51 protein-coding genes and 1 pseudogene (1 of these 52 only partly in view) are annotated in these 57,479 nt (G+C 71.0%); 29 read left to right on the top strand and 23 right to left on the bottom strand.

Annotated features, from left to right (window positions below):
- The 3 genes from tpiA to QRX50_RS42975 all read left to right on the top strand — a co-directional run.
- On the top strand, positions 1-685 hold the 3' portion of the coding sequence (gene tpiA / locus QRX50_RS42985; RefSeq protein ID WP_285968819.1) for a triose-phosphate isomerase. The gene continues 101 nt to the left of window position 1, outside the view; only the last 685 of its 786 coding nucleotides appear in the window; its start codon lies off the left edge, out of view; the stop codon is at positions 683-685.
- A gap of 118 nt (positions 686-803) precedes the next feature.
- Entirely contained in the window at positions 804-1,034 is a 231-nt protein-coding gene (gene secG / locus QRX50_RS42980) for a preprotein translocase subunit SecG (RefSeq protein ID WP_220238698.1), read from the top strand.
- A gap of 95 nt (positions 1,035-1,129) precedes the next feature.
- Positions 1,130-1,474: an RNA polymerase-binding protein RbpA gene (locus QRX50_RS42975; RefSeq protein ID WP_220238699.1), complete on the top strand. Its 345-nt coding sequence runs from the start codon at positions 1,130-1,132 to the stop codon at positions 1,472-1,474.
- Between the two features lie 237 nt (positions 1,475-1,711).
- Here QRX50_RS42975 and QRX50_RS42970 read toward each other — a convergent pair whose 3' ends face one another.
- The 7 genes from QRX50_RS42970 to tkt all read right to left on the bottom strand — a co-directional run bounded on the left by QRX50_RS42970 (position 1,712) and on the right by tkt (position 11,553).
- Positions 1,712-2,914 (bottom strand): sensor histidine kinase, encoded by a 1,203-nt coding sequence (locus tag QRX50_RS42970; RefSeq protein ID WP_434533194.1) that lies wholly within the window; start codon positions 2,912-2,914, stop codon positions 1,712-1,714.
- Positions 2,915-3,352: 438 nt separating this feature from the next.
- Complete coding sequence (gene pgl / locus QRX50_RS42965; protein WP_285968818.1) at positions 3,353-4,129, bottom strand: 6-phosphogluconolactonase; 777 nt, start codon at positions 4,127-4,129, stop codon at positions 3,353-3,355.
- The gene (opcA, locus tag QRX50_RS42960) at positions 4,126-5,160 is read right to left on the bottom strand and encodes a glucose-6-phosphate dehydrogenase assembly protein OpcA (protein WP_285968817.1); all 1,035 of its coding nucleotides are present in this window, start codon (positions 5,158-5,160) and stop codon (positions 4,126-4,128) included. The genes pgl and opcA overlap by 4 nt, the downstream gene beginning before the upstream one ends.
- Positions 5,157-6,683, bottom strand: a complete 1,527-nt coding sequence (gene zwf / locus QRX50_RS42955; protein ID WP_285968816.1) for a glucose-6-phosphate dehydrogenase — start codon at positions 6,681-6,683, stop codon at positions 5,157-5,159. Before zwf ends, opcA begins: the two co-directional genes overlap by 4 nt.
- Positions 6,680-8,299, bottom strand: coding sequence for a phosphoglucose isomerase-related protein (locus QRX50_RS42950; protein ID WP_285968815.1), 1,620 nt, complete (start codon positions 8,297-8,299; stop codon positions 6,680-6,682). The genes zwf and QRX50_RS42950 overlap by 4 nt, the downstream gene beginning before the upstream one ends.
- 9 nt (positions 8,300-8,308) lie before the next feature.
- The gene (gene tal / locus QRX50_RS42945) at positions 8,309-9,424 is read right to left on the bottom strand and encodes a transaldolase (protein WP_285968814.1); all 1,116 of its coding nucleotides are present in this window, start codon (positions 9,422-9,424) and stop codon (positions 8,309-8,311) included.
- 26 nt (positions 9,425-9,450) lie between these two features.
- Positions 9,451-11,553, bottom strand: coding sequence for a transketolase (gene tkt, locus QRX50_RS42940; protein WP_285968813.1), 2,103 nt, complete (start codon positions 11,551-11,553; stop codon positions 9,451-9,453).
- Between the two features lie 522 nt (positions 11,554-12,075).
- Between tkt and QRX50_RS42935 the strand changes: the two genes are divergently transcribed.
- The 3 genes from QRX50_RS42935 to QRX50_RS42925 all read left to right on the top strand — a co-directional run bounded on the left by QRX50_RS42935 (position 12,076) and on the right by QRX50_RS42925 (position 16,134).
- Positions 12,076-13,071 (top strand): heme o synthase, encoded by a 996-nt coding sequence (locus QRX50_RS42935; RefSeq protein ID WP_285968812.1) that lies wholly within the window; start codon positions 12,076-12,078, stop codon positions 13,069-13,071.
- Between the two features lie 191 nt (positions 13,072-13,262).
- Complete coding sequence (locus tag QRX50_RS42930; protein ID WP_434533385.1) at positions 13,263-15,533, top strand: HelD family protein; 2,271 nt, start codon at positions 13,263-13,265, stop codon at positions 15,531-15,533.
- A gap of 10 nt (positions 15,534-15,543) precedes the next feature.
- A complete protein-coding gene (locus QRX50_RS42925; protein ID WP_285968810.1) occupies positions 15,544-16,134 on the top strand; it encodes an FKBP-type peptidyl-prolyl cis-trans isomerase in 591 nt (196 codons plus the stop codon).
- Between the two features lie 178 nt (positions 16,135-16,312).
- Here QRX50_RS42925 and QRX50_RS42920 read toward each other — a convergent pair whose 3' ends face one another.
- Complete coding sequence (locus tag QRX50_RS42920) at positions 16,313-17,284, bottom strand: quinone oxidoreductase family protein (RefSeq protein ID WP_285968809.1); 972 nt, start codon at positions 17,282-17,284, stop codon at positions 16,313-16,315.
- Between the two features lie 99 nt (positions 17,285-17,383).
- On the opposite strand from QRX50_RS42920, the gene QRX50_RS42915 reads away from it, so the two are divergent.
- Complete coding sequence (locus tag QRX50_RS42915; RefSeq protein ID WP_285968808.1) at positions 17,384-17,701, top strand: hypothetical protein; 318 nt, start codon at positions 17,384-17,386, stop codon at positions 17,699-17,701.
- A pseudogene (locus QRX50_RS42910) lies at positions 17,698-18,559 on the top strand (ATP-grasp domain-containing protein). Before QRX50_RS42915 ends, QRX50_RS42910 begins: the two are co-directional and overlap by 4 nt.
- Before the next feature lie 15 nt (positions 18,560-18,574).
- On the opposite strand, the gene QRX50_RS42905 reads toward QRX50_RS42910, so the two are convergent.
- The 5 genes from QRX50_RS42905 to QRX50_RS42885 form a co-directional block, all read right to left on the bottom strand.
- Positions 18,575-19,402, bottom strand: a complete 828-nt coding sequence (locus QRX50_RS42905; RefSeq protein WP_285968807.1) for a carbohydrate ABC transporter permease — start codon at positions 19,400-19,402, stop codon at positions 18,575-18,577.
- Complete coding sequence (locus tag QRX50_RS42900; protein WP_285968806.1) at positions 19,395-20,339, bottom strand: carbohydrate ABC transporter permease; 945 nt, start codon at positions 20,337-20,339, stop codon at positions 19,395-19,397. Before QRX50_RS42900 ends, QRX50_RS42905 begins: the two co-directional genes overlap by 8 nt.
- Positions 20,340-20,344: 5 nt before the next feature.
- The gene (locus QRX50_RS42895; RefSeq protein ID WP_285968805.1) at positions 20,345-21,655 is read right to left on the bottom strand and encodes an ABC transporter substrate-binding protein; all 1,311 of its coding nucleotides are present in this window, start codon (positions 21,653-21,655) and stop codon (positions 20,345-20,347) included.
- Positions 21,656-21,692: 37 nt separating this feature from the next.
- Positions 21,693-22,871 carry a Gfo/Idh/MocA family protein gene (locus QRX50_RS42890; RefSeq protein ID WP_285968804.1) on the bottom strand — a complete coding sequence of 393 codons (1,179 nt, stop codon included), beginning with the start codon at positions 22,869-22,871 and terminating at the stop codon, positions 21,693-21,695.
- 149 nt (positions 22,872-23,020) lie between these two features.
- Complete coding sequence (locus tag QRX50_RS42885; RefSeq protein WP_285968803.1) at positions 23,021-23,809, bottom strand: DeoR/GlpR family DNA-binding transcription regulator; 789 nt, start codon at positions 23,807-23,809, stop codon at positions 23,021-23,023.
- Positions 23,810-23,975: 166 nt separating this feature from the next.
- Between QRX50_RS42885 and QRX50_RS42880 the strand changes: the two genes are divergently transcribed.
- Genes QRX50_RS42880 through QRX50_RS42865 form a run of 4 tightly spaced genes read left to right on the top strand, consistent with a single transcriptional unit; the run spans position 23,976 to position 27,425 of the window.
- Complete coding sequence (locus QRX50_RS42880) at positions 23,976-24,854, top strand: SIS domain-containing protein (RefSeq protein WP_285968802.1); 879 nt, start codon at positions 23,976-23,978, stop codon at positions 24,852-24,854.
- Entirely contained in the window at positions 24,854-25,699 is an 846-nt protein-coding gene (locus QRX50_RS42875) for an ROK family protein (RefSeq protein WP_285968801.1), read from the top strand. The genes QRX50_RS42880 and QRX50_RS42875 overlap by 1 nt, the downstream gene beginning before the upstream one ends.
- Positions 25,696-26,592: a 1-phosphofructokinase family hexose kinase gene (locus tag QRX50_RS42870; RefSeq protein WP_285968800.1), complete on the top strand. Its 897-nt coding sequence runs from the start codon at positions 25,696-25,698 to the stop codon at positions 26,590-26,592. Before QRX50_RS42875 ends, QRX50_RS42870 begins: the two co-directional genes overlap by 4 nt.
- Positions 26,589-27,425 carry a class II fructose-bisphosphate aldolase gene (locus QRX50_RS42865; RefSeq protein WP_285968799.1) on the top strand — a complete coding sequence of 279 codons (837 nt, stop codon included), beginning with the start codon at positions 26,589-26,591 and terminating at the stop codon, positions 27,423-27,425. Before QRX50_RS42870 ends, QRX50_RS42865 begins: the two co-directional genes overlap by 4 nt.
- On the opposite strand, the gene QRX50_RS42860 is transcribed toward QRX50_RS42865, so the two are convergent.
- From QRX50_RS42860 to mptB, 5 genes are all read right to left on the bottom strand, one after another.
- A complete protein-coding gene (locus QRX50_RS42860; protein ID WP_285968798.1) occupies positions 27,422-28,348 on the bottom strand; it encodes an acyl-CoA desaturase in 927 nt (308 codons plus the stop codon). The genes QRX50_RS42865 and QRX50_RS42860 overlap by 4 nt on opposite strands.
- Positions 28,349-28,466: 118 nt before the next feature.
- The gene (locus QRX50_RS42855) at positions 28,467-29,444 is read right to left on the bottom strand and encodes a COX15/CtaA family protein (protein ID WP_285968797.1); all 978 of its coding nucleotides are present in this window, start codon (positions 29,442-29,444) and stop codon (positions 28,467-28,469) included.
- Positions 29,445-29,526: 82 nt separating this feature from the next.
- Positions 29,527-30,252: an ABC transporter permease gene (locus QRX50_RS42850; protein WP_285974703.1), complete on the bottom strand. Its 726-nt coding sequence runs from the start codon at positions 30,250-30,252 to the stop codon at positions 29,527-29,529.
- Positions 30,253-30,311: 59 nt separating this feature from the next.
- On the bottom strand, positions 30,312-31,238 hold the full coding sequence (locus QRX50_RS42845; RefSeq protein ID WP_285968796.1) for an ABC transporter ATP-binding protein: 927 nt from the start codon (positions 31,236-31,238) through the stop codon (positions 30,312-30,314).
- A 6-nt stretch (positions 31,239-31,244) separates the two neighbouring features.
- The gene (gene mptB / locus QRX50_RS42840; RefSeq protein WP_434533384.1) at positions 31,245-32,873 is read right to left on the bottom strand and encodes a polyprenol phosphomannose-dependent alpha 1,6 mannosyltransferase MptB; all 1,629 of its coding nucleotides are present in this window, start codon (positions 32,871-32,873) and stop codon (positions 31,245-31,247) included.
- A 134-nt stretch (positions 32,874-33,007) separates the two neighbouring features.
- Between mptB and QRX50_RS42835 the strand changes: the two genes are divergently transcribed.
- The 7 genes from QRX50_RS42835 to QRX50_RS42805 all read left to right on the top strand — a co-directional run bounded on the left by QRX50_RS42835 (position 33,008) and on the right by QRX50_RS42805 (position 39,564).
- On the top strand, positions 33,008-33,901 hold the full coding sequence (locus tag QRX50_RS42835) for a helix-turn-helix transcriptional regulator (RefSeq protein ID WP_434533193.1): 894 nt from the start codon (positions 33,008-33,010) through the stop codon (positions 33,899-33,901).
- Entirely contained in the window at positions 33,898-35,346 is a 1,449-nt protein-coding gene (gene sufB, locus QRX50_RS42830; RefSeq protein WP_285968795.1) for a Fe-S cluster assembly protein SufB, read from the top strand. Before QRX50_RS42835 ends, sufB begins: the two co-directional genes overlap by 4 nt.
- 2 nt (positions 35,347-35,348) lie before the next feature.
- Positions 35,349-36,521 carry a Fe-S cluster assembly protein SufD gene (sufD, locus tag QRX50_RS42825; protein WP_285968794.1) on the top strand — a complete coding sequence of 391 codons (1,173 nt, stop codon included), beginning with the start codon at positions 35,349-35,351 and terminating at the stop codon, positions 36,519-36,521.
- 32 nt (positions 36,522-36,553) lie between these two features.
- Complete coding sequence (gene sufC / locus QRX50_RS42820) at positions 36,554-37,324, top strand: Fe-S cluster assembly ATPase SufC (RefSeq protein ID WP_285968793.1); 771 nt, start codon at positions 36,554-36,556, stop codon at positions 37,322-37,324.
- 61 nt (positions 37,325-37,385) lie between these two features.
- Complete coding sequence (locus tag QRX50_RS42815) at positions 37,386-38,702, top strand: cysteine desulfurase (RefSeq protein WP_285968792.1); 1,317 nt, start codon at positions 37,386-37,388, stop codon at positions 38,700-38,702.
- Positions 38,699-39,148, top strand: a complete 450-nt coding sequence (sufU, locus tag QRX50_RS42810; RefSeq protein ID WP_285968791.1) for a Fe-S cluster assembly sulfur transfer protein SufU — start codon at positions 38,699-38,701, stop codon at positions 39,146-39,148. The genes QRX50_RS42815 and sufU overlap by 4 nt, the downstream gene beginning before the upstream one ends.
- Complete coding sequence (locus QRX50_RS42805) at positions 39,145-39,564, top strand: metal-sulfur cluster assembly factor (protein WP_285968790.1); 420 nt, start codon at positions 39,145-39,147, stop codon at positions 39,562-39,564. Before sufU ends, QRX50_RS42805 begins: the two co-directional genes overlap by 4 nt.
- A 73-nt stretch (positions 39,565-39,637) precedes the next feature.
- Here QRX50_RS42805 and QRX50_RS42800 read toward each other — a convergent pair whose 3' ends face one another.
- Positions 39,638-40,540 (bottom strand): hypothetical protein, encoded by a 903-nt coding sequence (locus tag QRX50_RS42800; protein ID WP_285968789.1) that lies wholly within the window; start codon positions 40,538-40,540, stop codon positions 39,638-39,640.
- Positions 40,541-40,549: 9 nt separating this feature from the next.
- Positions 40,550-41,191, bottom strand: coding sequence for an SMI1/KNR4 family protein (locus QRX50_RS42795; RefSeq protein WP_285968788.1), 642 nt, complete (start codon positions 41,189-41,191; stop codon positions 40,550-40,552).
- A 59-nt stretch (positions 41,192-41,250) separates the two neighbouring features.
- Between QRX50_RS42795 and QRX50_RS42790 the strand changes: the two genes are divergently transcribed.
- The 4 genes from QRX50_RS42790 to lepB (QRX50_RS42775) all read left to right on the top strand — a co-directional run bounded on the left by QRX50_RS42790 (position 41,251) and on the right by lepB (QRX50_RS42775) (position 43,671).
- Complete coding sequence (locus tag QRX50_RS42790) at positions 41,251-41,661, top strand: hypothetical protein (RefSeq protein ID WP_285968787.1); 411 nt, start codon at positions 41,251-41,253, stop codon at positions 41,659-41,661.
- On the top strand, positions 41,658-41,993 hold the full coding sequence (locus QRX50_RS42785) for a YnfA family protein (protein ID WP_285968786.1): 336 nt from the start codon (positions 41,658-41,660) through the stop codon (positions 41,991-41,993). Before QRX50_RS42790 ends, QRX50_RS42785 begins: the two co-directional genes overlap by 4 nt.
- Positions 41,994-42,022: 29 nt before the next feature.
- On the top strand, positions 42,023-42,805 hold the full coding sequence (gene lepB, locus QRX50_RS42780; RefSeq protein ID WP_285968785.1) for a signal peptidase I: 783 nt from the start codon (positions 42,023-42,025) through the stop codon (positions 42,803-42,805).
- 80 nt (positions 42,806-42,885) lie between these two features.
- Positions 42,886-43,671, top strand: a complete 786-nt coding sequence (gene lepB / locus QRX50_RS42775; RefSeq protein WP_285968784.1) for a signal peptidase I — start codon at positions 42,886-42,888, stop codon at positions 43,669-43,671.
- On the opposite strand, the gene QRX50_RS42770 is transcribed toward lepB (QRX50_RS42775), so the two are convergent.
- The gene (locus tag QRX50_RS42770; protein ID WP_285968783.1) at positions 43,595-45,526 is read right to left on the bottom strand and encodes an ABC1 kinase family protein; all 1,932 of its coding nucleotides are present in this window, start codon (positions 45,524-45,526) and stop codon (positions 43,595-43,597) included. The genes lepB (QRX50_RS42775) and QRX50_RS42770 overlap by 77 nt on opposite strands.
- Before the next feature lie 210 nt (positions 45,527-45,736).
- Here QRX50_RS42770 and QRX50_RS42765 point away from each other — a divergent pair, with 210 nt between their 5' ends.
- The 3 genes from QRX50_RS42765 (at position 45,737) to QRX50_RS42755 (ending at position 48,411) form a co-directional block, all read left to right on the top strand.
- The gene (locus QRX50_RS42765) at positions 45,737-46,288 is read left to right on the top strand and encodes a snapalysin family zinc-dependent metalloprotease (protein WP_285968782.1); all 552 of its coding nucleotides are present in this window, start codon (positions 45,737-45,739) and stop codon (positions 46,286-46,288) included.
- Positions 46,289-46,546: 258 nt separating this feature from the next.
- On the top strand, positions 46,547-47,761 hold the full coding sequence (locus QRX50_RS42760) for a sensor histidine kinase (RefSeq protein ID WP_285968781.1): 1,215 nt from the start codon (positions 46,547-46,549) through the stop codon (positions 47,759-47,761).
- The gene (locus QRX50_RS42755; RefSeq protein WP_285974700.1) at positions 47,758-48,411 is read left to right on the top strand and encodes a response regulator; all 654 of its coding nucleotides are present in this window, start codon (positions 47,758-47,760) and stop codon (positions 48,409-48,411) included. Before QRX50_RS42760 ends, QRX50_RS42755 begins: the two co-directional genes overlap by 4 nt.
- Positions 48,412-48,763: 352 nt before the next feature.
- On the opposite strand, the gene QRX50_RS42750 is transcribed toward QRX50_RS42755, so the two are convergent.
- Both QRX50_RS42750 and QRX50_RS42745 read right to left on the bottom strand, forming a co-directional pair.
- On the bottom strand, positions 48,764-50,443 hold the full coding sequence (locus QRX50_RS42750) for a GGDEF domain-containing protein (RefSeq protein WP_285968780.1): 1,680 nt from the start codon (positions 50,441-50,443) through the stop codon (positions 48,764-48,766).
- 374 nt (positions 50,444-50,817) lie between these two features.
- A complete protein-coding gene (locus QRX50_RS42745; RefSeq protein ID WP_285968779.1) occupies positions 50,818-51,969 on the bottom strand; it encodes a lycopene cyclase family protein in 1,152 nt (383 codons plus the stop codon).
- Between the two features lie 60 nt (positions 51,970-52,029).
- Between QRX50_RS42745 and QRX50_RS42740 the strand changes: the two genes are divergently transcribed.
- The 3 genes from QRX50_RS42740 (at position 52,030) to QRX50_RS42730 (ending at position 57,465) form a co-directional block, all read left to right on the top strand.
- Entirely contained in the window at positions 52,030-53,592 is a 1,563-nt protein-coding gene (locus QRX50_RS42740; protein ID WP_285968778.1) for a deoxyguanosinetriphosphate triphosphohydrolase family protein, read from the top strand.
- 201 nt (positions 53,593-53,793) lie between these two features.
- Complete coding sequence (locus QRX50_RS42735) at positions 53,794-56,733, top strand: S8 family serine peptidase (protein WP_285968777.1); 2,940 nt, start codon at positions 53,794-53,796, stop codon at positions 56,731-56,733.
- A gap of 63 nt (positions 56,734-56,796) precedes the next feature.
- Positions 56,797-57,465 carry an acVLRF1 family peptidyl-tRNA hydrolase gene (locus QRX50_RS42730; RefSeq protein ID WP_285968776.1) on the top strand — a complete coding sequence of 223 codons (669 nt, stop codon included), beginning with the start codon at positions 56,797-56,799 and terminating at the stop codon, positions 57,463-57,465.
- Positions 57,466-57,479 lie beyond the last annotated feature (14 nt).

Below are 57,479 nucleotides of genomic sequence, written 5' to 3'. Positions count from 1 at the left end.
GTACTACGCGAAGGTGGACGTGGCGGTGCTGCCGCCGTTCACGGACATCCGCAGCGTGCAGACTCTCACCGACGGCGACAAGCTGTCGCTCACCTACGGCGCGCAGGACGTGTCCCCGCACGACTCCGGTGCCTACACCGGTGACGTGTCGGGCCTGATGCTCGCGAAGCTGGGCTGCACCTTCGTCACCATCGGCCACTCGGAGCGGCGCGAGTACCACGCCGAGACCGACGAGCTGGTCAACAAGAAGGTGCGCGCGGCCGTGAAGCACGGGATCACGCCGATCCTGTGCGTCGGCGAGAAGCTCGAGGTCCGCGAGGCCGGCGAGCACCACTCGCACGCGACGAACCAGCTGATCGAGGGCCTCAAGGGGCTCAAGGCCGAGCAGGTCAAGGACGTCGTCGTAGCCTACGAACCGGTGTGGGCCATCGGTACCGGCAAGGTGGCGACACCGGCCGACGCCGAGGAGGTCTGCAAGACCATCCGCATGGCGCTGGCGGAGAAGTACGGTGACGAGGTCGCTTCGGCCGTTCGGGTGCTTTACGGCGGTTCGGTGAAGTCGGGCAACGTGGGCGAGCTGGTGGCCTGCGAGAACATCGACGGTGCTCTCGTGGGTGGCGCGAGCCTCGACGGTGACGAGTTCACCAAACTCTGCGCACTCGCGGCGGGTGGCCCCCTGCCCTGATCGAGGCCACTACCGGGTAACCTGTGTATCCGGTCCGTCACACAGCAGTGGACGAGTCCAGGGGTACGGTGATATTCGAGCCGTACCCCTGCATTCTCCGATGAGCACAGAGGATGACATGAAGCTGTTCCTGCAAATTCTGTTGATCGTCTCCAGCGTGCTGCTGGTGGTGGCCGTGCTGCTCCACCGCGGCCGCGGTGGCGGTCTGTCGTCGCTGTTCGGCGGCGGTATGCAGTCCAGCCTCTCGGGGTCGAGCGTGGCCGAGAAGAACCTCGACCGGATCACCCTGCTGCTGGGTGCCATCTGGCTGATCAGCATCGTGGGCCTCGGCCTGCTGCTCAAGGTCTGACCGGACTCCCCGCTCGGGGCCGGCGAGTCAGGGGCTCCGTGTGCATCGGCGTGCCTATTGGGGGGCGCGCCGCCGATTCCTAGGTGTGAGGATTCATGGTTGGCGGTAACGCGATTCGCGGCACCCGGGTGGGTGCCGGTCCTTCGGGCGAATCGGAGCGGGGTGAGTCGGCGCCGCGGCGCCGGATCTCCTACTGGTGCGCAAACGGCCACGAGGCCCGTCCGTCGTTCGCGATGGAGGCCGAAATCCCCGACGAGTGGGACTGCCCGCGCTGCGGTCTGCCCGGCGGACAGGACGAGCAGAACCCGCCCGCCGCGCCCCGCACCGAGCCCTACAAAACGCACCTCGCCTACGTCAAGGAGCGCCGCAGTGACGCCGACGGCGAGGCGATCCTCGCCGAGGCCCTCGAGCGGCTGCGCCAGCGCCGGGAACTGATCTAGGTTTTCCTGTCGGAGACCACCGACCAGACCGATTCGGTTCGGCTCTGGCCGGTGGTTTTCGCGTTTCCGGGGCCTTGTGTCTGGTACGGGTGTCTGATTACGGCCCGAGCCGGGGAACGGTCGAAGGTTCCAGCACCCCCGAACGCGGCGAAGGGGCGGCACCCGGACGCAGCCGGATCGCGGCTCGCGGCAGGGGCCACCCCTTCGACCTACGGGGGACCGGGGAAGGTCAGTGGGTCAGCGGTCCAGTGGATACCGGGCCCGCACGCGGAAACCGCCGTCTTCGGTGTCCGAGGTTTCGAAGCTGCCGCCCAGCAACCGCGCGCGCTCGGCGAGGCCAGTGAGGCCGTGGCCGCCCGACGGGAGGTGTTCGCCGGCGCGTTCGGCGCGCTCGTTGCGGACCTCGATGTTCAACGCGCCGCTGCCGCCCTGGATGCGGATGGTGGCGGTGGCGCCGGGGGCGTGCTTGTGGACGTTGGTCAGGCACTCCTGCACGGTGCGGTAAGCGGCGGCCGACACCTGGCTCGGCACCGTGTCCGGCAGGCGCTCGACAGTCAGGTGGACCGGGACGTCGGCGGTGCGGATCAGGTGGTCCAGCTCACCGATGCCGGGGCACGGGCCGTCGTCCTCGGCGCCGGAGCGCAGCACGCTCACCAGCGAACGCAGCTCCTCCAGCGTCCGCGTCGAGAGCTGACGGATGACCTGCGCGGTCTGCAGCGCCTGGCCGTCGGTGGCCTGGGCCTGCAGCGCGCCGGCCTGCATGGCGATGAGAGTGATCTGGTGGGAGACGACGTCGTGCATCTCGCGGGCCAGGCGGGCGCGCTCCTCGGCACGCACGGCGTCGGCGTGGAAGCGGCGTTCGCGGTCACGGCTCTTGGCCAGCTCGGCGAGCTTCGCGGAGATCTCCGCGCGAGCGCCGATCAGCAGGCCGATCGCGATGGGCATGCCGGCCACGAGCACGCCGTAGATGCCGTCGAGCACGTGCTCGCGCCAGCTGAGCTGCGCGAAGTCGTCCAGCGGCCACTGCACGAACCGGCAAGTGAACACCAGCCCGGCGCCCACCCACGTCTGCCAGTGGATCTGGCGCTTGGTCGCGAGCGTCCCGAGCGTGATCATCGACGCCAGCTGCGCCCACCCGGCGAGGAAGCCGGGCACCGCGAGGATCACGGCCAGGAACGGCAGCTTCCGCCGCAGCACCACCGCGAGACACGCGGCCGCCGACAGGTAGATCGAGTACGGCGGGGCCTTCGGCGGGATCACCAGCCACACGTCGAGCACGGCCAGCAGCACGGCGACGGCCTCAACTCCGACCGTCGGCACGATCGGCCGGCGCAGCGAAGCGAATACACCGCTCAGGCTGAACCGCCGGACCCGATCGGCCGCCCCCGCGCCGGGGCTGCCCATCGAGATTCCTGGAATCGAGAGTCCCTCAGTGCTCATGCGGCGACCCCATTCGTCTTGTGGACTTGATGATGAGATGCGCCGGGAACCCGATCGGGACGCGCGGCGGGCAACAAATGTGCGGATGCTAACGAAGAGACGTGTGACGACGGTAAGTTTCACCCGCACCCACAAATTTGGTCGTCTGATCTCCATCACTACGGCTTTCGGGTGACGTGAAGAAGTCTGACGTCACCTCGTGTCGATCACAACACCCTACGTTCACCTTACGGGGGATCCCACATACTGGTGAGCCGCTTGATGGAGTAGTGGTCACTGCTCCGTTCGGCATATGAATGATCTTCACGCTTACGGGTGGTGCGCGTCATCCGGTCGAGCGGGCCGGAAAACGCACGGTCAGGGCCGCGAAACGGCTGCCGAGAGACAGAAAAGGCCGCCCCGGGCGAACCCGGGGCGGCCTTGAAGAACCAGCGAGCGTTACGTGGTCGGCGGCTCGTACACCTTCGTCAGCTTCCCGGCCGCGGTGCGGTCCAGGAGCCACAGCGTCCGCCGGTAGCCGCGGGCACCCGCCACGGGCACCTGCACCTCCGGCGCACCCGCGAGAGCCAGCGACACGGCCTCGGCCTTCGCCTCGCCGGCGGTCATCAGCCACACCTCACGCGCGCGGCGGATGGCCGTGAGCGTGAGCGAGACGCGGGTCGACGGCGGCTTGGGGCAGTCGCGCACCGCGACCACCGAAAGCTGCGTCTCGTGCACGGCGGGGGAGTCCGGGAACACCGAAGCGGTGTGCCCCTCCCCGCCGAGGCCGAGCAGGCAGATGTCGAACGCGGGCACGCCGCCCTCGTCCGGACCCGCCTGCGCGGCCAGCACCTCCGCGTACGCCGCGGCCGCGGCGTCCACGTCGTCACCGAACTCGCCGTCCGACGGCGCCATCACGTGCACGCGCTTCGGGTCGAGCGGCACGTGGTCCAGCAGGGCCTCGCGCGCGCCCTTCTCGTTGCGCTCGTCGGAGTCGGCCGGCACGAACCGCTCGTCGCCCCAGTAGACGTCGAGGCGCGACCAGTCGATCGCGTCGCGCGCGCTCGAGCGGTTGAGCTCCTCGAGCACCGCGATGCCCGTGCCGCCACCGGTGAGCACGACCGAGGCCGAGCCCTTGGCCGCCTGCACGTCGACGATCCGGGTGACCAGCCGCGCCGCCGCGGCCGCCGCCAGGAGGTCGGCGTTCTCGTAGACGACGACCTCCGTGCGGCTCACGAACCGCTCTTTTCCGCCTTGGCCTTGCCGGCCTTCTTCGCCGGAGCCTTGGCCGCCGCGGCCCTCGGCTTCGCAGCCGCAGAAGCAGGCGAAGCAGCCTTCGCCGCCGTCGTCGGCGAGGCGATCTTCGGCAGCCCGTGCAGCGCCGCCTCGAAGACCTCGTCCGGGTCGAGCCGGCGCAGCTCCTCCACCAGGCACTCGGGGTTGCTCCGGCGCTGCAGCGCGATGCGCCGCGTGGGCTGGCCCGGCTGCGTCAGCGTGCCGACGCGGCCGTCGGGCCGGGTCAGCTCCACCGCACCCGAACGCCGTTCGAGCTCGACGGAGATGATGCCCTGCGCGCTGGAGCTCTTGATCCGCTTCACCGGCACCTTGAGGTACTCGGCGAGCCAGCCCGCCAGCAGCTCCGTGGACGGCGAGTCGGCCTCACCGGTCACGGTCGCGGCCGTGATCTTCTCGTACGGGGGCAGGTCCAGCGCCGACACGAGCTGCGCACGCCAGTGCGTCAGCCGCGTCCACGCCAGGTCGGTGTCGCCCTCCACGTAGGTCTTGGCCCGCGTGGTCAGAGCCCTTATGGGGCTCTTCTCCGCGGCCGAGTCGGTGATGCGCCGCTGCGCGATCTGGCCCAGCGGGTCCTCCGCCGGAGCCTTCGGGCCCGTGCCCGGCCACCAGGTGACGATCGGCGCGTCGGGCAGCAGCAGCGGCACGACCGCGCTCTGGCCCTGCGCGGCCAGCGGCCCGTAGAGGCGCAGCACGATGACCTCGCTCGCGCCGGCGTCGCCGCCCACGCGGATCTGGCCGTCGATGCGCGGAGCCGCCGTGCGGACGCCCTTCGCGACCACGATCACGCGTGACGGGTGCTCCCGGCTGGCGTGGTTCGCGGCCTCGATGGCCTCCTCGAGCTTGGCGTCGTCGTCCGCCACGATGACCAGGGTCAGCACCCGGCCCAGCGCGACCTGACCGCCCTGGTCGCGGATCTCCACCAGCTTCTTGTTCAGCTGCGAAGTCGTGGTGGATGGCAGGTCGATGATCACGGACGCCTCCAGTTCCGGCCCGTACGCTCGAGCATTTCATCGGCGCTCTGCGGACCCCAAGTACCCGGCGCGTACTGCTCGGGCGCGCCTTCCTTGGCCCAGTGCTCCAGGATCGGGTCGAGGATCTCCCAGGAGAGCTCGACCTCATCGTTCACCGGGAACAGCGACGGCTCGCCCAGCAGCACGTCGAGGATCAGCCGCTCGTACGCCTCGGGCGAGGACTCGGTGAAGGCGTGGCCGTAACCGAAGTCCATGGTGACGTCGCGGACCTCCATCGTGGTCCCCGGCACCTTCGAGCCGAACCGCAGCGTGATGCCCTCGTCGGGCTGCACGCGGATGACCAGCGCGTTCTGGCCCAGCTCCTCGGTGGAGGTGGAGTCGAACGGCAGGTGCGGCGCGCGCTTGAACACCACGGCGATCTCCGTGACGCGCCGGCCCAGCCGCTTGCCGGTGCGCAGGTAGAACGGCACACCCGCCCAGCGGCGGTTCTGCACCTCCAGCGTCACCGCGGCATAGGTCTCGGTCTTGGAGTCCTTCGCGAAGCCCGCTTCCTGCAGCAGGCCCGGCACCTTCATGCCGCCCTGCCAGCCGCCGGCGTACTGCCCACGCGCGGTGGTCTCGTCGAACGGCCGGATCGGCATGGTCGCCGCCAGCACCTTCGCCTTCTCCGAGCGCAACGCCTTCGGCTCGAACGACAGCGGCTCGTCCATCGCGGTCAGCGCGAGCAGCTGCAGCAGGTGGTTCTGGATGACGTCGCGCGCGGCGCCGATCCCGTCGTAGTACCCCGCGCGGCCGCCGAGGCCGATGTCCTCGGCCATGGTGATCTGCACGTGGTCGATGTAGTTGGCGTTCCAGATCGGCTCGAACATCTGGTTGGCGAAGCGCAGCGCCAGCAGGTTCTGCACCGTCTCCTTGCCGAGGTAGTGGTCGATGCGGAACACCGACTCCTCAGGGAAGACGTCGTTCACGATCCCGTTGAGCTCCTTGGCGCTCTTGAGATCGTGGCCGAACGGCTTCTCGATGACCACGCGGCGCCAGGTCGTGGCGTCGGTGTCGGCCAGGCCCGAGCGGGCCAGCTGCTTGGTCACCACCGGGAACGCGCCCGGCGGGATCGAGAGGTAGAACGCCGTGTTGCCACCGGTGCCGCGTTCGGCGTCGAGGTCCTTCACCGTCTGGGCAAGACGGTCGAAAGCGTCGTCGTCGTCGAACGTGCCCTGCACGAAGCGGATGCCTTCGGCGAGCCGGTTCCAGACCGACTCCTTGAACGGCGTCCGCGCGTGCTCGCGCACCGAGTCGTGCACCAGCTCGCCGAAGTCCTGGTGCTCCCAGTCGCGGCGCGCGAACCCGACCAGCGAGAAGCCGGCGGGCAGCAGGCCGCGGTGGGCCAGGTCGTAGATGGCGGGCATGAGCTTCTTGCGGGCCAGGTCGCCGGTGACCCCGAAGATCACCAGGCTCGACGGTCCCGCGATCCGCGGGAGGCGCTTGTCGCGCGGGTCCCGCAGCGGGTTCTGCCAGGTCGTCACTCGCCGGCCTCCTGTACGGCCCGCACGAGCTCGGCCAGCCCGGCGGCCCGGTCGGTCAGGTGCAGCCGCAGCACGGGGCGGCCGTGCTCGGCGAGGACCTGACCGTCGCCGAGAGCCTGCGCGTGCTGCAGCTGTCCCAGGGTGTAGGGGCGGTCCGGCACAGCCAGGTCCTCGGCGACCGCGCCCGTGATCTGGAGGAAGCTGCCGTTCTGGTGGCCGCCCTTGTGGTACTGCCCGGTGGAGTGCAGGAACCGCGGGCCCCAGCCGAACGTCGTCTGCACGCCGGTGCGCTTGGCGATCTCGCCGCGCAGCAGGGAGGTCGACGCGTCGTCGAGCCGGTCGAGGTAGGCCTGCACCGCGAAGTAGCCGCCGTCGGCGACCGAGCCGAAGAACGCGCGCAGCACGTCCACCAGCTTTCCGTCCGTGGCAACGCCTTCCGAGCCGAACACCTCGACGGCACCGTCCACAGTGGCCGGAGTCTCCTTGCCGGACAGCTTCTCCGGCTCGTCCAGCAACGCGCGCGCGGCCTTCTTCGCGGCCTCGACGTCGGGCTGGTCGAACGGGTTGATCCCGATCAGCCGGCCGGCGAGCGCGGTCGCGAACTCCCACAACAGGAACTGCGCGCCGAGCGGGCCGGTCACCGAGATCTTCGCGGCACCCTCCGGGTGCCCGACGGCGACCGGGGTCGCGTCGGACTTCGCGTCGGCGAAGCCGGGGGCCTCGGGGCCCTCGACGGCCACCGGCAGCAGGCCGGTGCCCAGCTTGCCGGTCGACTCCGCGATCAGCTGCTCGGCCCAGTCCGGGAAACCCTTGATGCCCGAACCGGTGTCCGCCAGCACGACCTTCTCGGCGCCACCCTCGTGGGCGGCGGCCCAGGCGGCCGCGAGCTTGATCGCCGGGTTGTCGGCCGAGTCGGTGCCGAGCACCGCGGCCACCGCGGCGGCCTGGTCCAGCAGGCGCGCGATGTCCGCGCCCGCGAGGCCGGCCGGCACGAGGCCGAACGCGGTCAGCGCCGAGTAGCGGCCGCCGACGTGCGGGTCGGCCAGGAAGGTCTTGCGGTAACCCTCCTTTTCGGACAGCTCCGAGAACGGCGAGCCCGGGTCGGTCACGACCACGATCCGCCGCGCCGCGTCGATCCCCGCGTCGGTGAAGGCCTTCGCGAAGATGCGCCGGTGGCTGTCGGTCTCCACGGTGCCGCCCGACTTCGACGACACCACGATCACCGTGCGCTCGAGGTCGCCCGCGAGCGCGTCGGCGACCTGGCCCGCGTCGGTCGTGTCGAGCACGGTCAGCGCGACACCCTCGGTGGCGGCGATGACCTCCGGCGCGAGCGACGAGCCGCCCATGCCGGCGAGCACCACGCGGTCCACGCCCTCGGATTGCAGTTCCGTGCGCAGCGCCTCGATCTCACCGATCAACGGCCGCGACGACTTGTGCAGCGACGTCCACGAGAGCCGGATCGACGCCTCGGACTCGGCGTCCGGGCCCCACAGCGTCGCGTCCTGCGCGGCGAGCTTCGACGCGGCCTGGTCGGCGACGAGGCGCTCGACCAACGGCGCCGCCTTGCCTGCCAGTTCGGCGTCGACGAGCTCGACGCCGGTTTCGTCCCCTGTCATGGTCTGGCTTCAGCCCTTCGCCTTGTTCAGCTGGCCGGTCACGGTCTCGAGCAGCTCCTGCCACGACTTCTCGAACTTCTCGACGCCCTCGGTCTCGAGGACCACGAACACGTCCGGCACGTCGATGCCGGCCGCGCTCAGCTTGTCGAACACGCCCCGCGCCTCGTCGCCGCGGCCGGTCACCGTGTCACCGGTGAGCTCGGCGTGGTCGGCCACCGCGTCCATGGTCTTCTCCGGCATCGTGTTCACGACGTTGCGGACCACGAGCTGGTCGACGTAGCGGGTGTCGGAGTACGCCGGGTCCTTGACGCCGGTCGAGGCCCACAGCGGACGCTGCGCGTTGGCGCCGGCGGCGGCCAGCGCCTTCCAGCGGTCGCTCGCGAAGAGCTCCTCGAACTTGGCGTAGGCGAGGCGGGTGTTGGCGATGCCCGCCTCGCCGAGCAGCGCCTTGGCCTCGTCGGTGCCGATCTTGTTCAGGCGCTTGTCGACCTCGGTGTCCACACGGGACACGAAGAACGACGCGACCGAGTGGATGCCCTTGAGGTCGTGGCCGTTGGCCTTCGCCTGCTCCAGGCCGGCGAAGTAGGCGTCGATGACCTGCGCGTAGCGCTCGACGGAGAAGATCAGCGTCACGTTGATGCTGATGCCCTCGGCCAGCGCCGCGGTGATGGCGGGCAGGCCCTCGTCGGTGGCCGGGATCTTGACCATCAGGTTCGGCCGGTCCACGGCCTTCCACAGGTCCTTGGCCTCGGCGATCGTCTTGTCGGTGTCGCGCGCCAGGCGCGGGTCGACCTCGATGGAGACGCGGCCGTCGGTGCCGTTCGTGGCGTTGTAGACGTCGCGGAACAGGTCGGCGGCGTTGCGCACGTCGCTGGTCGTCAGCTCGCGGACGGTGGCGTCGAGGTCCGCGCCGCGCTCGGCCAGTTCCTTGACCTGCGCGTCGTACGCCGCGCCGTTGGACAGCGCGTTGGCGAAGATCGTCGGGTTGGTCGTGACACCCACGACGTGCTTGTCACGGATGAGGTCGGCGAGGTTGCCGGTGCTGAGGCGCTCGCGGGAGAGGTCGTCCAGCCAGATGGAGACGCCCGCCTCCGAAAGCTGCGCGAGCCGATCAGTGTTGCTCATGACTCTTTTCCGTCCCTTCGGGAGATTCAGTTCTTGGTGTTGGCGATCGAGCGACGGGCGGCCTCGACGACGTGCTCCGGGGTGAACCCGAACTCACGGAACAGTGTGGCGGCGTCGGCCGAAGCACCGAAGTGCTCGATCGAAACGTTCACCCCCGCGTCACCGGTGAAGCGGTGCCACGACTGCGCGATCCCGGCCTCGACGGACACGCGCGCCTTCACGGCCGGCGGCAGCACCGCGTCGCGGTAGGACTGCTCCTGCGCGTCGAACCACTCGACGCACGGCATCGACACGACGCGGGTCGGCACGCCGTCGGCCTCGAGGGTCTTGCGGGCCGCGACGGCCAGCTGGACCTCGGAACCGGTGGCCATCAGCACGACCTCGGGGGTGCCGTTGGACGCTTCTTCGAGCACGTAGCCGCCGCGCTTCACGCCTTCGGCGCTGGTGCCCTCGAGCACCGGCACGTTCTGGCGGGTGAGCGCGACACCCGACGGGTGGTGGACGTCCTCCAGCACGGCCTTCCACGCGTACGCGGTCTCGTTGGCGTCCGCGGGGCGGACGACGTTGAGGCCCGGGATCGCGCGCAGCGCGGAGAGCTGCTCGATCGGCTGGTGCGTCGGGCCGTCTTCGCCGAGGCCGATGGAGTCGTGCGTCCACACGTACAGCGTGGGCAGGCCCATCAGCGCCGCGAGCCGGACCGGCGGGCGCATGTAGTCGGAGAAGATGAGGAACGTCGCGCCGTACGGGCGGGTGCCGCCGTGCAGGGCGATGCCGTTGAGGATCGAGCCCATGGCGTGCTCGCGGATGCCGAAGTGCAGCGTCCGGCCGTACGGGTTCGTCTTCCACGCGGACGTGGTGGCCTTCTCCGGGCCGAACGAGTCGGCGCCCTTCATCGTGGTGTTGTTGCTCTCCGCCAGGTCGGCGGAGCCGCCCCACAGCTCGGGCAGCGGGTCGCGCAGCGCGTTGAGGACCTCGCCGGAGGCCTTGCGGGTCGCGATGCCCTTGGGGTCCGGGTCCCAGTGCGGCAGGTTGTCGGCGAAGCCCTCGGGCAGCGTGCGGGTGGCGAGCCGGTCGGCCAGCGCCTTGCGCTCCGGGTTCGCCGCGGCCCACGCGTCGTAGCGCTCCTGCCAGGCGGCGTGCTCCTGCTTGCCGCGCTCGAGCGCCTTGCGGGTGTGGGAGATGACCTCGTCGTCGACCTGGAAGGTGCGCTCGACGTCGAAGTCGAGGATCTCCTTGACGGCCTTGATCTCGTCGGCGCCGAGCGCGGCGCCGTGGGCCTTGCCGGTGTTCATCTTCGTGGGCGCCGGGTAGCCGATGATCGTCCGCAGCGCGATGAACGACGGGCGCCCGGTCTCCGCCTTGGCGGCCTTGATGGCCTCCTCGATCGCGGTGACGTTCTCGCCGCCGTCGACGACCTGCACGTGCCAGCCGTAGGCCTCGTAGCGCTTGACCGTGTCCTCGGACAGCGCGATGTTCGTGTCGTCCTCGATGGAGATCTTGTTGTCGTCCCAGAAGAGGATGAGGTTGCCCAGCTCCTGACGGCCCGCGATCGACGAGGCCTCGGAGGTCACCCCCTCTTCGATGTCGCCGTCGGAGGCGATCGCGAAAATGTGGTGGTCGTAGATGCTCTCGCCGGGCGCGGCGTCGGGGTCGAGCAGACCGCGCTCGCGACGGGCGGCCATCGCCATGCCGACCGCGTTGGCCAGGCCCTGCCCCAGCGGGCCGGTGGTGGTCTCGACGCCCTTGGTGTGGCCGTACTCCGGGTGGCCCGGGGTCAGCGAGCCCCACGTGCGCAGCTGCTTGAGGTCCTCGAGCTCGAGGCCGTAGCCGGCGAGGTACAGCTGGATGTAGAGGGTGAGGCTGGAGTGCCCCGCCGAGAGCACGAAGCGGTCGCGACCGCGCCAGTGCGGGTCGGCCGGGTCGTGGCGCATGGTCCGCTGGAACAGCGTGTAGGCGAGCGGGGCGAGGCTCATCGCGGTGCCCGGGTGACCGCTGCCGACCTTCTCGACGGCGTCCGCGGCGAGGACCCGGACGGTGTCGACGGCGCGGGAGTCGGTCCCGGTCCAGTCGGCGGGCACGTCACGCCGGAGCAAAGGGTTGTTCTCGCTGGTAGAGGCGGTTTCGGACACTGAACTCGAACTCCCCGTCCTGAGGTTGTCGCTTGCTTTCCGTCGTGGTGTAGCCGGTGCGCACTGCCAGTAATCTCAATCGATCCCGAAGGGACGATATTCCTGCTGGGAGCACTGCGCCGGGGTACCACGCGGCCCGTCCGCGACAGCCTAGTGCGTGGGGTGTGCTCCGGGCAGCCGCGACAGCCGCGCCCGTCCCAACCGGGCAGGTGATCCCGCCCATGCGGGTCGCTTGCGGTCCGCCGCTGGTCACGGACCGTGCAAAAGGGACGATCGAGGGGACCGACCGGACTCGTCGGACACCGCGAACGGTCCTTCCGGACACACCGTGCGCCGCCGTCGTCGTCGCGAGTGAACCCGGTGGCGTGACGCAGAAGACAGGCGTGGCGTGTCGAGGACCCTCGATCACGCAGGCGGATTCGCCACGTCTAACATCGAAGGTGGGCCTGGTCCGGGAGCTTCACCAGTTCCATCGCGGTCTTCCGGATCGTCGCCCGGCCCCGAACTGACCTTGGGAGTGAAATGTCGTTGGTGAACGCTGCGCACGGACGCAGTGAGAACACCAGCGCCGAACACCCGACCGGTGAACGACCGCGTGGTGCCCGGCGAATCAGTGCCCGGCGAACCGTCCGCCAGGTTGTGGGTGCCTACGCCGCGCTCGCGAAGCCGAGGGTGATCGAGCTCCTCCTCGTCACCACGATCCCGGCGATGTTCCTGGCCGGGCGCGAGATCCCGTCGCCGTGGCTCGTGCTCGCCACGCTCGTGGGCGGCACGATGGCCGCCGGCAGCGCCAACGCGCTCAACTGCGTGATCGACGCGGACATCGACAAGGTGATGAACCGCACCAAGAAGCGCCCGCTGGTGAAGGACTCGGTGCCGCGGCGCAACGCGCTGATCTTCGGCCTCGTCCTCGGCGTCGCTTCGTTCGCGGTCCTGTATTTCACCGTGAACCTGCTCTCGGCGATCCTCGCGATCGCGACGATTCTCTTCTACATCTTCGTCTACACCCTGGGCCTCAAGCGGCGCACGTCGCAGAACGTGGTGTGGGGCGGCGCCGCCGGCTGCATGCCGGTGGTCATCGGCTGGGCCGCCGTGTCCGGCACCGTGCAGTGGCCCGCGTTCGTCATGTTCGGCGTCATCTTCTTCTGGACGCCCCCGCACACGTGGGCCCTGGGCATGAAATACCGCGACGACTACGAGCGCGCGGGCGTCCCGATGCTCCCCGTCGTGGCGACCCCGCAGCACGTCGCCAAGCAGATCGTCATCTACTCGTGGGTGATGGTCGCCTGGACCCTCCTGCTGCTGCCGGTCACGAGCTGGCTGTACGCCACCTTCGCCGTCCTCGCCGGCGCCTGGTTCCTCTTCTACGCCCACCGCCTCCAGGCCGCGGTCCGCCGCGGCGAAGAGACGAAGCCGATGTCGCTGTTCCACCGCTCGAACACGTACCTGATGATCGTGTTCGTCGCGCTGGCCGTGGACTCGGCGATCGGGTTGCCGACGCTCGGCTTGCCGTTCTGATTTGCTGACCAGCAGCGCCGCCGTGGCTTTCCGCCCGGCGGCGTTTTGGTGTGCGGATCAGGCCGCGCGGCTCTTCCACCGGCTCTGCGACAGCTGAGCCGCGCTCGGGAATGGCGTAGTCTGGTTGGCCGTTGTGCTTTTCCGGCTGTCCGCCGCCTTTCCCCGATGCGAAAGCAGGATCACTCTTGTCCGTGTTCCCGGACCGGGAAGCAGACCGCGCCCTCGAGGACGGTACGCCCGAGTACGCCGCCGAGCTGGCGCGTGAGCAGGCGTATGTCACGACGCTCTACGCGAAGCTCGACGCCGAGCGGGCCGAGGCCCAGCGGCGCCTCGACACCACGCTGCGGCAGGCCGGCGGTACCCCGCAGGCGCGCACCGAGCGGGATGTCGCCACCACGCTGTACTCCGACCGGCTGGCGCAGCTCGGATCGGTGGAGCAGGGGCTGTGCTTCGGCCGGCTCGACTTCGTGCCCGAGAGCGCCGAAGAAACGACCTACATCGGCCGCCTCGGGTTGTTCGAGGAGGACGACGACTACAAGCCGCTGCTGGTGGACTGGCGGGCGCCGGTCGCGCGGCCGTTCTACCTCGCCACGGCCGCCTCGCCGGACGGCGTGCGCCGGCGGCGGCACCTGCGGTCGCTGAGCCGGAAGGTGACGGGGTTCGACGACGAGATCCTCGACCTGTCCGCCGCCGACCAGGGACAGGACCTCGGGCTCGCGGGCGAGGCGGCGCTGCTGGCCGCGCTGGAACGCCGGCGCACGGGCGAGATGAGCGACATCGTCGCCACGATCCAGGCCGAGCAGGACCGGATCATCCGCGCGCCGCTCGGCGGGGTGATGGTGGTGCAGGGCGCGCCGGGCACGGGCAAGACGGCCGTCGCGCTGCATCGCGCCGCGTACCTGCTTTACACGCACCGCCAGCAGCTCACCACGCGTGGCGTGCTCGTGGTCGGGCCCAACAGCACGTTCCTGCGCTACATCGGCCAGGTTCTCCCGTCGCTGGGCGAGACCGGCGTGCTCCTCGCCACGATCGGGCAGCTCTACCCAGGCCTCGACGCCGAGGGCGTCGAGGCGCCGGAAGCCGCGGAGGTCAAGGGGCGCCTGGTGATGGCCGACGTGCTCGCCAACGCCGTGCGCGACCGCCAGCGCGTGCCCGAGCCCGTGGTGGAGATCGAGCACGAGCGGGAGATCCTCAAGCTCGACCGCAAGACCTGCGTCGAGGCCCGTACCCGCGCCCGCCGCTCGCGCCGGCCCCACAACCTCGCGCGCCGCCTGTTCGTGTCCGACGTGCTCGACGCGCTCACCCGCCAGGCCGCCCGCAAGCTGGGGGAGGACCTGCTCGACGCGAAGGACGTGCAGGACATCCGCGCCGAGCTCGCCGCCAGCCCCGCCGTGGCCGCCGCCGTGAACGAGCTGTGGCCGAAACTGACGCCGGAAGGCCTGCTCGACGACCTGTTCGCCGAGCGCGAACGCCTCGATCGCGCGGCCGGTAAGCTGCTGTCCGAGGCCGATCGCGCGCACCTGGAGAGCGGCCGCGACGCAAAGTGGACCCCCGCCGACGTGCCGCTGCTCGACGAGCTGGCCGAGCTGCTCGGCGAGGACGACAGTGAGGAGCGCGCCGAGCGCCGCCGCCGCGACCGCGTGCAGCGCGCGTACGCCGAGGGCGTGCTCCACATCCTGGAGCAGGACGAGGAGATCCAGGACGAGGAGATCCTGCGGGTGTCCGACGTCCTCGACGCCGAGCTGTTCGCCGAACGCCAGCAGGAGCGCAGCGAGCTGACCGCGGCCCAGCGCGCCGCGCAGGACCGCACGTGGACGTTCGGCCACGTGATCGTGGATGAGGCCCAGGAACTGTCCGCCATGGACTGGCGGCTGCTCATGCGCCGCTCGCCCAACCGCTCGATGACGCTCGTCGGCGACGTCGCGCAGACCGGCGCGGCCGGGGGAGCGCGCACGTGGGACGAGGTCCTCTCGCCCTACGTCGCCGACCGCTGGCGCCTGGAGCAGCTCACCGTGAACTACCGCACCCCGGCCGAGATCATGGCCGTGGCCGCGCGCGTGCTGGCCGAGCTCGACGTGAACCTGGCGGCTCCGGCGTCGGTCCGCGAGACGGGCGTGGCGCCGTGGTCGAAGGCGACGCGCGACCTCGACGCCGATCTGCCGGGCCTCGTCGAGCAGGAGCTGTCCGCAGTGGACGGTGGCACCGTGGCCGTGCTCACACCGGTGGCCCGGCTCGCGGCCGTGGAAGCGGTGCTGACACCCGACGAACGCATGAGCGTGCTCACGGTCGAACGCGCCAAGGGCCTCGAGTTCGACGCCGTTCTGCTGGTCGCGCCGGACGAGGTCGTCGCGGCATCACCGCGCGGGCTCAACGACCTGTACGTGGCCCTCACGCGCGCGACCCAGCGGCTCGGCGTGGTCCAGACCGGTGACGCCGTGCCGGCGCTCGCCGGGCTTGGTTAGGGTTTCCGGCATGCAGAGAATCGGCAAGATCGCCTCCGTGGGCGCCGTGGCCGTGGCCGCGGCGTTCAGCCTGTCCGCCTGTGGCGGCGACGACACGGCGACCGGCGCGGTGGCCCAGCAGCCGTCCGCTCCCGCCGCGCCCTCCAGCTTGGTCGCCCCGGCGGGTGCCGCGAGCAAGGGCCGCGAGTGCACCGCGGACGACATCAAGACCACCGGGACCTTCGGTCAGGCGCCGACGATCACCATCCCGGACGACTGCGATCCGCCGAAGAAGCTGATCACGAAGGACCTGGTCCCGGGCACCGGCAACGGCGCCAAGGCCGGCCAGGAACTGTCGATGAACTACACGCTGATCACCTGGTCGGACAAGAAGAAGCTCGACAGCTCCTTCGACCGCGGTGAGCCGTTCGACGTGCACCTCGGCGCAGGCGAGGTCATCCCCGGCTGGGACCAGGGCCTCGTCGGCATCAAGCAGGGCGGCCGCCGGCTGCTGATCATCCCGCCCGACCTCGGCTACGGCCAGGGCGGCAACGGCATCGCGCCAAACGAGACCCTCGTTTTCGTCACTGACGCCGTCGCGGTCCCGAACGACAAAAGCTGACCTTTCGCGAGCCACCCGCGCCCGTCATGCCGTCGAAGCGCCCCAATGTGGCGTTCGGTGCGCTCAACGCACCGAACGCCACATTGGGTGCGCCCAACGCAACCAACGCCACATTGGGGTGGGCGGGGCCACTGGCTGTGCGGCACGGCCGGGGTGCGGCAGCGTCAGTGGCTGAGCGTCACGGGATGAGGATCAGCTTCCCGGTCGTCCGGCGGCCCTGCAGGTCTTCGTGGGCCTTGCGGGCGTCGGCCAGCGGGTAGCGGCCGCCGATGCGGACGTCGAGCGAACCGTCGCTCACGGCGGCGAACAGCTCGTCCGCGCGCCAGTCGAGCTCCTCGCGCGTGCGGACGTAGTGGCCGGACGTCGGGCGCGTCAGGAACAGCGAGCCGCCCGAGTTGAGGCGCTGCGGGTCGATCGGCGGCACCGGGCCGCTGGCCGCGCCGAACAGCGCGAGCATGCCGCGGATCCGCAGGCTGGCGAGACTGCCGTCGACGGTGTCCTTGCCGACGCCGTCGTAGACCACGTGCACGCCCTCGCCGTCGGTCAGCTCGCGCGTGACCTTGGCGAAGTCCTCCCGGTCATAGCGGATCACGTGGTCGGCGCCGGCCCCGCGGGCCAGCTCGGCCTTCGCCTCGGTGGACACCGTGCCGAACACGCGGGCGCCCCGCGCCTTCGCCAGCTGCACCAGCAGCAGGCCGACGCCGCCGGCCGCGGCGTGCACCAGCACGTCGTCGCCCGGCTTGACCTCGTACGTCGAGCGGACGAGGTAGTGGGCGGTGACGCCCTGCAGCATCAGGGCGGCGGCGACCTCGTCGGACACGCCGGCGGGCACCTTCACGGCAGCGGCCGCGGGCAGGACCTTGCGCGCCGCGTAGCTGCCCAGCGAGCCCATCCAGGCCACGCGGTCACCCGGGGCGAACGCCGTCACGCCCTCCCCGACCTCGGCCACGGTGCCCGCGCCCTCCAGACCGAGCACGAACGGCAGGTCGATCGGGTAGATGCCCTGGCGCTGGTAGGTGTCGATGTAGTTGACGCCGGCCGCGGCCACGTCCACCAGCAGCTCACCGGCACCGGGCGAGCCGACCTCGACCTCGGTGACCTCCAGTACCTCGGGACCACCGGTCGTCCTGACCTGCACAGCGGACGGCATGTTTCCTCCTCGCGTCGGGTTCGGCTCTCACCAGTGCCAACTATGGCCGACGCCACGCTTGTTCCGCGTCACCGGGTGAGACCGGTTAAGCTCGCCGACGTGGCTGAGGAGACCGAGCAGACGCCCCCCGCACCGACCGGCCGGCAGCTGGCCGCCGCCCGTGACTTCGTGGCGCGGCACGGGAAACCATCGCGCGCGGTGGTCGAGAACATCGGCCGGATCGGCGCCCGCGTGGTGCTCGTGGGAGCCGACGGCGCCCTCGGCGACGTGATCGTGCCGGCGCCGGAGACGGGCACGGCGCTCGTCGAGGCGGTCGAGGACCTCGAACCGGCCGAATGGGACAGCGAGACCGTGAAGGCGACCAAGATCGGCGCGGCCCACCGCCGCAAGATGGCCGGCCCGCGAGCCGGCCGGTGAACCGCGAAGCGATTTTCGTCGCCTGCGCGCAGATGCCGGAAGGCGACGGCGACGACACCGCCGCCGCGGCCGCCCTCGATGACCTGGGCTTCAGCGTCCGCTGGGCCGTCTGGGACGACCCGGCCGCCGACTTTTCGGCCGCCGACCTCGTGGTGCTGCGCGCGACCTGGGACTACCCCGAGCGCCGCGCCGAGTTCCTCGACTGGTGCGAGACCGTGCCGACGCTGGCCAACGCCGCCGCCGTGCGCTGGAACACCGACAAGGCCTACCTCGTCGAGCTGCTCGACGCGGGCGTGCCCACGGTGCCGACCACGCTCGTCGAACCGGGCGAACAGGCCAAGTGGCCGAAGGTGCCGTTCGTGGTGAAGCCCTCGGTCGGCGCGGGTTCGCGTGGTGCCGCTCGCTTCGAGGCCGACGCCGCCGGTGCGGCCGAGCACCTGCGCACGCTGCACGCCGACGGCCGCACCGCCGTGATCCAGCCGTACCAGTCCAGTGTGGACACCCAGGGCGAGATCGCGCTGGTGTACTTCGGCGGCGTTTATTCGCACGCCTTCACGAAAGCGGCGATGCTCGGTCGGCACCGACCCGTCGGGCCTGTTCCTCACGGAGAAGCTCGCCCCGGCCGTCCCGGCGTCCGGCGTGCGCGCCGTCGCGGAGGACGCCCTGGACGCCGCGTGCTCGCTCATGGGCATCCTGCGCGCCGAATTGCTCTACGCCCGCGTGGACATCGTGCGCGGCGAGGACGGGCACCCGCTGGTGCTGGAGCTGGAGCTGGCCGAACCGTCGCTGGGCTTCCGCAACGCCGACGCGGGGGCCCCGTTGAGGTTCGCGTCGGCGGTGCGGCAGCAGCTCGCCTAGTTCTTCAAGTGGCAGTTACTTCAAGCCCGAGGACGCCAGTCCGTCGATCACCCGGCGCTGCAGCAGGATGAACAGGATCAGGATCGGCGCCATCGCCAGCAGGCTGGCGGCCATCAGCACGGGGTAGTTCACCGTCACGTCGCCGGCCAGGGTGGCCAGCGCGGCCGACAGTGGCATCTGCGTGGCGCGCGTGGACACCACGAGCGGCCAGAGCAGTTCGTTCCACGACCACAGCACCGCCGAGATCGCGAGCACGCTGATGCTCGGGCGCACCACCGGCAGCAGCACGCTCCAGAACGTCCGCAACGGCCCGCTGCCGTCGATGCGCGCTGCCTCCTCCAGCTCCGCCGGGAGGTTGAGGAAGGCCGTGCGCATCAGGAAGGTGCCGTACGCGCTGAACAGCCCAGGCGCGACGATGCCGGCCAGGGTGTTGAGCCAGCCTAGGTTCTGCACGATCTGGTACTGCGAGATCAGGTACGCCTGCGAGGGCACCAGCAGGATCGACAGCACGAGCCCCAGCAGCACCGCCCGGCCACGGAAGCGCATGCGCGCGAACGCGTAGCCGGCCAGCGTGCACAGCACGATCTGGGCGAGCGTGCGGATCACCGTGATGAGCACCGAGGTCCACAGCTGCGACAGGAACGGCAGCCGCTGGAACACCGCCGCGTAGTTCTGCCACTGCAGGTGTTCGGGCCAGAAGGTGGGGGTGACGCTCTGCACCTCTGCGTTGGTGGACAACGACATCACGATCTGCCACAGGAACGGGAAGGCCATGATCAGCCCGCCCACCCCGAGGACGAGGTGGATCAGGGCGTGGGACTGCCGGCGTCGGGCTCTAGGCATTTCCGGCCCACCTCCGTTGCAAGCGGAACTGCAGGAGCGTGACGAGACCGATGAGCACGAAGATGACCATCGCGATCGCCGCGGCGAAACCCTTGTCGTTCTCGACGAAACCCGCGCTGTAGAAGTAGTAGACGAGCGACATCGTCTTCGGCAGCACCGCGTTGTGGTTGCCCAGCAACGCGTACAGCAGGTCGAAGAGCTGGAAGCTCGCGATGGTGGTCACCACGACCACGAAGAACACGCTGGGCGCCAGCAGCGGCAGCGTGATCGAGCGGAACTGGCGGAAGCGGCTCGCGCCGTCGAGCTCGGCGGCCTCGTACAGCTCCGGCGGGATGTTCTTCAGGCCCGCGGCGAGCACGATCATCGAAAAGCCCAGCGAGGACCACAGGCCCACCACGGACACCGCGGCGAGCGCGAAGCCCGGCGTGTTGACCCACGACGGGCCGGGGATCCCGAACAGCGACAGCGCCCAGTTGAGGATGCCGTAGTCGCCGTTGAAGATCATGCGCCACACCAGCGCCACGGCGGCGGGCATCGCCACGTAGGGCAGGAAGAACAGCACGCGGTAGAACTGCGCGAACCGCAGGCCCGGGGTGTTGAGCAGGCTCGCGAGCCAGGCCGCGATCGGCACGCCGAGCAACACCACCGCCGTGTAGATCAGGGTGTTCAGCAGCGACCGGTACAGCTGCGGGTCGGTGAACAGCCGGCCGTAGTTGTCCAGCCCGGACCACTTGAAGCCGCCGAACACGCCCCAGGTGGTGAACGAGTAGAACGCCGTCTGCAAGATCGGCCAGATGTAGAAGACTCCCACCCCGGCCAGCAGCGGCAGCACGAACGCCCAAGGCCACAGGCCATCCCCGCGCCGGACGCCGCGCCGCGCCCGCCGGGTGGCGGGAGCGGCGGGCGCCGGAGCGGACTCGGAGACGTCGGCGGGCACGGCACTCATTCCTTGGCCAGGTCCGCGTTCATCTGCGACGCCAGGTCTTTCAGTGCGCCGTCGACGGATTTGGTGCCGTCGAAGGCGTCGGGCAGCAGGTTGGTCTCCAGCGTGTTCCACACGGCGGTGTTCTTCGAGACCGGCAGCGGCTTCGCGTAGGAGACCTCGTCGAGGAACAGCTGCAGGTCGACACCCGGCATGGACTTCGCGAACGCGTCCTGCGTGCCGTTGTAGGCGGGGATCACCGCGCCGAGGTCACCCTGCTGCTGCTGGGCTTCCTTGCTCGCGAGGAACACCTGGAGTGCTTGCGCGGCCTGCTTGTTCGGGCTGCTCGCGGCGACCACATTGGACAGCCCGTGGATCACGGTCGCCTGCTGGTCGCCCTTGGGCACGGGCAGCACGGCGATGTCCTTGGCGACGGGCGCGGCGGCCACCTCGCTGCGGGCCCAGCTACCGCCCTGGTACATCGCCGACTTGCCGGAGACGAACCACTGGTCGCCGGTGGTGTCGGTGAGCTGCTTGATCGTGGGCATGGCTTTGGACTTCACGAGGTCGGTCCAGAACTGGATGCCCTTCGCGGTGGCGGGGCTGTCGTACCCCGACTTCTTGCCGTCGGGTGAGATCACCGAGCCGCCGGCCTGGAAGATCGTGTTGTAGTAGGTGCTTTGGCCGCTGTCCATGCCGGCGGTGATGCCGTAGACGCCCTGGCTCGCGAGCTTCTGGGAGATCTGCGTGGCGGTGGAATGCAGGTCGGCCCACGTCCAGTCCTTGTTGGGGATCGGCACGCCGGCCTGGGCGAACAGCGCCTTGTTGATCCAGACGCCGATGGTGTCGAAGTCCTTGGGCACGCCGTACTGCACACCGTCCAATGTGTACAGTTGGTCCAGCGACTGCGGGTAGTTCTTCGGGTCGATCGCGCCGGCCTTGACCTCGCCGGTGATGGGCTCGATCTTGCCGTTGCTCGCGTAGAGCTGGAAGTTGGGGCCGTTCATCCAGAACACGTCGGGCAGGCTGTCGCTGGAGGCCTCGGTCTGCAGCTTGGTGAAGTAGTTCGTGTACGGGGTGACGTCCACGTTCACCTTGACGTTCGGATACTTCTTGTTGAACTCGGCGAGGTTGGCGTTGATCGCCTTGACCTGGGTCTGGTCCCAGACCGCGTAGGTCAGGTTCGCCGAGATGTTCGCGTCGGGCGGGCTGTACGGGGTGTCCGAATCGGACGCCGTGGACGCACCCGTGGACGAGCACGCGGCGAGCGTGGCGGCGGCGGCCACCGTCCCGGCCACGGCGGCCAGGGCTCGGCGGGGGAATGAGGCCATCGGGGTTCCTTTCAGCGGGCGAGGGAAGATCAGCAGGTCAGCGGGTAACGGCAGGAAAGTGGGCGCGCACGGCGGCGGCCAGCTCGGGCACGTCGAGGGGGACCGAGCCGGTGCGCAGCGACTGGGTGGCGAGCGCGCCGGCGGCCACGGCCTCGCGGGCGGCGACCGGCGAGAGCGTCGGCGTCTCGCCGTCGATCACGTAACGCAGGAACTCGGTCATCGTGAGCAGGTCGGCGTCGGCGTGGCCTTCCTCGACGCCCGAGATCGGGTACTCGCGGTCGCCGTCGGCCGACCAGCCGCGGCGGTGGTTCCACACCTTCACCACGCCGCCGCCGGTGTCGCCGAAGTTCTCGGCGCGGCCCTCGGTGCCGATCACGGTGTAGTTGCGCCAGTAGTCCGGGGTGAAGTGGCACTGCTCGTAGCTGGCGAGCACGCCGTTGTCGAGGGTCATGAGCACCATGGAGACGTCCTCGACGTCGACCACCTCGTTGAGGCCGGTCTGGGTGGCCGGGGGCCAGTTGTCGAAGGAGAACCAGTCCTGCATCAGCTCGTTCTCGTGGCCGCCACGGTCGGTGATGTCGCCGTAGACCGCGAGCCGGCCCATGCCGACCACGCGGCGGGTGTAGCCACCGGCGAGCATGTGGATCACGTCGAGGTCGTGGCTGGCCTTCTGCAGCAGCAGGGAGTTGACCTTGCTGCGGTCGGCGTGCCAGTCCTTGAAGTAGTAGTCGCCGCCCTTGCCGACGAAGTGGCGGCACCACACGGTTTTGACCTCGCCGATCTCGCCGCGGGCGACGACTTCGCGCAGCGCGCGGGCCACGCCCGAGTGCCGGAAGTTGTGTCCGATGTAGAGCGGTGTGTTCGACTCCTGCGCGGCGGCCAGCACGGCGTCGGCGTCTTCGAGCGTGATCGCGAGCGGCTTCTCGAGGTAGACGGCGATGCCCGCGCGCAGCAGGTCGACGGCGATCTCGGCGTGGGTCCAGTCAGGCGCGGTCACGATCGCGGCGTCGACGAGTTTGCGGTCGATCAGGTCCGTGTGCTGCTCCACGACGTCGATCTCGCCGAACAGCTCACGAGCCCGGGCGCGGCCGGCCTCGGTCGGGTCCGCCGCGGCCACCACGGTCGCGGCCAGCCCGGACTCGGCGATATGCCGGGCGATGACGGCCCGCTGGCCGACCCCCACCACACCCACGCGGACAGCTTCGCCGTTTCCCACCAGGTCACCTCACCTCTGCGTGATATTGATCTGTATGATGGCAAACCAATCACTAATGCACAACACGCGATGACAAGTCTGCTCAGACGCGTGCGCGAACCGTTACGCGGGCCGTGTCCGGTCCGGGGTCGGCTCGGGATCGACTCGGGTCAGCTCGCGACCACGAGCTCGACCGACGCGGCGGCCAGCTCGGCGGCGAACGAAGCGGGCACTTCGGCGTCCGTGACCAGCACGTCGATCTCCGCGAGACGGCAGATGCGGGCGAAGGTGGACTTCATCAGCTTCGTGGCGTCGGCGACCACGATCACGCGCCGCGCGACCTGGCTGAAATGCCGGCTGACCTCGGCTTCTCCCTCGTGCAGCGTGGTGGCGCCGTACTGCCCGCTCAGCCCGTCGACGCCGAGGATCACGGTGTCGAGGGCGAACGCCGCGAGCGCGTTGGACACGAGCGAGCCGACCAGCTCGTAGGACTGGCGCCGGGCGACGCCGCCGGTGACCACGATCTTCACGTGAGCGCGCACCGACAGCTCGTAACCGATGTTCAAGGCGTTGGTGACGATGGTCAGGCCGGTCTCGCCGTCGGCGCGGATGAACCGCTCGCTCTTGCCGAGCGCCCGGGCGACCTCCGTGGTCGTGGTGCCGCCGTTGACCCCCACCGTCTCGCCGGGCCGGACCAGCTCGGCGGCGGTGCGGGCGATCGCGGTCTTGGCCTCGGCCTGGCGCGCGATCTTGTACTGGAGCGGCAGTTCGTAGCCCGCGCCGAGGGCCGCCGCGCCGCCGTGCGTGCGGGTGATCAGGCGCTGGTCGGCGAGGATCGAGAGGTCGCGGCGCGCGGTGGCGGGGGAGATGCCGAGCGTTTCGCCGATCTCCGTGATCGTCACGTTCCCTCGTTCGCTCACCAGCTCGAGCAGGGCGTTGAGGCGTTGCTGGGGTGTCATCGGGCGGCTCGCGTTCGAGGTCGAGGGGCAGGATCGATTCATCCTAGAGGTCATCTCCACTGAGCCGGATGATTGAAGATGACGTATATCGCTCACTCCAATCAAGAATGATCGTCTATGCTCACGTCTGCGATCACGTCGATCGCCCTCGGATCGAAAGGTCTCCATGTCCGACTCCTTCGTGTCCCGTGAGCTGGCGTCCCAACCGCAGATGTGGCGTACGGCGGCCGAGCTGTTCCCCTCCGTCGCGAGCGCGCTGCCGCAGCCGGGGGAACGCGTCGCCGTCGTCGGGTGCGGCACCAGCTGGTTCATCGCCATGAGCTACGCCGTCGCGCGCGAGCAGCGCGGGCACGGCCTGACCGACGCGTTCGCCGGGTCCGAGTACCCGCGCGAGCGCCAGTACGACCGCGTGGTCGCGATCTCGCGCTCCGGCACCACAACCGAAATCGTGGACCTGCTCGGCGCGCTCGGCTCGCAGCGCACGGTGCTGATCACGGCCGTCGGCGACGCGCCGGCCGCCGCGGTGGCCGGCGAGGTCGTCGAACTTCCCTTCGCCGACGAGGAATCCGTGGTGCAGACGCGGTTCGCGACGACCACGCTCGCCCTGCTGCGCGCGGGACTCGGCGACGATGTCGAAGCGCTGGCGGCGCAGGCCGAGCAGGCGCTGCAGGTGCCGATCGCCGACCTGCTCGACGCCGAGCAGGTGAGCTTCATCGGCCGCGACGCCGCCGTGGGCCTCACCTTCGAAGCCGCGTTGAAGACCCGCGAGGCCGCGCAGTTCTGGGCGGAGTCGTACCCCGCCATGGACTACCGCCACGGCCCGATCGCGATCGCGCAGCCCGGCCGGCTCGTGTGGTCGCTCGGCGCGCCGCCCGAGGGCCTGGCCGACGACATCGCCCGCACCGGCGCGACGTTCGTCCACCACGACCTCGATCCGATGGCGGCTTTGGTTGTGGTGCAACGGTTCGCCGTCGCGCTGGCCGGGCGCCGCGGGCTCGACCCCGACCACCCGCGCTCGCTCACGCGCTCGGTCATCCTCACCTGATGGCGGTGCTGGGTGTCGACGTCGGCGGCACCACGGTCAAGGCGCGCGTCACCGGCGACGACGGCGCGGTGCTCGCGCAGTGGCGCGAACCCACGCCGACGGGCGACCCGCAGGCGCTGGCGGGGCTCGTGCGCCGCGCGACCGAGTGGTATCCGGTCGACGCGGTGGGCCTCGTCGTGCCCGGCATCGTCGACGAACGCGCGGGAGTGTGCCTGCAGGCCGTGAACCTCGGCTGGCGCGACGTTCCGGTGCGGGAGCTCGTTTCCGCTTCGGTGGACGTGCCGTTGGCGTTCGGGCAGGACGTCCGCGCCGGTGCGCTCGCCGAAGTCCGCACGGGCGCCGCGGCCGGATCCTCGGAGCCGGTGCTGTTCGCCGCCGTCGGGACGGGCCTGGCCGGCGCTCTGGTGGTGGACGGCCGGGTGCTCGACAGCCCGTGGGCCGGCGAGATCGGTCAGGTGCTCCTGTCCGGCGGCGGCCGGGTGGAGGAGATCGCCTCGGCCTCCGCCCTCGCCCGCCACGCCGGCGCGCCCGACGCCTTCACCGTCGCCGAACGCGTCCGCGGCGGCGACGGTGCCGCGCTGTCTGCTTGGCGCGAGTGCGTCCGCGTGCTCGCCGAGTCCATCGCCTGGACCACCGCCGCCGTCGGCTGCGCCACCGTCGTGGTCGGCGGCGGCCTGGCCGAGGCGGGCGCTCTGCTGCTCGACCCGCTCACCCACGAGGTCTCCGCGCGCCTCGGCATCCTCCGCGCCCCCTCCCTCGTCCGCGCCCACCACGGCGACGCGGCGGCCGTGATCGGCGCGACGTTGCTGGCGCAGGACTTGCTCGCCACGGGAGTGGCGCGATGATCGTCGTGGTCACGCCGAATCCGGCGGTGGACGTCACCTACCGCGTCGCTCGGCACGAGCGCGGCGAGACGAACCGCGTTCTCGAGGTCCAGCGGAGGCCCGGGGGTAAGGGGCTGAACGTCGCGCGGGTGCTGGCCGGGCTGGGGGTCGAGGTGCTGGCCTTGCTGCCGCTCGGTGGTGAGGCCGGGCGGTGGGTCGCGGGGGAACTGGCTGTGCCGCATGAAGTCTCGCCGTTGGCGGGGGAGACGCGGACGACGGTGACCGTCGTGGGGGAGGGGCATCCGACCGTCTACACCGAGCCCGGGCCGGAGACGAGCGAAGCCGAGTGGGCCGCGTTCGGGGAAGTGCTCGGGCGGCGGCTGGCGGATGCGGAGCTGCTGGTCGTCTCGGGGTCGTTGCCGCGTGGGGCGCGGGCGGGGCTGCTCGGAGACTGGGTGCGGGCGGCGCACGAGGCCGGTGCCCGGGTGCTCGCCGACGTTTCCGGGCCCGCGCTGCTGGAAGCGGCGGAGGCCGGGGCCGATGTGGTGAAGCCGAATCTCGCGGAGCTGCTCGAAGCGACGTCCACTGTGGCCGAAGAAGAAGGCGCCACCCGACTGAGGCGGCGAGGTGCCGGGCTGGTGGTCGTATCCCGTGGCGCCCGAGGAATCGCGGCGCACACACCCGAACAGGTCATCGAAATCCCCGCCATCCCCAACGTTGCCGGCAACCCCACCGGAGCGGGTGATGCCGCGACCGCCGGCCTCGCCCAGGCGCTCGTCGACGGCGTCCCCCTCGTCCAGGCGCTTCGCCGCGCCGCCGCGCTCGGGGCGGCGGCCGTGCTGCGCCCGGTGGCGGGCGAGGTCGACCTCGAGGCCTACCGACGTTTTCTCGAACCGAACGGAGAACCCGCATGATCACCCGCCCGGCTCTCGCCCGGATCCTCGCGTCGGCGCGTGAGCGCAACGCCGGGGTCGGCGCGTTCAACGTGATCCTGCTCGAACACGCCGAAGCCATCGCGAGCGGCGCCGAACAGGCCGGCGTGCCGGTAGTCCTGCAGATCAGTGAGAACTGCGTGCGCTACCACGGCGGGCTGGCGCCGATCGCGCTCGCGTCGCTGGAGATCGCCAAGCGGGCCAAGGTCGAAGTGCTCGTGCACCTGGACCACATCGAAGACCAGGACCTGGTGTGCGAAGGCGTCGAGCTCGGCGTGGACAGCGTGATGTACGACGGGTCCCGACTGCCCTACGACGAGAACGTGCGCACCACCCGCGAGATCGCCGACCTCTGCCACTCGGCGGGCATCGCCGTGGAGGCGGAGCTGGGTGAGGTCGGCGGCAAGGACGGCGTTCACGCTCCCGGCGCCCGCACCGACCCGGCCGAGGCCGCCACGTTCGTGAAGGCAACGGGGGTCGACGCGCTGGCGGTCGCCGTCGGCACGTCGCACGCCATGGTGTCGCGCACGGCCAGCGTCGACCGCGCGCTCGTCTCGCGGCTGCGCGACGCGGTGGGGGTGCCGCTGGTGCTGCACGGCTCGTCGGGTCTGTCCGACGAGGAGCTGCGCGGCGCCGTCGAGAGCGGGATGACGAAGATCAACATCTCGACGCACCTCAACGGCCTGTTCACCCGCTCGCTCAAGCAGTTCCTCGACGAGCAGCCGGAGGTCGTCGACCCGCGCAAGTACGTGCGGCTCGGGCGCACGGCCGTCGAAGCGGAGACCGCGCGCCTGCTGCGCCTGCTGGCGGCCTAAGCCTTTCGCTTGGCGGCCAGGCGATCGGCCCGGGGCCACCGCACGTCGGTGGCCCAGCCGAAGCGCTCGAACAGCCAGATCACGCGCGCCGACACGTCGACCTGGCCGCGCAGCACGCCGTGGCGGGCGCAGGTCGGGTCGGCGTGGTGGGAGTTGTGCCAGGACTCGCCCATGGACAGGATCGCGAGCGGCCAGAAGTTGGCGGCCTTGTCGCGGCTGGCGAAGGGGCGTTCGCCGATCAGGTGGCACACGGAGTTGACCGACCAGGTCACGTGGTGCAGCAACGCGATGCGCACCAGCCCCGCCCAGAAGAACGCCGTGACGGCACCCCACCACGACCACGTGATCAGCCCGCCCAGCGCGGCCGGCAGGGCGACGCTGAGCGCGATCCACAGCGCGAAGAAGCGGTTGACCAGCCGCAGGTCGCGGTCGCCGACGAGGTCAGGGGCGAAGCGGTCGGCGTTGGTCACCTCGCGCTTGAACATCCAGCCCATGTGCGCGTGCCAGAACCCGCGCAGCAGCGCCGCCGGCGACGTGCCGAACAGCCACGGCGAGTGCGGATCGCCCTCGCGGTCGGCGAACGCGTGGTGGCGGCGGTGGCTCGCGACCCAGAAGATCACCGAGCCCTGCACCGCCATGCTCCCCGACACGGCCAGCGCGATCCGCAGCGCACGCGGCGCTTTGAACGCGCCGTGCGTGAAGTAGCGGTGGTACCCGACGGTCACGCCGAGCGTGCCGAACGTGTAGAAGACCACGAACAGCGCCGCGTCGACCCAGCTGAGCCCCCAGCCCCACAGCAGCGGAACGGCGGCGACCAGCGCCACGAACGGCACCAGCAGGAAAGTCTTGAGCACGACCATCTCCGCCGGCCCCCGGCGTCCGGAGATCAACGGCTTCACAGTGCTGGACGGGACGGACGTCATGAGCGTCACCTCGCGGCGCTTCGGATGGCGGTTCCGAGCCGAAGGGTAGGTGCCCGTTCTGTCCGCTGCGCCGACGGCGAGCCGACGGAGAGTTACGAAGGCGTGGCCGTCCGGGGCGTCAGCCGGCCGGGGTGAGTTCGCGGTCCGCCGGGGGTGCCGGGTCCAGCGACACCACCGGGCCGCGGTCGCGGGTGCCGGTCCACAACGTCGCCGTGACGACGATGACCAGGGCCGAGCCGAGCACGTGGAACGACACCATCGCCTCGGGCACGCCGAGCGCGTACTGCACCGTCCCCAGCACGCCCTGGGCGAGCGCCACCGCCCAGACCCACGCGTAGCGCTGCCACACGCTCTTCGGCGCGCCCACGCGCAGGAGCTGCAGGCCGAACACCGCGAGCACCACGAGGTAGACGATCAGGAGTCCGCTGTGGATCTGGGCGAGCTTCTCGATGGCGACGTCGAGGCGGTGGGTGTGGATGTCGCCGCCGTGGGGGCCGGCGCCGGTGACGGTCGTGCCGGCGATGAGGACGGCCCACATGAGCACCGTCAGCAGCACCAGCAGCTTGCGGCCCAGCGGCGGCACGATCGGGCGCGCCGGTTCGTCGCCTTCGCGGAACGCGCGCAGCAGCAGCACGGCCAGCCAGATGAGCGGCGTGGACGCCAGGAAGTGGATCGCGACCGTCCACCACTCCAGCTTCGCCAGCACCGTGATGCCGCCGAGCACGGCCTGCAGCACGACACCGCCGGGCATCGTCCACGCCAGCGCGAGCAGGCGCTTGCGGCTCGGGTGGTCGATGAGGATGCGCCACGCCGTGAGCACCGCCAGCGCGGCCACGACGATGACCGCGCCCGTAAGCATGCGGTTCGAGAACTCGATCCACTGGTTGACCGCGTGGATCCCGGGGTGCTGCACCGGCACGAGACTGCCGGGCACGCACTGCGGCCACGTCGGGCAGCCGAGGCCCGAACCCGTCACCCGCACCACGGACCCCGTGACGCCGATGCCGCCCTGCGCCACCACGGCGGCGATCCCGACGGCCCGTTGGACCGCGGTGGAGGGATAGGGCAGGCGGGCGATCAAACTGCGAAGAGGCACGGGGGAATCGTACTCGCGCGCAATTCCGCGCTTTCCCGCCGGATGCGCGGCGACGCTTTTCTCACACCCGTTTCACGCCGAATCAGGTGAGTTTTGTGGTCCGTGTCGCGATAAGTCCGGCCACGATCGCCCACACGGCGAGCACCGCCATCGGCCCGGCGGCGAAGTGACCGTCCACCAGCGCTGCGCGCATGCCTTCGGCGAGCGCGCCCGAGGGCAGCAGCGAGACGACCACACCGAGGCCCGTCGGCAAAGCCGAAGGCGCCAGCAGGATCCCGCCGGCGAGCAGCAGCACGAACCACACGATGTTGGCCAACGCCAGCACGGCCTCGGCTCGCAGGGCGCCGCCGAGCAGCACGCCCAGAGCACCGAACGCGGCCGTGCCCAGCACCAGCAGCACGATCGCCGACGCGATCCCGGCACCCGAGGGCGACCAGCCCAGGAACGCCGCCACCACGCCGATCACGATCGACTGCAGCACGACCACCACCAGCGCCGCGACCACGCGCCCGGCCACGAGGAGCCAACGCGGCAGCGCGGTGGCCGAAAGCCGCTTGAGCACGCCGTAGCGCCGGTCGAAGCCGAGCGCGATGGCCTGTCCGGTGAACGCGGACGACATCACGGCCAGCGCGAGGATCCGCGGCGTGATCCAGTCCACTTTGGACGCGGAGCCGAGCTGGCTCGCGGGCAGGATGTCGAGCAGGCTCAGGCCGATGAGCAGCGCGAGCGGGATGATCAGCGTGAGCAGCAGCTGTTCGCCGTGGCGCAGGGTCAACGCGGCCTCGACGCGCGCGTGCGTGCGCAGCATCCGGCCCAGCGGCCCGCGGCCCGGCGCGGGGGTGAAGGTGCCTTCCGGGAACGTCGTGCTCACGCCCGCAGCTCCCGTCCGGTCAGCTCGAGGAAAACCTCTTCCAGCGTGCGCCGCCCCACCTGCAGCTGTTCGGGCAGCACGCCCTGTTGCGCACACCACGACGTGACGGTGGACACCACCTGCGGATCCACCGCGCCTTCCACGAGGTACGAACCGGGCGAGGACTCGCTCACGCGGTACCCCTCCGGCAAGGCGGCCGTGAGCAGCGACAGGTCCAGCCGGGTGCGTGCGCGGAACCGCAGCTGTGCGGCGTCGCCTTCTTCCAGCGTCAACGCGTGGGGCGAGCCCTGGACCACGACCTTGCCGTGGTCCACGATCACCACCTGGTCGGCGAGCGCTTCGGCTTCTTCCATGAGGTGGGTGGTGAGCAGCACGCTCACGCCGTCGCTGCGCAGCGCGGCCAGCAGCTCCCACACCAGGCGCCGCGCCTGCGGGTCCATGCCCGCGGTCGGCTCGTCGAGGAACACCAGCTCGGGCCGCCCGACGAGCGCGCACGCGAGCGAAAGCCGTTGCTGCTGCCCGCCGGAAAGCCGTTTGAACGGAGTGCGTTTCGCGCCGGCCAGCCCGAGCACGTCGAGCAGCCACACGGGGTCGAGCGGATTCGCCGCGCACGACGCCACCAGGCCGAGCATCTCCGCGGCGTGCACACCCGGGTAGGCGCCGCCGCCCTGCGGCATGATGCCGACGCGCGGGCGCAGCCGGGCACTGTTCTTCACGGGATCGAGGCCGAGGACCCGGACGTTTCCGGCGTCAGGCTTGCGAAACCCTTCGCAGATCTCCACGGTGGTCGTCTTGCCCGCGCCGTTGGGCCCGAGCAAGGCCAGCAGGCAGCCACGCTCCATCCGCAGGTCGAGCCCGTCGACCGCGGTGGTGGAGCCGTAGCTTTTCACCAGGCCGGTGATCTCGACCGCGGGGTTGTCCACAACGAATCACGATACGACGTCCACCACGGCGGGCCGTTTCGGGGACGTCCTGGAGAGCAGGAGCGGCGAAAGCCGGTACACCCACGCGAGCCCGCCGAGCGTCACGAGCACGGCCGCGCCGTAGGCCCACGGCAGGATGTAGGCGTGGCCGTCGAACGTGCTCCCGGTGGGCGGCAGCAGGAACGGCAGCCCGGCGCTGATCACGGTCGCGGCCACGCGGAACCGCGAGGTGCCCGCCGCCGCGGCCAGGGGGATCACGGCCCACAGCACGTACCAGGGCTGCAGGTTGATCTGCAGGATCATCGCGGCGCCGAGGGCCACCCCGAGCCCGATGATGGGCCGGTAGCGCCACTTGAAGCTGGCCCACAGGAACTTGACGGTGACGAACGCCGTCACCAGGTACCCGAGCGCGCCGACGATGGGCACCAGCGCGTCGGTGTGGTTGCCAAGGCCGAGCGCGATGCCGAGCACCCCGGTGAGATTCGCGAGCTCGGCGGTGGGGGAGATCCACGAGCGCACGAGGCCGGGGGTGCCGAGCGCGCCGATCCAGCCGAAGCCCAGGCCGGTGCCGTAGGAGACCGCGACGAGCACCACGCCGAACAGCAGCGCCATCGGCACGCCGGCGCGCACGAGATCCTTGATGCTCCCGTGCCAGCGCCGCGCCACCATCACCGCGAAGAACGGCAACGCCAGCAGCGCCGGCACCTTGACCGCGGCCCCGAGCGTGATGATCGCGACACCGAGCGCGATGCACAGCAGCTCGCCCCGGGCCAGTGGTGGCGGGGAGTCGCCCTTGACGCGCACCGGCAGCCGCCGGATGCCGACCTCCAGCCCGGCGACCATCAGCCCGATGGCCAGCGCGTCGTTGTGGGCGCCGGCGATGAAGTGGAAGATCAGCAATGGGTTGGCCGCGCCCAGCCACAGCGCCGTCACCGGTTGCACGCCGAAGCGGCGCGCCAGCCGCGGCACGGCCCACACGATGAGGACCACGCCGACGAGCGCCAGGCCGCGCTGCAGCAGCACACCCGTCACGATGTCGTTGCCGCCGATCGGCGCGAGCCAGCCGCCCAGGCGCAGCAGCAGCGGCCCGTACGGCGCCGGCGTCTCGCGCCACATGTTGGCCACGCCCGCGGTGAGCGGGTCGGCCACGCCGAGCGCCTGGGCCGGGCCCAGCGTGTACGGGTCCATCCCGCGGTGCACGATCTCGCTCTGCGCGAGGTAGCTGTAGACGTCGCGGGAGAACAGGGGCGGGATGAGCAGCAGGGGCGCCACCCACATCGCGATCGTGCGGGCCATCTGGCCCTGGCTGGCGAGGCGGGCGCTCGCGGGCCGGGCGAAGCGGCCGAGCATGAGCCAGCTCAGCACGAGGATGCCCATGCCGGAGAACGCGATGGCGAGCGAGACGGTCGGGATGCGGGTGAACAGGCGCAGCACCGGCAGGTCCTGCACCGGGTTGATCACGGGGGCGGCGCCGGCGCCGAGCGAGCCGAGCGCGAGGAACAGCGAGCCCACCGTGCCGAACCGGCGGACGATGTCGAGGCCGCGGTGTTCGGCCTGGTCGAGCGGCTGCGGCTCGCGCGGGAGGACGGGCGAGGGTGGCGCCACGGCCGTCGCCGTGTCGCCGGGTGTGCCCACTTCCGGGTCCCGCTGCACGGGTTGCTCGCCGACTGCCACGTCAGGAAGGGTATCGAGTCCCTTCCGTGGTGACTCGGGTCACTGCCGGACACCCCACCTTTGCTCCTGCGCCGGAAATAAGACACACTTGTGTTGTGAAAAAGAACGGGACGCCTGAGGAAGAGGTCTGCGAGGAGCTCGGCGATCAGCCGCGCGCCGCGGACGTCGGCGTTCCCGTGCAGGTCAGCCCGGCCAGCGCGGCCGAAGGGCGCACGCGCCACGAGGTGGCGCGCCTGCTGCTCGAGCAGGGCCCGATGACCGCCGTGGTGGTCGCGGAGCAGCTCGGCATCAGCCCCACGGCCGTCCGCCGGCACCTGGACGCGCTGGTGGCCGACGGTGAGGCCGAGACCCGCGAGGCATCCCGGCGCGGTCCGCGCGGGCGCGGGCGCCCGGCCAAGTTCTTCCTGCTCACCGAGTCGGGCCGCGCCCGGTTCGGGCACGCCTACGACGACCTCGCGGTGTCGGCCATCCGGTTCCTCGCCGAGCACGCCGGCCCCGACGCCGTGCGAGCCTTCGCCGAGAGCCGCGTCGACGCGCTGGTGGGCCCGCACCGCTCCGCCATCACCGGTTCGAGTGATCCCGCGGAGCGCGCCGAGGCCCTGGCCACGGCGCTGACCAGGGAGGGCTACGCTGCGTCGACCCGCCAGGTCGGGGTTCCCGCCGGCCCCGGCCAAAATGTCGGGGCGCAGCTTTGCCAGCACCACTGCCCGGTCGCGCACGTTGCCGCGGAGTTTCCGCAGCTGTGCGAGGCCGAGACCGAGGCGTTCGCCCGGCTGCTCGGTACCCACGTGCAGCGGCTGGCGACGATCGCACGCGGCGACAACGCGTGCACCACACACGTACCCGTCGGCACGTCGGGTATCCCGGCCCTTCCCGAGCCGGACAGCACCAGGCCCTCCGGGACGACCGAGGCGGTTGCGGCGACGCAGCCGGCGCGGGCGGACCGGGGGCGTACAGCACGGATCCCGAATGGAGGGAAACCCGCATGACTGCCGCTGCCGAGCAGCGCACTCCCACCACCGCGCCACTGAGCCAGGAAGAGACCATCGAGTCCCTTGGCAAGTACGCGTTCGGCTGGGCCGACTCCGACGAGGCGGGCTCGACCGCCCGCCGCGGACTGAACGAGGATGTCGTCACCGACATCTCCGGGAAGAAGTCCGAGCCGGAGTGGATGCGCGAAGCCCGCTTGAAGGCGCTCAAGCTCTTCGAGCTGAAGCCGATGCCCAACTGGGGCGCCGACCTCTCCGGGATCGACTTCGACAACATCAAGTACTTCGTGCGGTCCAGCGAGAAGCAGGCCACCAGCTGGGAAGAACTGCCCGAGGACATCAAGAACACCTACGACAAGCTGGGCATCCCCGAGGCGGAGAAGCAGCGCCTCGTCGCCGGCGTCGCCGCGCAGTACGAGTCCGAGGTCGTCTACCACTCCATCCGCGAGGACCTGGAGTCCCAGGGCGTGCTGTTCCTGGACACCGACACCGCGCTCAAGGAGCACCCGGAGATCTTCCAGGAGCACTTCGGCTCCGTGATCCCGGCCGGTGACAACAAGTTCTCCGCGCTGAACACGGCGGTGTGGTCCGGCGGCTCGTTCATCTACGTGCCCAAGGGCGTGAAGGTGGACATCCCGCTGCAGGCCTACTTCCGGATCAACACCGAGAACATGGGCCAGTTCGAGCGCACGCTCATCATCGTCGACGAAGACGCCTACGTGCACTACGTCGAGGGTTGCACCGCGCCGATCTACCAGTCCGACTCGCTGCACTCGGCGGTCGTGGAGATCATCGTGAAAAAGGGCGGCCGCTGCCGCTACACGACGATCCAGAACTGGTCGAACAACGTCTACAACCTGGTCACCAAGCGCGCCAAGTGCGAAGAGGGCGCGACCATGGAGTGGATCGACGGCAACATCGGTTCCAAGGTCACCATGAAGTACCCGTCGGTGTTCCTCATGGGCGAGCACGCCAAGGGCGAGGTCCTCTCGGTCGCGTTCGCGGGCGAGGGACAGCACCAGGACGCGGGCGCCAAGATGGAGCACCTCGCGCCGCACACCTCCTCGACCATCGTGTCGAAGTCGGTGGCGCGCGGCGGCGGCCGGACCTCCTACCGAGGCCTGGTCCGCGTCGCGAAGCGGGCGCACCACTCGCGCTCCAGCGTGGTCTGCGACGCCCTGCTGGTCGACACGATCTCGCGCTCGGACACCTACCCGTACGTGGACATCCGCAACGACGAGGTGTCCATGGGCCACGAGGCCACGGTGTCCAAGGTCAGCGAAGAGCAGCTGTTCTACCTGATGTCGCGCGGTCTCGACGAGGCCGAGGCGATGGCGATGATCGTGCGCGGGTTCGTGGAGCCCATCGCGCGTGAGCTGCCGATGGAGTACGCGCTCGAGCTGAACCGCCTGATCGAGCTCCAGATGGAAGGGTCCGTCGGCTAGTCATGTCGGTTACCGAGAACAACGTTTCGGAGTCGCTTCGCGAGGGGGCCGTCATTCCGGCGGCCTCCCGCGCGGAGCGCTTCACCTCCTACGACGTCGAGGCCTTCGAGGTCCCGGGCGGCCGTGAGGAGAACTGGCGCTTCACGCCGATGAAGCGGCTGCGCGGCCTGCACGACGGCAGCGCGGTCACCTCCGGCGAGATCACCCTCGAAGCCGATGCCGCGCCCGAGCTGACGATCGAGACCGTCGGCCGCGACGACTCGCGGCTGGGCCAGGCCGGCGTGCCGAGCGACCGGATCGCCGCCCAGGCGTACTCCTCGTTCCAGAAGGCGACCGTCGTGACGGTGCCCAAGGAGACGAAGGCGTCGAAGCCGTCGGTGCTGCGCATCCACGGCCCGGGTGAGGGTTTGGTCGCTTACGGGCACCTGCAGGTCCGGGCCGAGGCGTTCGCCGAGGCCGTGGTCGTGCTCGACCACGTCGGCTCCGGCACCTACGCCGACAACGTCGAGTTCGTCATCGGCGCCGGCGCCAAGGTCACCGTGGTCAGCGTCCAGGACTGGGCCGACGACGCGGTGCACGTCTCCGAGCAGCACCTGCAGCTGGGCCGCGACGCGGCCCTGCGGCACACCGTGATCACCCTGGGCGGTGACCTGGTCCGCGTCTCGCCGACGGCGACCTTCACCGACAAGGGCGGCGACGTCGACATGCTCGGCGTCTACTTCGCCGACGGCGGCCAGCACCAGGAGCACCGCCTCTTCGTCGACCACGCGGTGCCCAACTGCAAGTCGCGAGTGGGCTACAAGGGCGCGCTGCAGGGCGAGGGCGCGCACACGGTGTGGATCGGCGACGTGCTGATCCGCGCCGCGGCCGAGGCCACCGACACCTACGAGTTCAACCGCAACCTGGTGCTCACGCCCGGGGCGCGCGCGGACTCCGTGCCGAACCTGGAGATCGAGACCGGCGAGATCGAAGGCGCCGGCCACGCGAGCGCGACGGGAAGGTTCGACGACGAGCAGTTGTTCTACCTCCAGTCGCGCGGAATCGCGGAGGAGGCGGCGCGGCGACTGGTCGTGCGCGGGTTCTTCCACGAGATCCTGGTGAAGATCGACGTGCCCGAGGTGCGCGAGCGCCTCGAAGCCGCGATCGAGGCCGAGCTCGAAGCCGTTGGCGCCTGACCCCGTCCACCGCAGACTTTAGGAAACGAAGAATGGCTACCCTGGAAATCAAGGACCTGCACGCCTCGGTGAACACCGACGAAGGCGCCAAGGAGATCCTCAAGGGCGTGAACCTGACGATCAAGTCGGGCGAAACCCACGCGATCATGGGCCCCAACGGCTCCGGCAAGTCCACCCTGTCCTACGCCATCGCCGGCCACCCGAAGTACCAGGTGATCTCCGGCGAGGTGCTGCTGGACGGTGAGAACGTGCTCGAGATGAGCGTGGACGAGCGCGCCCGCGCCGGCCTGTTCCTGGCCATGCAGTACCCCGTCGAGGTGCCCGGCGTCTCGATGTCCAACTTCCTCCGCACCGCGGCCACCGCGGTCCGTGGCGAGGCCCCCAAGCTGCGCCACTGGGTCAAGGAGGTCAAGGAGGAGATGGGCAAGCTCGAGATCTCGCAGGAGTTCGCCGAGCGCTCCGTGAACGAGGGCTTCTCCGGCGGTGAGAAGAAGCGCCACGAGATCCTGCAGCTGGCGCTGCTCAAGCCGAAGATCGCCATCCTCGACGAGACCGACTCGGGTCTCGACGTCGACGCTCTGCGCGTGGTTTCCGAGGGCGTCAACCAGTACAAGGCCTCGAGCGAGGTCGGCGTCATGCTGATCACGCACTACACCCGCATCCTCCGGCACATCACCCCGGACTTCGTGCACGTGTTCGCCGACGGGCGCATCGTCGAGTCCGGTGGCAAGGAGCTCGCCGACGAGCTGGAGGAGCACGGCTACGTGAAGTACGCGGGCAAGGCCGAGCCCGCCGCACTCTGAGTTTCGCACAGTTCGCGAGCACCACGAGAAGTTCCCGACTACACCGAGAGGAGTTGGCTCGATGACCACCACGGCTTCGAACAGCCCGACCAACTCTGTTCCCCTTGACGTGGCGGCACTGCGTGCCGACTTCCCGATCCTGTCCCGCACCGTGCGCGACGGGAAACCCTTGGTGTACCTGGACTCCGGCGCGACCTCGCAGCGGCCGACGCAGGTCCTCGACGCCGAGCGGCGGTTCCTCGAGACCTCGAACGCCGCCGTGCACCGCGGTGCGCACCAGCTCGCCGAGGAGGCCACCGACGCCTACGAGTCCGCCCGCGCGCGGATCGCGGAGTTCGTCGGTGCCACCCCGGAGGAGCTCGTGTTCACCAAGAACGCCACCGAGGGCATCAACCTCGTGGCGTACGCGATGAGCAACGCGAGCACGGCCGGCCCCGAGTCCGAGCGGTTCAAGGTCGGACCCGGCGACGAGATCGTGATCACCGAGATGGAGCACCACGCGAACCTCGTGCCCTGGCAGCAGCTGTGCCAGCGCACCGGGGCCACGCTGAAGTGGTTCAAGGTGACGCCCGAGGGCCGGCTCGACCTGTCGGAGATCGACGAGCTGATCACGCCGCGCACCAAGCTGGTCGCCTTCGCGCACCAGTCCAACGTGCTCGGCACGATCAATCCGGTCGACGTGCTCGTGGCCAAGGCGAAGTCGGTCGGCGCGCTGACCGTGCTCGACGCCTGCCAGTCGGTGCCCCACGGGGTGTATGGCCAGGGCAACGTCGACTTCGGGGCGCTGGGTGTGGACTTCGCGGCGTTCTCCGGGCACAAGATGCTGGCGCCGTCCGGCATCGGCGTGCTCTACGGGCGCAGTGAGCTGCTCGAAGCGATGCCGCCGTTCCTCACGGGCGGGTCGATGATCGAGTTGGTCCGCATGGAGGGCACCACGTTCGCGCCGCCGCCGCAGCGGTTCGAGGCCGGCGTGCCGATGACGTCGCAGGCCATCGGCCTCGGCGCGGCCGTCGACTACCTCTCGGCGATCGGCATGGAGCGCATCGCGGCCCACGAGCACCTGCTCACCGAGCACGCGCTCGCCGGGATCAGCGCCATCGAGGGAGTCCGGATCGTCGGGCCCACCGACATGGCCGACCGCGGCGGCGCGGTGTCGTTCGTGATCGACGGCGTGCACCCGCACGACGCCGGCCAGGTGCTCGACAGCCTGGGCATCGCCGTGCGCGTGGGCCACCACTGCGCGTGGCCGCTGCACCGGGCGTGCTCCGTGCCGGCCACCGTGCGCGCCACGTTCTACCTCTACAACACACTGTCCGAAGTGGACGCCCTCGTCGACGGGATCCGCGAGGCGCAGAAGTTCTTCGGAGTGGTTGCGTGAACCTCGAGAGCATGTACCAGGAGATCATCCTGGACCACTACAAGAACCCGCACGGGCGCGGCTTGAGCGAGCCCTACGACGCCGAGTCGTTCCAGGTCAACCCGACCTGCGGCGACGAGGTGACGCTGCGCGTGAAGCTCGCGGACGGCAAGGTCGAGCAGGTGTCGTACGAGGGGCAGGGCTGCTCGATCAGCCAGGCTTCCACGTCGGTGCTGACCGACCTCGTCACCGGCCACACCGTGGAGGAGGCGTTCACCACCATGGACGCCTTCGTGGAACTGATGCAGGGCAGGGGCAAGATCGAGCCCGACGAGGACGTGCTGGAGGACGGCATCGCGTTCGCCGGCGTCGCCAAGTACCCGGCGCGCGTGAAGTGCGCCCTCCTCGGTTGGATGGCGTTCAAGGACGCCGTGGCCCGCACCACCACAGGAGCTGAGAAGGCATGAGCGAAGAGACCGTGGCCCCGGAGGCGACGACCCCGGAGCACCGTGAAGGGCGCACCGCCGCGGACCTGCCGGAGCAGGCCGCTTCGTCGGTGCCCGCCGATGTCGCCAAGATCGAGGACATCGAAGAGGCGATGCGCGACGTCGTGGACCCCGAGCTCGGGATCAACGTCGTCGACCTCGGCCTGGTGTACGACATCCGCGTGGAGAAGGACAACTCCGCCACGCTGGATATGACGCTCACGTCGGCGGCCTGCCCGCTCACCGACGTGATCGAGGACCAGACCTCCGCGGCCCTGACTTCCGGCGGCCTCGTGAGCGACTTCCGGATCAACTGGGTCTGGATGCCGCCGTGGGGCCCGGAAAAGATCACCGACGACGGCCGCGAGCAGCTGCGTGCGCTCGGGTTCACCGTCTGAGCTTTTTTCGAGGGAACAGGCCACTCCGCTCGCAGCGGGGTGGCCTGTTCTGTTTCGGCGGTTGTATAACGGCCTATACGGCACCGGTCGATTCGACATGCCAAGGTGCCTTCCGCCCGGGGGCGAAGCGGCTCCAGAGCGCGACGGCCTCGGCCAGGGACGTGCGGCGTTCGACGTGCAGCGCGGCGAGCCGGGGGAGCGGCGCGCCCGAGGTGAGCAGGTGGTCGAGCTGGACGCGGGAGAGGCCGAGCACCCGTAGGTGCCGCAGCTCGCCGACCCGCTCGAGGCCGGTCACCTCGACGCCGCTGACGTCCAGGTGCACCAGGCTCGGCAGTGCGGCGAGCTGGGCCACGCCGACGGGATGGTTGAGCACCTTCAGCTCCAGGCGCCACAGCCGGTGCCCGGCGAAGGCGTCCAGGTCGGCTTCGCCCGCTTCCACGGACAGGGCCTTTAGCGCCGGCAGGTGGGCAAGGCCGCCGGTGACGCGGGCGGCGCGGTTGATGCTCACCTCCTTGAGTGCCGGAAAGCCTTGCAGCACATCGAGGTTCGCTGTGCCGGCGTCGTTGAGGTAGAGCTGTTGCACGAGGGGCTGGTCGGCGACGTCGTGCGCGCCGAGGTGCTCGATGCCCGGGCCGGTGACGACCTCGGTGTGGCTGCGGAAGGGGCTGTCGCGCAGGGAGACGTCGGGTTCGAGGAACACCTCGTCTTCGTCGTGCTCGTACCGGCCTTCGCGCAGGGCCTCGACGACCTCCGTGAGCATCGCCGTGACCGACGGCGCGACGTAGCGCAGCGGGCCGTGGATGTCACGGCCGTACTCCACGATCTGGCCGGCGCGGCCGTCCGATGCGGGGTCGAGGTCGGTGAACAGGAAGTTCATCGCGCGGTCGCTGCCGAAGGTGACCCACCAGTCGTTGCGGGACAAGCGTTTCACGTGCCCGAACGGCAGTGGCTCGAACACCACGCCGGTGTCGGACACGCCGTCCTCTCAGCCATAGGAGCCCGGCAGGCCTTCGGTGTAGTCGGCAACGACCTGGTCGAGGGCGTTGCAGGAGTACGGGCCGAGCAGGCCGATCTGGTCAGGATCGCCGTCGGTCACGCGGTAGAGCGCGCGCAGGTCTTCCGGCAGCCGCGCGCCGATCCGCTCTTCGGCCGCCGCGATCTCCGCCTCCGTGCGCCCGGCGGGCCACGGCGGCGCCTGGCCCTTGATCCGCGTGTAGTGCGCCGCGAACTCCTCGCACAGCCGCGTGATCTCGGCGAGGACGGCCGGTTCCGTCGGCGCTCCGGTGGGCGCGGCGGCGGCCGGGCGGAGCAGGCCGGGCCGGGGGTGACCCAGGTAGCGGAAGTTCTCGTCGAACACGAGCCAGCCGTCGTTGACGGAGGAGAGCGCGCCACTCGCCGCGAAGGCGTAGCTGCCGTCGGGACGCAGCCGCAGCTCGTACGTGCCGGGCTCCGCGTCGAAGAGGCTGCGCAGGGAGCTCCCGCTGATCCGCAGCCACTTGCGGGTGGGCGCCCAGGCGTCCAGCGCCAGTGAGCCGCCGGTGACGCGCACTTGCAGCACGGCTTCTTCGACGCCAGCGGCGGAACGCAGTGCGGTCGCCAGGTCGTGGGCGACCTTCTCGAAATCCACGGCGGTGAAGCTAGCGCGAAGGTCCGACGAAAATCGGGCCCGGGTGCTATGACTGGGACATGACCGAAGCGGACAACGAGCGCGAACCCCGGCGGGGCCAGGCCGTCGCGGCAGTGGCGATCGCGGCTGTGGCCTTCATGTTGGTCGTGGCGACATGGATCGCGTGGTTGCTGGTGCGGCCCAGGATGGAGGCGGGGCCGGTGTATCCGATCGTGGGGCAGGTGTTCCTGCTCGTGCTGGGAGCGCTGTTCTTCGTCGGGCTGCTGGCCGGGGTGCTGGCGATCGTGCTGGGCCTGACCGGCGGTGGGCGTGAATACGGCGGCGAAGTGGCTCGTGCCGGTGTGCTGCTGGGCGGGCTCACGTGCGTGGTCGCGCTCGGTGGAGCGGTCGCGTTCGCGGTCAATCCTCTGTGGACTTCGACGGTGGCCAACTTCGACATGGGGACCCTGGGCAACCCCTTCGGTCGGTGACGGTCCTCAAGTCGATCGCGCTGTTCGTCGCCGCCGCGGCGCTGGAGATCGGCGGCGCGTGGCTCATCTGGCAGGGCGTGCGCGAGCACCGCGGCTGGGCGTGGATCGGCGGGGGGATCGTGGCCCTCGGGCTCTACGGATTCGTCGCCACGCTGCAGCCCGACGCACACTTCGGCCGCATCCTCGCCGCGTACGGCGGGGTTTTCGTAGCCGGCTCGCTGGCCTGGGGCGTGGTGGCCGACGGCTACCGGCCCGACCGGTTCGACGTGCTCGGCGCGCTGCTGTGCCTCGCTGGCGTCGCGGTGATCATGTACGCGCCGCGAACCGGGTAACGCTCGCCGGTCTCGCCCGATAGATCAGCGTGACCGAACCCGACTTCCCGCCGCCGCCCGCTCCGGTGCAGGTCAAGCGGCGGTTCTCGCCGCTGCTGGCGATCTTCCTCGTGCTCGCCGTCGCCGGCGTGGTGCTCGCGATCACCGGTGTGCTCACGGTGTTCAGCTACCGGACAGTGAGTATCCGGAGCGGCTCGATGTCCTCCGCCGTGGCTCCGGGAAGCGCGGCGATCTACGGCTTGCGCGGAGGCCAGGAGATCCACCGTGGCGACGTGGTGGTGTTCGAGGCCGATGTGTTTCCCGGCGCCCCTCACGGCAAGTTCATGCAGCGCGTGATCGCGGTCGGCGGCGACGAGATCCGCTGCTGCGACCTCGACAAGCGGATCATCGTGAACGGCAAACCGGTCGCCGAGCCGTACCTCGACCCGGCCGTTTCGCCCGCCGACGCCGCCGTGCCCTTCGAGGCGAAGGTGCCGCCTGGGACGGTTTTCGTCGCCGGGGACACGCGGAACAACTCGTTCGACTCCCGCATGGTCGTCCAGCCGTACGCGCTCGAGACCGGCTCCGTTCCACTGTCCAAAGTGGATGGTGTGGTCGTGGCGACGGGCAGCTTCTTCTGGCCCGAGACGGTGAAGCCCACCACCGCGTTCACCGACGCGGGGCTGTCCGGAGCGTCTACGGAGGACACCGGCCCGGTCTCCAGCCGGCTCACCGCAACCGGTGGCGCCGCGCTATTCCTGCTCGGGTTCGTCGGCGCGATCGTGACCGCCGTAAGACGACGAAAAGCAGCCGCAGCCCCACCAAGGCACTGATCACGACCGGAGCGGGGTCGGGGACCGAAGTACGCGCCGCGAACTGGGTAACGCCGGCGGGGCCGGCCCGATAGAGGGGCGTGACCGACTTCCCGGCGCCCCCGGCCGCGCCGCCTCGCACACGCCGGTTTTCGCCGTTTCTGGCGCTTTTCGTGATATTCGTGGTGGCCGGCCCGGTGCTCGGAGTGACCGGGGCGGTGAAGCTGCTCGGCTACACCACCGTGCGCATCGGTGAACGCTCCATGGAAACCACGGTCGCAGACGGCGAGCCCATGGTTCTCCACTGGGCCGGGAGCCACGAGATCCACCGGGGCGACCTGGTCTTGTTCCAGATCGACGCGTTCCCCGGCTCACCGCCCGGCTACCACCTCCTCGATCGCGTGATCGCCGTCGGCGGCGACCGGGTGGTCTGCTGTGGGCCCGACAGCCGGCTGCAGGTGAACGGCAAGTCCGTCACCGAGCCCTACCTCGATCCGGTGGTGCCGCTCTCGGCCGGCGCCTACGAGTTCACGGCGCAGGTGCCGCCGGGCTCGATTTTCGTCGCGGGCGACAGACGCGACATCACCATCGATTCCCGCAGATTCGTCGACGAGCCCGGTGGTGGCGCGATCCCGCTGTCCAAGGTGGACGGGGTGATCGTCGCGAGGGGCACGGTCTTCTCCTCCGTGACCCTCAAGCCCACCACGGCGTTCGCCGACGCCGGCCTGCCCGGAGCATCTACTGCGGACACCGGCCTCCGCGTGGCCCGGTACCTGGTCCTCGGCGGTGTCGCGCTGTTCGTGCTCGGGTTCATCGGCTTGATCGTGACCGTCGCGCGCTCCGGCGGAAGACGACGAACAGCAGCCGCAGGCCCACCAATGCACTGATCACGAGCAGGTTGTAGCCGAAAACCTGGTTGAGTGTCAGGTCCGGCAGCAGTCGCGGGCCGCTCGCGCTGCCGAGCAGCAGCACGGCCATCAGACCGGTCGCGATGCCGACGAACGCCAGCAGCACCTCGTGCACGAGGCCCGTCACGAGGTTGCGGTCGCGTTCGTCGGAGAACAGCCGCACGTTGACCGAAAGCCGGCCCTCCTCCAGGGCCGCGCCGATCCGGTCGACGCGGCGGGGGAGCCGGCGCAGCACCGGCAGCAGGGCCAGCACCTCGTCGCGGACGGTCTCGGGCCGCAGGCGCGCGCCGAGCTGCTCGCCGGCGAACGAACGCGACTCGGCGACCACGTCGAAGCCGGGCGCGAGCGTGGCCAGGGTGCCTTCGGCCGTCGCGAGCGTGCGGAAGACGGCGGCAATGGGCGGCGGGACGGCGAGGCGGAAGTCGGCGACCACGCGGAACAGGTCGGTGAACAGGTCCAGCCCCGGCGCCCGGCCCGGGCCGAAGTGGCGGGCGAGCAACCCGCCGAGCGCGCGTTCCAGGCGTTGCTCGTCGATCTCGTCGGGGCGGTCGACGATCTCCAGCAGCCCGTCGCGCAGCCCGGCCGGATCACCGCGGTCGAGAGCGAGCAGCAGGTTCTGCAGGCCGGCGCGCAGGCCCGCGTCGAGGCGGCCGACGGAGCCGAAGTCGAGCAGACCGAGCGTGCCGTCGTCGAGCAGGAGGACGTTGCCGGGGTGCGGGTCGGCGTGGAAGACGCCGCCGATGAGCACCTGGTCGAGCAGGCAGCGCAGGAACGCCCGGGCGAGCCTTTCGCCCTCGCCCGGCGCCGCGGTCGAGAGGGGTTTGCCGTTGAGGCGGCCCATCACGAGCACGCGTTCCGTGGACAGTGCTTTGTGGACGGCCGGCAGTGTCACCCCGGCCACAGGTTGGGCCGCCACGGCTTCGATGTTGGCCGCCTCCACCCGGAAATCCAACTCCTCGGTCAGCGCTTCGGCGAACCCGTCGGCCAGTTCGGTGACGCCGAGCGCCCGGGCCCAGCCGGCCCGTTCGTCGAGGAGCGCGGCGAGGCGGCGGACGATGTCGACGTCGCGTTCGGCCTGCGCGCGGATACCCGGCCGCTGGACCTTGACCACGACTTCCGCGCCGGAGCGCAGCCGCGCGCCGTAGACCTGCGCGATCGACGCCGCCGCGAGTGGTTCCGGGTCGAACTCGGCGAAGACGTCGGACGGGTCGGCGCCGAGCTCCTCGCGCAGCAGGGCGAAGACGGTTTCGGCCGGCGCGGGTGCCACGCGGTCCTGCAGCCGGCCGAGCTCGTCGACGAAGGCGGGCGGCAGGTCGGAGCGGGTGGAGAGCAGCTGGCCGAGCTTCACGAACGTCACGCCGCCCTCCTCCAGCGCGCGGCGCAGCGACCGCGCGAGCTTGGCGTGGCGGCCGGGCGCGAGGCCGGGTTCGCGGCGCCCGGTGAGGTACCCGCCGAGGCCGTGGCTGATCGCGATGCGCATGATCCGCGAGTAGCGCCCGGTCCGCGCGACGCGGGCGCGCACCGAGCGCAGCTGCCCGAACAGCCCGAGCCCGGTCCCCGACGGCGCGGCGAGCTCCGCGACGAACAGGAACAACAGCGTCGCGGCCAGCGCGCACCCGGCCAGCGGGATGAGCAGCCCGACCGCCGCGCCGGCACTGCTGAGCACCGCGAGCGGGAAGGTCCGGACCACCAGCCCGCCCACGACCCAGCCGAACACCGCCGCGCACAGCGCCCGGACGTACCCGATCCGCACGCCGAGCACCCGCCGCGATGCGGCGACGAGCGGCCACAGCACGAGGACGTAGGCGAAGAGGCCGACCAGCAGGGTTTCCATGGTTGTCGAGCACACCAGGGTTCGCGGCCGCGCGGTTCCAGCCGAGGCGGGACCGCACTCCCTCTCATGGGGGACCGTGCTGACAGACGGTGCCGGGTCACCTACTTTCGGACGTGGCCACGGGATTGGTGAACTCCTAACGTCGTGGTGCGAACCGCGGTTGCCGGATTTCCGGTGGCCGGAGCGGACGATTCGGCGAAGGAGACGCGAATGAGGGCACGCGGGTTCGGGCGCATCGCGGCGATCGCGGTGGCGGTGGGGGCGCCGCTGGGCGTCGGACTGGTCGCGGGGCCGGGCGCGGAGGCCGCCGCGGCGACCACGGTGTACTACACGTCGAGCGGGGCACCGGACTACGTGGCCCAGATCGACCAGGGGGCGGCGAACTGGAACGCCGCGGTCACCGATGTGAAGCTGGTGAAGCGCTCGTCCGGGGCGACGGTGGTGTTCCACGAGATCCACAGTGGCGGGTCGTACACGCAAACCGACGGGCACGGAAATGGAGACGTGTATTTGGATACGTCTCAGGTGGCCGAAGGGTTTGATCCGACGAGGATTGCGGCGCATGAATTGGGGCACAATCTCGGGTTGCCGGATGATTATGACGGGCCTTGTTCGGAGTTGATGTCGGGGCACGGGCCGGGGACGTCGTGTACCAATGCCAAGCCGAGTGCGGAGGAGGCAGCGGAGGTGCAGCAGTTGTGGCGGAACGGGTTCGGGGGTGTGAAGGGCGTGGGGACTCGGGTTACGGCTGGGGTTTACTGAGAATTCCGGGATTTTTCTGAATCGGGATGGCGGGTTCGGGAAGGCGCCCCGATTTCTGATTGTGACTACGTGGAGGGTTTGGATCGGGGTCGGGGAGGGGCTGGGCGTTCCCGCGTGTCGGGTAGTTCGGCTGCGGTTTTCTGTGGGTTCGGGTGGCTTGAATAGCGCTGCTGTTGTGCTGCCGGGCGGCGGTTGGTGGGGTGTGGGCTCCCGCTGTGGAGGGAGGCGGGAAGGCGGGCCGGCTGTCAGGATCTGGGTGTGCGGGTGTTGCGGCCGGTGGTGAGCGGGGTGACCTATCGCCGATGGGTCTACCTGATCCTGGGCGGGGCGATCAGCGTGCCGTACCTGTTGTTCGCGGCGGTGGCGGTGCCTTCGCTGGCGCCGTTCGTGACGTCGATGGGGTGGGCGTCGGTGCTCGGGGTCGTGGTGACGGTGGTGGTGCTGGGGGCGACGTCGTTCCTGCCGGCGGTGCGGGTGCTGGAGGCGGCCGCGGTGCGGGAGCTGCTGGGCGAGGCGGCGGCGGGGCGGCCGGCCACCGTGCGGGCGCGGGCGCGCTACAGCGTGATGTTCGTGCTGCACGTGGGGGTCGGGGCGGTGGTGAGCACCGTGACGCTCGCGGTGCCGGTGGGGTTCGGGTTTTCGGTGAGCGCGGTGTTCACGGGGAAGCTGGTGGACAACGGCACCGAGGTCGTCGCCGTGGACCGGGGGTGGGGGTCGGCGTGGCTGCCGGTGGCGTTCGCGGCCGCGTTCGTGGTGCTGGTCTACGCGGTGTGGGGCGTCGGCGGGCTGCTGCGGCGGGCGGCGGGGGCGCTGCTGGGGATGTCGGCGGCCGAGCGCATCGCGCAGCTCGAGCGGCGGACCGAGCAGCTGGCCGAGCGCACGCGGCTGGCGCGCGAGCTGCACGATTCGGTGGGGCACGCGTTGTCCGTGGTGACGGTGCAGGCGGGGGCTGCGCGCCGGACGTTGCGGACCGACCCGGGGTTCACCGAGCAGGCGCTCACGGCCATCGAGGAATCGGCGCGCACGGCGTTGGACGACCTCGACCAAGTACTGGGGTTGTTGCGCGACGGGGCTTCGTCACGCAATCCGCAGCCGGGCCTGGCGGAGCTGCCGGCGCTCGTCGAGGCGACGCGGCTGGCGGGCGCGGAAGTGCACGCCGACGTGGCGGGTTCGCTGGCCGCGGTGCCCGCGGTGGTGTCGCGTGAGGTGTATCGGATCCTGCAGGAGTGCCTGACCAACGCGGTGCGCTACGCGGGCCAGGTGCCGGTGCGCGTCGCCGTGGTGGTGTCGGCGGGGCAGCTGTGCGCGACGGTGGCGAACCCGCTGGGCGCGGCGCGGCCGTCGCGGGCCCGCGGTGGGCGCGGCCTGCGGGGCATGGCCGAGCGTGCGGAGCTGCTGGGTGGCAAGCTGACGGCGGGACCGGCGGGGAACCGGTGGGAGGTCATGGTGACGGTGCCGTGGGGGAACCGATGAACGTGACCGTGCTGCTGGTCGACGACGAACAGCTCATCCGCGCCGGCCTGCGCGCGATCGTCGACGCGGAGCCCGACCTCACGGTCGTCGGCGAGGCCGCCGACGGCGCCGAGGTCCCGGGCCTGGTCACGCGCCTGCGTCCCGACGTGGTGCTGATGGACGTGCGCATGCCCGCCGTCGACGGGATCCGCGCGACGCGGCACCTGATGTCCACTGTGGACGCACCGCCGAAGGTAATCGTGGTGACCACCTTCGAAAACGACGACTACGTGTACGACGCCCTGCTCGCCGGCGCCAGCGGCTTCCTGCTCAAGCGCGCCCGCCCGGAGGAGATCGTCGCGGGCATCCGCACGGTGGCCACCGGCGAGTCCCTGCTGTTCCCGGCCGCCATCCGCCGCCTCGCCGCCGCCCACCCCCGCGGCCCGGCCCGCGACGGCCTCACCTCCGCCGCCCTCACCGACCGCGAACGCGAAGTCCTGCGCCTCATGGCCGCCGGCCTGTCCAACACGGAAATCGCCACGAACCTCTACCTGGGCCTCCAAACAGTCAAAACCCACGTCGGCAACATCCTCGCCAAACTCGGCACGCGCGACCGCACCCAGGCGGTGATCCGGGCTTACGAGTCGGGCTTCGTGACACCGAAGCCCTGACTTGGCCCGTGCACCTGGGATGGTTCGCGTGACGCGCGCGACGGGCCGGGCCTTGCCGCGCGCGGTTCGGGGTTGGTGACGGCGGCCGGGGTCCGGGGAAACGTGCGAGCAACCGGCGACGCCAGGCCTCGGCACTGCGGCTCGACCTGCGCCGACCGCGCCGGATGCGGGCGGCCCGGGCCTGCGAGTCCGGCTTCGTGACACCGAAGCCCTGACCTGGCCCGTGCCCCTGGGACGGTTCGCCTGATGCGCGCGACGGGAGCCGGGCCGGGCCTGCGAGTCCGGCTGGACCACCCGAAACCCGACCCACCCGGCCGCGCGCCTACGAGTCCCGGCCCGGTCGGTCGCCTCTTCAGGCCGAGCGGCCGACCGCCACGTCGCGGCCGATGCCGCGGAGGACTTCGACGCGGTCGGAGCCCGGGCGGCTCAGGACCCAGCTCGAGCCGGGGACCGCTTTGGCTCGCTTCTTGAGCGGGGCGAGCAGGCGGGAGGCGTCGCGGTAGGAGGGGATGGAGCCGCTGCCGCAGACGAGGGTGGCCAGGGACACGGTGACCGGCATGCCCTCGGCGGACCAGTGCGTGTCGAGGAGGGCGGCGGCGACCGTGCCGATCTCGTCGACGTCGCAGACGATGAGGAAGTCGTCGCCGCCGACGTGGCTGACGCGCATGCGCGTGAGGCGCCGCGAGAGGCCCGTGAGGGTTTCGCCGAGGGCGCGGATGAGGTCGTCGCCCGCGGCGAAGCCGGCGTTGTCGTTCACGGACTTGAAGGAGTCGACGTCGAGCCACGCCGCCACGAACTGCTCGCCCGTGGAGATGCGGCGTTCGACGTCGCGCGCCACGGCCTCGCTGCCCGGCAGCCGCGTGAGCGGACTCAGGGTCACGGCCTCCTCGACCTTCGCCTCGGCCACGCCGCGCACCACCTCGGTCACCAGCACCACGCCGAGGGTCCGGCCCGCGTTGTCGACCACGACCACGTCGTCGCCGGTGCGGCCCCAGTCGGCGTCGGTGACCAGCTCGAGGAACTCCAGCGCGCTCGCCGTGGCGTCGATGGTGTGCGGCTGGTCGGCCAGCCGCTCGGCCGGGCGCTTGGCGTGCAGGGCGTGGCCGTACGGGCCGGTCACGGCGACCAGGAACCGCGTGCGGTCCACCGACCACTGTGGACGGTTGTGCTCGTCGACGCCGATCACACCGGTCGGGGCGTCGGCCGCCGCGAGGACCTCGCGCACGTCGTCGCAGGTCGCGTCGGACGGCAGCGTGGTGGCGGGGCGCAGGAAGTCGCCGACGCGGGGCGCGGTGAGCGGCGCGGGCGAGCGGCGGTCGTCGGGCACCACGGCGCCGGCCGACGGCGCGCTGCGGTGCGCGGCCGGCGGCGCCAGCAGGTTGCCCTGCGCGATGCGCACGCCGAGGCTCTGCGCCGCGTCCAGCTGCGGGCCGGTCTCGATGCCGGTCGCGACGAGCCGGATGCCGGTCCGTGTCGTGAAGTGCAGCAGCGACTCGACCACCGCGACGGCCGCCGGCTCGTCCGGCAGGCCGCGCAGCACACTGCGGTCGAGCTTCACCAGATCCACCGGCGCCTGCGCCAGCAGGGCCAGCGGAAGGTCGCCGCGGCCGAGACCGTCGAGCGCGAGCCGGAAGCCCAGCTCCGACAAAGCCCGCATACCGCCCAGAAGCCGGTCTCCGGGCAGGTGCGTGAACGGCGGGCCGATCTCCAGGACCACGTCACGCGTACGGCGGCCGGCGGCGCCGAGCTCGGCGATCAGCTCGTCGAACGCGGCGGGGCCCGACGCGAGCGTGCGGGCGGAGATGTTCAGGTGCAGGGGCAGCGCACTCGGGCGCTCGGCTTCCTGGCGCACGGCGGCCGCGGCCAGGCCCAGGTCGACCTCGGCCAGGCGGCCGGCGCGACGGGCTTCGGCGAGCAGTTCGTGGGCCGTGCCCTTGCCGGGGCGGGCGAGCGCTTCGTACGCGACAACGCCACCGGTGTGCAGGCTGTACATCGGCTGGAAGGCGAACCGGACCGCACGGGGCGTCGTCACGCGTAGATCGTCGCATCCTCTCGCGCGGAAACGAAACCGTTGTCAGCAGATGTTCACCGTGCGGGAACCTGGTTTACCTGAATCGGCGTAGCGAAATCGGCAGTGATCACCCGTTCGGGATGGATTTCCGTGGGCCGTTCGGAAGTGTGAAAATTCCCGTCTTCACCATGCGAGTACACGATCTCGCACACCGTCCGTGGTGGTTCGGTTCGCGGCAGTGACCAGCGGGTCCGTCCACCAGGAGCTTGATCGTTTGACCCGAAGAAGTTTCGGATACGGAATTCGCGGACCGCTGCCCGTTCGGCCCGCCGGTTCCGTACGTGGTACCGCTCCCGGCTGCGCGCCGGCGCATTCGGCCGCCGATTCCGACACCGTTACCGAATCGTATTCGGCCGGTGGCCCGCGAGCCGTGCGCGAAGCGTCGGCGGCGCGGCGCGGAACAGCCGGGCCATCGCCGCCGCCGTGCCCGGCAGGTCTTCCCGGCCCGACGTGTAGGCCTGCTGCACCGGAGCCGGCAACGCGAAGAAGAGGTCGAAGAACTCGGCGAGCTCGGCAGGCGACATCCGGCGCAAAGCGCGCAATCCGTACTGCCGCAGGGAATGCACGGCCCGCGCCTCGGCTGTCCACAATGTCCGGCGGGCCGCGCGCACCGCCGCCGCCGGCCCGGCCTCGAACGCGCCCGCCAGCGCCGCGGCCACGCGGGGGGCCAGCCGCAGCGCCGTCGCGACGCTGTACCCGGTGGCGGGGTGCACCAGCCCGGCGGCGACCCCGAACGGGACCACCGCGCCGCGCCCCGGCAGCGGCACGTCGAGCACGATCCGCACCCGCTCCTCCCGGCCGTGCGGCCGCAGCCCCGCGCCCGCGAGCCGGGTCCGCAGCCGCGCGGCGAGCTCCGCCACCGGCACGCCCGGCCGGTGCGCGAGCGACGTCTCCTCCACGAGCACCGCGCCGTCGCCCAGCGGGAGCAGGTAGCGGAAGCTCGGCGCGCCGTCGCGCCAGTCCATGAACACGGCCGTGTCCGCGGCGCCGGGCACCAGCCGCTCGGCGTCGGCGGCCGGCAGCACGAGGCCGTACGCCGTCTGCTCGGCGCGGGGCCCACCAGGCGGGCCGCCGGACAGCACTCGGTTGCGCCCCGACGCGTCCACGACCACCGCGGTGGCGAGCCGGCGGTCGTCGGCGAGCACCACCGTCGAGCCGTGGCGCCCGTGCTCGGCGTGCGCGACGCGCCCCGGCACCACGGTCACCGGTACCGCCGTGAGCCACGACCGCAGGCCGGTGTTGTCGAGCACGAGGTAACCGCGGTCGAGCCGGTGCTCGCGCGTGCCGAACGCGACGGTCGCGCCGGGTGCCGCCGCGATCACCTCTCCCGGCAGCCCGGGCAGCTCGTCGGCCCACGCGCCGTAGGTGTTGCGCCACGGCGCCCGCGGCGCGGGGTCGACGAGCGTGGTCGCCAGCCCGCGCCGGGCGCAGGCGCGCGCCAGCGCCCACCCGGCGGGTCCGCCACCCGCGATCAGCACGTCGCTCACCCCTCCGATCCTGCCGCATCCGGCGCGTCGGCCGGGGGCCGGACAGATACGGTGGAGCGCATGTCCGAGACCGACCCGAGGGCCGCGCGAAGGGACCCGTCGAGCTCCGTGGGCGGGTTCACGGACCTCGCCACCAGCCCGTTCCGCATCGACCGCGACCGCATCGCCGCCTCGCCGTTCTTCGCGCGGCTGGGCGGGGTCACGCAGGTGGTCAGCGCCGGCGGCGCGGGGCTGCTGCACAACCGGCTCACCCACAGCCTCAAGGTCGCGCAGGTCGCCCGCGCGATCGCCGAGCGGATCACCGGCGCCAGCGAGTCGGCCGAGCTGGCCGCGAAGCTCGGCGGCTGCGAACCCGATGTCTGCGAGGCCGCCGCGCTCGCGCACGACCTCGGGCACCCGCCGTTCGGCCACCTCGGCGAGCAGACGCTCGACCGCATCGCGCGCCACCGCTTCGGCCTCGCCGACGGCTTCGAGGGCAACGCGCAGACGTTCCGCATCCTCACCACCACCGACGTGCGCGGTCCGTCGGCGATCGGTCTCGACCTCACCGCGGCCGTGCGCGCGGCGGTGCTGAAGTACCCGTGGGCGCGGCTGCACTACCCCGAGCCGCACCCCACGTCGATGGGCACACCGCCGCGCGGCGCCGCCGAGCCCGACGGTTCACCGGGCACGGGCGCGGGCAAGTTTTCCGCCTACGCCACCGAACTCGACGACTTCGCGCAGGCGCGCGGCCCGTTCACCGGGCGCATCGAGCCGTGGCAGCAGACGGTGGAGGCGTCGGTGATGGACACCGCCGACGACATCGCCTACGCGATCCACGACCTGCAGGACTTCCACCGCATCGGCGTGCTGCAGCACGCGCCGGTCGCCGCGGAGCTGGGGGAGTGGCTCGACCACGCGCTGGAGCTGGCCTCGCTCGACGACGAGCAGGTCGCCGCGCAGCTGCGCCGGCCCGGCCGTTCGCTCGAACAACTGCGCCGGCGCATGCACCTCAAGGACAGCTGGATCGCCGACGACGACGCGTTCGCCGCCGCGGTGCGGCGCGTGCAGCGCGAGCTCGTCGACGGGCTGCTGGAGAACGGGTTCGACGGCTCGATCGAGGCCGAGCAGGCCACGGCCGCGTTCTCGGCCAACTGGACCTCCCGGCTCGTCGACGGCGTCTTCGTGCTGTCCTCGCCCTCCACGCGCTCCGGGCACGTCTCGCTGCGCACCGCGCAATGGCACGAGGTGCAGGTGCTCAAGTTCGTGCATCGCCGGTTCGTGCTCCTGCGCCCGGACCTCGCGCTGCACCAGCGCGGGCAGGCCAGCCTCGTGACCTCACTCGTCGACGCGCTCGACGCGTGGCTGCTCGACCGCGACGAGCTCGGCCGCCTGCCGCGCCGGCTGCACGACCTCGTGGAGCTCGCGCAGGACGAGTACGCCGGGCTGGTCCGCACCATGCCGGAGGTCCTCGTGGGCGCGACCGGCGAACGGGTGGAGGGCGCCGACGCCGTGCGCAGCCTCGCGCGCGGGCGCGCCGTGGTCGACTTCGTGGCTTCGCTCACCGACAAGCAGGCCGTGACGCTGCTCGACGCGCTGTCCGGGCGCGCCGCGCAGCCGTGGTCGGACTCGTTCGTGCTCTGAAGCCGGCTCAGCCGGTGCTGCGGGGCGGCACTGCCGCTGAATGGCCTACGACCTCCGGCGGGTATGGGAAATTTACAGCCATACATCACCCTAACGGCTGCTTTTTCCCATTTACCCCGGGTACTTAGCTGGATCCAGCCGGTGATCACCGGCGTTGGCCAGCGTGAGTCGGGGCACGCGGTGCGAGATTCGGAGGCGCACGTGCGTCGAAGCCGTTCCACTAGAGCCGGGTTCAGACCGAGAGCCAGATCCAGAGCGACCGTCCTGACCGCGGGGGCCGCGGCGCTGATCGCCGCGCTGGGCATCGTCGCCCCGCCGGTCGCGGGCGCCGCGACAGCGTCCACACCGGACTCCTTCTCCGACAACTCCGCCCGGCAGATCGCGGCGTTGCAGTCGCTCAAGACCGGGCAGACCAAGGCGGAGTCCAAACTGGACAGCCGCCTGCTCGTCGCGCAGAAGCTGCGGGCCCAGAAGCTGAGCGCGTCCGCCGTACCCGCGCTGGGGGCGGGTACGGCGAGCACCGCGGTCGTGGACATCCGGGTCACGAAGGTGTCCGACGCGCTGGTGAACGACCTGCGCAAGGCCGGTGCCGCCGTGCGCACCGTGTCGGACAAGGCCGCGAGCATCCGCGCCGAGGTGCCGCTCACCGCGCTGCCGGCGATCGCCGCGCGTGCCGACGTGAAGCGGGTCGAGACCGCCGACCAGGCGATCACCGCCCGTGAGCTGGAAACCAAGGCGGGGCAAGGGAAAACGGCGCCCGTCGAGACCAAGCAGCAGAAGGCCGCCCGCCTCGATGCCGCGCTGGACCAGGCGCTCGCGGCCAAGAACCGGCGTGCCGCCGCGGCCACCATCACCAGCGAGGGCGATCGCGCGCACAACGCCGACCTCGCCCGCCAGCAGTACGGCGTCACGGGCACCGGGGTGAAGGCGTGCGCGCTGTCCGACGGGGTCGACTCGCTCGCGGTCTCGCAGGCCAAGGGTGAGCTGCCGGCCGTCGACGTCGTTCCCGGCCAGGCGGGTGACGGCGACGAGGGCACGGCGATGCTGGAGATCATCCACGACCTCGCGCCCAACGCGGCCCTCGGTTTCGCTTCGGCGTTCGCCTCCGACGCGAGTTTCGCCGACAACATCCGCAAGCTGCGCTTCGAGTCGCACTGCGACGTGATCGTCGACGACGTCATCTACTTCAAGGAATCCCCATTCCAGGACTGGATCATCGCCCAGGCCGTGAACGACGTGACCGCCGACGGCGCGCTCTACTTCTCCTCCGCGGGCAATGAGGGCAACGTGGCCGACGGCACCGCCGCCCACTGGGAAGGCGACTTCGTCGACTCGGGCAAGTCGGTCGGCAAGTTCGCCGGTACCGCGCACAACTTCGCGGGCGCGGCGGGCCCCCAGATCTTCGAGCCGATCTCCGATGCCTCCTCGGCGGGTATCCCCGTCACGCTGCATTGGTCTGACCCGCTCGGCGCTTCGGGCGACGACTACGACCTCTACCTGCTCGATGCCTCGGGCAACGTCGTCGCGTTCAGCCAGGACGTGCAGGACGGCACCCAGGATCCGTACGAGCAGCTCGCCACCCCGCCTTTCGGCGGCACCGGCCTGCGGCTCGCGGTGGTCAAGTTCTCCGGTGCGGGCCGCTACCTCTCGCTGACGGCCTTCGGCAGCCGCTTCCGCGACTCGGCCGACGGCCTCAAGGCCTACAGCACCCCGGGCGTCACGGTCGGGCACTCCTCGGCGCGCGACGCGTTCTCCGTCGCCGCGGCACCCGCGGCCGCCGCGTTCGGCCGGGCGCTCGAGCCGGGTGACCCGGCCAACCCGACCGGCCCGTTCCCCGGCGCGTTCTCCTCGGCCGGCAAGGCCGAGCGGTTCAGCTCCGACGGCCCGCGCCGGATGTTCTACGAGGCCGACGGCACGCCCATCACGCCGGGCAACGTCTCCTCGACCGGCGGCGAGGTCCGCGACAAGCCGGAGATCACCGCGGCCGACGGCGTGCGCACCTCGGTGGGCGGGTTCGACCCGTTCTTCGGCACCTCGGCCGCCGCGCCGCACGCCGCCGCCATCGCGAGCCTGGTGCTCTCGGGTAACCCCGGGCTGTCCGGTTCGGACGTTCGCGACGCGTTCCTCGCGACCGCCGTGGACATCGAGGCACCCGGCAGCGACAACCTCACCGGCGCGGGCGTGGTCCTCGCCGACAAGGTGCTCGCCTACACCGGCGCCAGCCCGCAGCCCTACGCGCAGGCCAAGCAGCCCACCGTCACCGGGCCCGAGGGTGGCAGCACCCTCGACCCCGGTGACACCGCGAAGGTGACGCTGCCGGTGACCAACACCGGCGACGGGGTCGCGTCGTCCACGAGCGTCGTGCTCACCACGACGACGCCCGGCGTCACGATCGCGCCGCGCGCCAAGTCCTACGGCACGATCAGACCGGGCCAGACCGGCGTCAACGACTTCACCGTCACAGTCCCGGCCACCCAGGGCCTCGGCGTGCCGGTGGTGCTGTCGGCCAAGGTGACGTTCGCGGGCTCGTTCTCGCCGACGACCAGCACGTTCGCGCTGCCGGTCGGCACGCCGTCGCCGGTGGTGCAGACCTTCTCCTACACCGGTGCGCCGGTCGCGATCCCGGACAACTCCCAGCTCGGCGCCTCGGTGCCGCTGGTGGTGAGCGGTGTCGGGGCCGCGTCGAAGGTCTCGGTCTCGATCGACGGCTCGAGCTGCACTGCCGACGAGGGCTCGACCACGGTCGGCCTGGACCACACCTACGTCGCGGACCTGGTCGGCACGCTGACCTCGCCCTCGGGCGCGTCGGCCACGCTGTTCCAGCGGGCCGGCAGCGGCGGCAACAACCTCTGCCAGGTCGTGTTCGACGACAGCGCCCCGGCGCTGCTGAGCACGGTCGGATCGCAGTTCGCGCCGTTCACGGGCACGTACCTGCCGATCGACCCGCAGACCCCGCTCGCCGGCACCTCGGCGGACGGCACGTGGACGTTCACGGCGGTCGACGTCGCCGGCGGTGACACGGGCTCGATCCGCAGCGTCTCGCTGCACGTCAACGGCTACGCGTCGGCGGGCACGGGGAGCACGGCCGGAGCGGCCGCGCTCGTCCGCCCGGTGGTGCACGCTGGTCCGGCCATCGCCTGATCGAACCTGATCCACCCTGACGGGGCCGTCGCGTTTTCGCGGCGGCCCCGTACCGTTGTGCGCATGGCCAGGGCGCGGCGGGTCGCGGGGGGCGGGACGGCGGTCGAGGTCACGCCCGATCGCCTCGCCGGCTGGTTCACGCGCTTCGCCGAACGCAACGACGGCGTGCGCTCCACTGAGCTCGCCGAGCACGAGGTACGCGTCTTCGCGGGCAACGGCATCACGGCCACCGCGACCGTCCCCTTCGGACCGCTCGCCGTCACGGGCACCCGCGACGGTCTCGCCGTCGAACCGCTGGTGGACCACGCGCTCGTGCCGCGGCTGCTCGCGTTGCTGCTGGTACGCGTGGGCGGGCACTCCCTCGGTCTCGCCCGCGGCGGGGCCGTGCTGCTCTCGCGCACCGACCGCCACCTCGTGCAGGGCCGCACGGCCGCGGGCGGCTGGTCGCAGCAGCGGTTCGCGCGCCGCCGCGCCGGGCAGGCCAGGGTGGCGCTGCACGCGGCTGCGCAGGACGCGGTCGAGGTCCTGGTGCCGCGGCTGTCCGAAGTGGACGCCGTGGTGCTCGGCGGCGACCGGCACGCGCTCGGCGAACTGCGCGCCGACCACCGGCTCGACCCGCTCTTCGCCCGGGCGGAACCCCGCGTGCTCGAGATCCCCGAGCCGCGCCGCAGCGTGCTGGACGACGCGGCCGAACGGGCGATCTCCGTCGAAGTCGTGCTGAGCCGAGCGTGAGACCCGCCACGCGG

Origin of the sequence: Amycolatopsis sp. 2-15 (assembly GCF_030285625.1) — a bacterium.
Taxonomy (GTDB): Bacteria; Actinomycetota; Actinomycetes; order Mycobacteriales; family Pseudonocardiaceae; genus Amycolatopsis; species Amycolatopsis carbonis.
The sequence above is the reverse complement of the archived record's forward strand: the minus strand, read 5'-3'. Positions and strand labels throughout refer to the sequence as shown.

Coding starts and splice junctions, on each gene's coding strand:
- QRX50_RS42925 (WP_285968810.1), top strand. CDS start 15,544: ATGCAGAGAATCGGCAAGATCGCCTCCGTGGGCGCCGTGGCCGTGGCC.
- QRX50_RS42815 (WP_285968792.1), top strand. CDS start 37,386: ATGACCACCACGGCTTCGAACAGCCCGACCAACTCTGTTCCCCTTGAC.
- QRX50_RS42935 (WP_285968812.1), top strand. CDS start 12,076: ATGTCGTTGGTGAACGCTGCGCACGGACGCAGTGAGAACACCAGCGCC.
- QRX50_RS42850 (WP_285974703.1), bottom strand. CDS start 30,252: ATGCTGCGCACGCACGCGCGCGTCGAGGCCGCGTTGACCCTGCGCCAC.
- QRX50_RS42905 (WP_285968807.1), bottom strand. CDS start 19,402: ATGCCTAGAGCCCGACGCCGGCAGTCCCACGCCCTGATCCACCTCGTC.
- QRX50_RS42805 (WP_285968790.1), top strand. CDS start 39,145: ATGAGCGAAGAGACCGTGGCCCCGGAGGCGACGACCCCGGAGCACCGT.
- sufB (WP_285968795.1), top strand. CDS start 33,898: ATGACTGCCGCTGCCGAGCAGCGCACTCCCACCACCGCGCCACTGAGC.
- QRX50_RS42765 (WP_285968782.1), top strand. CDS start 45,737: ATGAGGGCACGCGGGTTCGGGCGCATCGCGGCGATCGCGGTGGCGGTG.
- QRX50_RS42875 (WP_285968801.1), top strand. CDS start 24,854: ATGGCGGTGCTGGGTGTCGACGTCGGCGGCACCACGGTCAAGGCGCGC.
- QRX50_RS42730 (WP_285968776.1), top strand. CDS start 56,797: ATGGCCAGGGCGCGGCGGGTCGCGGGGGGCGGGACGGCGGTCGAGGTC.
- sufC (WP_285968793.1), top strand. CDS start 36,554: ATGGCTACCCTGGAAATCAAGGACCTGCACGCCTCGGTGAACACCGAC.
- QRX50_RS42860 (WP_285968798.1), bottom strand. CDS start 28,348: ATGACGTCCGTCCCGTCCAGCACTGTGAAGCCGTTGATCTCCGGACGC.
- QRX50_RS42880 (WP_285968802.1), top strand. CDS start 23,976: ATGTCCGACTCCTTCGTGTCCCGTGAGCTGGCGTCCCAACCGCAGATG.
- QRX50_RS42865 (WP_285968799.1), top strand. CDS start 26,589: ATGATCACCCGCCCGGCTCTCGCCCGGATCCTCGCGTCGGCGCGTGAG.
- QRX50_RS42895 (WP_285968805.1), bottom strand. CDS start 21,655: ATGGCCTCATTCCCCCGCCGAGCCCTGGCCGCCGTGGCCGGGACGGTG.
- QRX50_RS42790 (WP_285968787.1), top strand. CDS start 41,251: ATGACCGAAGCGGACAACGAGCGCGAACCCCGGCGGGGCCAGGCCGTC.
- secG (WP_220238698.1), top strand. CDS start 804: ATGAAGCTGTTCCTGCAAATTCTGTTGATCGTCTCCAGCGTGCTGCTG.
- tal (WP_285968814.1), bottom strand. CDS start 9,424: ATGAGCAACACTGATCGGCTCGCGCAGCTTTCGGAGGCGGGCGTCTCC.
- QRX50_RS42975 (WP_220238699.1), top strand. CDS start 1,130: ATGGTTGGCGGTAACGCGATTCGCGGCACCCGGGTGGGTGCCGGTCCT.
- QRX50_RS42970 (WP_434533194.1), bottom strand. CDS start 2,914: ATGAGCACTGAGGGACTCTCGATTCCAGGAATCTCGATGGGCAGCCCC.
- QRX50_RS42755 (WP_285974700.1), top strand. CDS start 47,758: ATGAACGTGACCGTGCTGCTGGTCGACGACGAACAGCTCATCCGCGCC.
- QRX50_RS42870 (WP_285968800.1), top strand. CDS start 25,696: ATGATCGTCGTGGTCACGCCGAATCCGGCGGTGGACGTCACCTACCGC.
- QRX50_RS42740 (WP_285968778.1), top strand. CDS start 52,030: ATGTCCGAGACCGACCCGAGGGCCGCGCGAAGGGACCCGTCGAGCTCC.
- QRX50_RS42885 (WP_285968803.1), bottom strand. CDS start 23,809: ATGACACCCCAGCAACGCCTCAACGCCCTGCTCGAGCTGGTGAGCGAA.
- sufD (WP_285968794.1), top strand. CDS start 35,349: ATGTCGGTTACCGAGAACAACGTTTCGGAGTCGCTTCGCGAGGGGGCC.
- QRX50_RS42950 (WP_285968815.1), bottom strand. CDS start 8,299: ATGACAGGGGACGAAACCGGCGTCGAGCTCGTCGACGCCGAACTGGCA.
- QRX50_RS42770 (WP_285968783.1), bottom strand. CDS start 45,526: ATGGAAACCCTGCTGGTCGGCCTCTTCGCCTACGTCCTCGTGCTGTGG.
- QRX50_RS42920 (WP_285968809.1), bottom strand. CDS start 17,284: ATGCCGTCCGCTGTGCAGGTCAGGACGACCGGTGGTCCCGAGGTACTG.